The organism is Bradyrhizobium sp. UFLA01-814, from assembly GCF_046718885.1.
Lineage (GTDB): Bacteria > Pseudomonadota > Alphaproteobacteria > Rhizobiales > Xanthobacteraceae > Bradyrhizobium > Bradyrhizobium elkanii.
Window position 1 is genome coordinate 1 of record NZ_JAQOSR010000045.1, and the last position, 53,398, is coordinate 53,398.

Consider the following 53,398-nt stretch of genomic DNA (forward strand, 5'->3'; position numbering starts at 1 on the left):
TGACCAGCTTGCTCGGCGCACGCCCGTCCGGGCCGAGCGGCAGCGGGTCTTTCGGCGGCTTCGGCGGCTTCACCGCCGCCGGGATCAGGCTCGCATCGATCAATGTGCCCCGGCGCAGCACCAGCCCGCGCGCGTCGATCTGGCGCAGGATCTCGCCGAACAGCCTCTCCTCCAGATCGGCCTGCTGCAAAGCTTCGCGGAAGCGCCAGATCGTCGTGTGGTCGGGCGTCTCGTCACCGAGCACAAAGCCGCAGAATTCGCGGAACGAGGCCCGATCATCGAGCGCCTCCTCCAGCTCCGGATCAGACAACCCATACCATTGCTGCAACAGCAACGCCTTGAACATCACCAGCCGTGGATAGGGCGGCGCTCCACGCTCCGGTTCAGCAAGGCTGCGCAGCACGCACTCCACAGCCGCCCAATCGACCAGCTCGCAAATCCGCCTCAGCACCGAACTCCCTTTCCCCCGCCGCGACACCAGCGCATCTGCGAAGCTCGCTTGACCAACCTGCCGATACGCCATCCCCGCCTCCCCCTTCAGATCGGTCTTAGAGAATCGCAGATTCCCCTTTGCGCAAAGCCCTCGCAAGCGGGAGAGGGGGCCGAGTCCCGTCGCCGATACGATCGGACTTCACTCAATTGACTCCGGCTCCGACTGTCATCTCGCTTGCTGCCGCGGCACTGCGGCGCGGGCCGAACGTCTTCGACCATGCCAGCAATTCGCGGAAAGCCGGCGTCAGGCCCCAGGCCGAATCCGTCAGCTCGTATTCGACCTGCAGCGGCTTCTCGGCGAGCACCTTGCGCGCCACCAGGCCGTCGCGCTCGAGCTCGCGCAGCTGCGCGGTCAGCATATGCTGGGTGATCGGCGCGAGCGCGCGGCGCAGCGCGCCGAACCGCACGCCGCCATTCATCAGCGTGAACAGGATCTCGAGCTTCCATTTTCCCCCGAGCGCGTGGATCGCGTGCTTGAATTCGATCAGCACATTGGGGTCGGTCGGACAGCTCTCGCATTCACCGCCGTCACACATATCGCTGGTATTGTTTTCCATACCGGTCTCGAATTTCATCCTACTTGTCCAAGGTCAGATAGGTGACCAGATGCGGCCTGTGCAGGGCGGGCAGTGCAATGTTGGGCCCATCCGCCGAACATGAAGAGGGCAGGGACATGAGCACGGTATTGGTCACAGGCGGATCGGGTTTCATCGGCGTGCATACGATTCTGCAGCTGCTTGCCGACGGGCATGCGGTGCGAACGACGGTGCGCAATCCGGGGCGCAGCAACGACGTGATCGCGATGCTGCGCGAGGGCGGTGCGCCGGCGCCCGACCAGGTCGGCTTCGTCACGGCCGACCTGCTGCGCGACGACGGTTGGCGCGAGGCGGCCACCGGGTGCGACTACGTGCTGCATGTCGCATCGCCGCTCGGCGCCTATGTGCCAGAGGACGAGAATGAGCTGATCGTCCCGGCGCGGGAAGGCACGCTGCGGGTGTTGCGCGCGGCGCGCGACGCCGGCGTCAAGCGCGTCGTCGTGACGTCGTCGTTCGCGGCGATCGGTTACGGCCATCCGCCGCAAGCGGCGCCGTTCAACGAGACGGTGTGGTCCAATCTCGATGGTCCCGGCGTGCAGGCCTATCCGAAATCCAAGACGCTGGCCGAGCGCGCCGCCTGGGATTTCGTCGCGCGCGAAGGCAATGGCCTCGAGCTTGCCGTGGTCAACCCCACCGCGGTGTTCGGCCCGGCGCTCGGTGCCGACTTCTCCGAGTCGATCGGCATCATCAAGGCGCTGCTCGACGGCGCGATGCCGGCGGTGCCGCGGATCCATTTCGGCCTCGTCGACGTGCGCGATGTCGCCGACCTGCATCTGCGCGCCATGATGTCGCCCAAGGCGAGCGGTGAGCGCTTCCTGGCGGTCGCCGGCGAGACCATGTCGATCCTCGGGGTCGCCCGGGTGCTGCGCGCAAGACTCGGCAGCAAGGCGCGGCGCGTGCCACGGTTCCAGGCGCCGGACTGGATGATGCGGCTCGCCGCACGGCGCAACCCGATGGCCCGCGCCGCGCTGCCGCTGCTCGGCAAGGTGCGCCGCGCGACCAGCGCCAAGGCGCAAAACCTGCTCGGCTGGCGCCCGCGCGGCAATGAGGAGATGATCGTCGCGACCGCCGAGAGCCTGATCCGGCTCGGCCTCGTCAAGGCCTGACGGCAGCTCCCGTCCAGCGTGCTTGCCAGACGGGTCGGCGAGTGCTGAATTGCTGCGAGCAGACGGAGGCGCCACCGCGCCGCCGAGAACACCAGGGAGGCTGCGCAGATGGATCGGGTCCTCGCGGCCGCAAAGGCGATCGCCAGCGCGCGTCGCAGCCGGGCGCCGCTCAAGGCGCTTCCGAAGGACGTCGCGCCGCGCGACGAGGCCGAAGGCTACCAGGTGCAGTACGCGCTGCACGATCTGATGCAGCCACACGTGGGCAGCCTCGTCGGCTACAAGATCGGCTGCACCAGCGCGGTGATGCAGGAATATATCAACATCCCGCACCCCTGTGGCGGTGGCGTGTTCGAGAAGGTCGTGCATGACAGCGGCGTGCGGCTGCCGGCGGCCGAGTTCGTCCATGTCGGCGTCGAGTGCGAGATCGCGGTGCGGCTCGCCCGCGATCTCGCTCCGAGCGAAGCGCCGTTCACCGCCGAATGGGTCGCGGAAGCGATCGATGCCTACTATCCCGCGATCGAGATCGTCGACGACCGCTATGTCAAATGGGAGACGCTTGGCGCGCCGACGCTGATTGCCGACGACTTCTTCGCCGCCGGTTGCGTGCTCGGGGAGGAGGTGCCGCGCATCACCGTGCCCGATCTGCGCGCGGTCGCGGGACGCGCGATCGTCAACGGTAAGGAAGAAGGCCGCGGCACCGGCGCCGACGTGCTCGGGCATCCCCACAACGCGCTCGCCTGGCTCGCCAATCATCTCGCCACTGAAGGCCGTGGCCTGCATGCCGGCCAGATCGTGCTGACCGGCAGCCTGGTCAAGACGGTGTGGCTGAATGCGGGCGACACGGTCGTGATGGAGCTCGACGGTCTCGGCAAGGTGGAAGCGGCCTTTACGTGAGGCAACGTTGTGCGAGCCTGCCTCCGCATAAAAGATGTCGTCCCTGCCTAGTGCGCAATTGCGCACGGGAGCAGGGACCCATACCCCGCGGCGGCCGTCGTGAACCGCGCTCGTCGTTCCGGCGCCATGCAACAATTAGCATTCGTGGTTATGGGTCCCTGCTTTCGCAGGGACGACATCGAATGTGCAGCGCGACCTTGACTTGACTTGAATTCACCTGACTTTCAAGTCGTCGGGCGTTTGGTGTCCGTGACGAGCTCGACCTTGCCGTCGGTCAGCCGATAGACCGCGCCGACCACCCGGAGCTTGCCCTGATCGACCGCGGCGCTGAGGATCGGCGTCGCCGATTTCAGCTTCGCGACGTTGTCGATGACGTTCTGCCTGATGGCGTTAGCGAGCCGGTCGCCTCCCTTGCCCTCGGTCGCCTTCACTGCCGGCGCGATCGCATTGACCAGCGAGGGCAGATGGCCGGGCAGGGTGGCGTTGTCCTTCAGCGACTTGATGGCGGCGTCGACCGCCCCGCAGCTGTCGTGGCCGAGCACCATGAACAGCGGCACGTTGAGCACGGCCGATGCATATTCCAGGCTCGCGATCATCTCGTCGCTGGCGAAATTGCCGGCGATGCGGCAGACGAACAGATCGCCGCGGCCGGTGTCGAACGCGTATTCCGGTGCGATGCGGGAGTCCGCGCAACTCAGGATGCCGGCGAACGGATTCTGTCCGCCGGCCAGCGCCTCGCGCTCGTGCTTGAAATCATGCCGCCGCGAGACGCCTTCGACATAGCGGAGATTGCCCTTCACCAGCCGGTCCAGCGCCGCGTCCGGCGCCAGCACGTTCTGTGGCTTCGGCGGCGATTTGGTTTCCTTGGCGGAAACCGGCGATGCAAGGGCGAGGCTGGCGGCGGTGCAGGCCGCGGCAGCGAGGAAGCGGCGCCGGGAGGTCTGGGTGGGAGCTGTGATTTCGCAAAGCTGGCACATCAAAAATCTCCGTAAAATTATCCAAGAATAGCAATCGCGTCCGTGCAAAGGTTGTAGATCATGCGCAGTGCCACCGCAACGACACGGTTTCATGCACGGTCCCTGCTCCCATGTGCAATTGCGCACTAGGCAGGGATAACGGTGAGGACGAGTCGCAATTCAAGATGTCAAACAGCGCAGTGTGATGACCCGCTAAAGCGAAAGCGGGTGATCCAGTATTGCAGAGACGGCTGTGCTTGAGCCGAGAGGCCCGCGGCGTACTGGATCGCCCGGGTCCCGTCTTCGCCAAGGCTTCGACGAGGCCATGCATCTCTGGCGCGCCGAAGCTTTAGGGAGGCGGCGAGCCGGGCGATAACGGTGCGGACACACACGATCGTCGTCCTGGCGAAAGCCAGGACCCATAACCACCGCACTTGATCATGAACGGGATCGTAGCCCCAGCGTCGCGCAACAATTGAGATTTGGGGTAATGGGTCCTGGCTTTCGCCAGGACGACATGGAATGTGTTGCGCGCGTTGTAAGTCAAACTTCCACATTCTCGCGAGATGATTTGCCCGAGCTTTGCTCTTCGTTCCGCCCTGAGTTGCCCGACGGGCCGGTCGGCGCCACCGGATAACCTGCGGGTTATGAAAGGCCCGGGCGGTCCTGTTGTGCGATCGAGCCGGAAGACCCAGCTAGCGTGGCGTGGCCGAACCGCCGAAGTTTGCGGTTGACTGATCCATAGCTGGACGGTTATACGTTAATCCATAACCAATGGGTTATTGATCGCAAATGCCAGACGCTCACGACATCCTGTTTCGAACCCTTGCAGACCCGACCCGCCGGGCCATCTTCGAGCGCCTGTGCCGCGAGGGCGAGCAGACCGTCGGCGCCCTGACGGCCCGCGCCAGGATTTCGCAGCCGGCGGTGTCGAAGCATCTCGGTGTGCTGAAGCAAGCCGGGCTGGTGCGCGACCGCCATGAAGGCAGGCAGACCCATTACAGCGCGCAACTCGGCGCGTTGGCGCCGCTGATCGACTGGACCAGCCAGATGGCGGGCTTCTGGCAGAACCGGTTCGACCACCTCGAAGATCTCCTCAAAAGGATGGACCAATGAACAAGACCACCGCTGAAACGCGCTCCGCGATCGTCGAGCGTGAATTTCCTCATCCGCCGGAAAAGCTCTGGCGCGCGCTGACCCAACCGCATCTGATGGAGGAGTGGCTGATGAAAAACGATTTCAAGCCCGAGGTCGGGCACAGCTTCAACCTGCGCGGCGAGTGGGGCGGCGTGCTGGACTGCAAGGTGCTCACCGTGGAGCCGCACAAGACGCTGTCCTACACTTGGAATTTCGCGCATGCGGATGCCGCCTACAATCTCGAGAGCGTCGTGGTCTTCACGCTGACGCCGACGGCCACCGGCACCCATCTGCGCGTCGAGCAGTCCGGCTTCCAGCCGCATCAGAAGCAGGCCTATGGCGGCGCCCATGCCGGATGGAAGCAGTTCCTCGAGAATCTCGATCAGCTGATGGCGCGGGAAGGTTGACGGTCTCTCTCTCTCTCTCTCTCTCTCTCTCTCTCTCGTCATTGCGAGCGAAGCGAAGCAATCCATCGCCGCATATGCGGAAACATGGATTGCTTCGTCGCTGCCGCTCCTCGCAATGACGCTGGATCATTCACCCACCAACAGGAGGTCACATTGAACTGGAACAACTGGATCCGGCAATCGCACCGCTGGCTCTCGATCGCCTTCACGGTTGCCGTCATCATCAACATCGTCGCCATGATCCTGCAGCACCAGGCGGTCTGGATCGGCCTGCTGGCGCTGTTCCCGCTGATCTTCATGCTGCTCAGCGGCCTCTATCTGTTCGCGTTGCCCTATCTGTCGCCGCGGCATCAGCATGGGGGATCGACGTCCGCATCCCAAGTGTGATTGCATGACGTGACGACTTGACGTGACGATTTGGGGCGGATGAGGCGCGAGAGACAGCAATGACGGCATCGGAACGTATCGACCGGATGATCGAGGACCTCACCGACTGGCGCGGCAAGACGCTCGCCAGCCTGCGCAAGAGCATTCTCGCCGCCGATCCTGAGATCATCGAGGAGTGGAAGTGGATGGGCAGCCCGGTGTGGTCGCGCGACGGCATCATCGCGGTCGGCAACGCCCACAAGGGCAAGGTCAAGCTGACCTTCATGTATGGTGCGCAGCTGCCGGACCCCGACAAGCTGTTCAACACCGGCTTCGAGGGCAATGCGCGGCGCGCGATTGATCTGTTCGAGGGCGACAAGGTCGACGCCCCTGCGCTGAAGACGCTCATTCGTGCCGCGATCGAGCTTAACCAGGCTAAATCCAAAAAATCCGCGAAGAAGCCGGCGAAGAAGGCCGCGGGTACCCGCGCGACCGCGAAGAAGAAGGCGTGAGCTGCGCCGCCATGGTGCTCGCGATCCACCCGAGATGATCAAGACCAGGCTCGCCACATCGCCGGATGCGGACTCCATCTCCGCGCTGCTGACGGCCAACGCCGGCGACCGCGGCGGCATGCTGCTCGGGCAATGGCCGCGCGAGGTGATCGAGACGCGCATTGCAAACGGGCAGCCGATCGTCGTCGCGACCGATGATGAGGGCAGATTGCTCGGCGCGCTCCTGACGTCGGAGAAGGGATACGGCGAGGCGCCGCCGGTGCAGGCCATGCTGAAGGCCTGGCCAGGCAGTCCCGATGCATATGTCTACGGCCCGGTGTGCGTCTCGCGGGACGCGCGCGGCCTTGGCGTCCTGGAAGCGTTGTACGCGAAGCTTCAGGCGACGTTCCCCGGCCGCGAGGCAATCCTCTTCATCAGGGAAGACAACCCGCGCTCGCTCAGGGCGCATCTGCGGCTCGGCATGCGCGAGGTCGCGCGATACGACTTCGACGGCAAGGTTCTCATTGTGCTGAGCGACAGGCCGGATCAGTAGCTGGGCCTTCGTGCATGGGAACCCAATTCCCCTTTCAGAAATCTAACGAAATAAGTCGTTCACCATTGGACATGAAAGTCGCCCGGTTGTAGCGACGTACCGACGCAACTTAATGCGTGACTGCTAAACCTGTGGCTGTGGAATGAGCGGGCCTCATGTCGAAGCGCCCGCTGGAATGGCAGTCGCAATGTTCAGTGAGTTGGTTGTCCCGCGAGGGATCGAATCGCCGGCCGACATCAATATTCCAGAGGAAGCCTATCCGAGATCGCAGCAGCCTCGCACGTCTCGACCCCACCAGCATCGATCAGCAATAACGCGGCCGGCGGACGCTCGAGCGATTCCGGGCGAGGACGCGGACTTGGCGGTTGCCAAGCGCCTGTTGCAGCTGAATTGGATCTTGATCGCCGCGATCCTGGCCGTCTTCCTATGCGCGCTTGTCCTGACCGACTTTCGGGTGCGCGCCAGCGGTTACCTCGTCGTCGCAGGAGTGGCCGGCTTCTACGGATCGTGCGGGTATCTCAATATGAGGTCGGCCTCCAGCGACACGCGAATCTACGCGACGCTGTTCGTCGTACCGCAGATCGTCTTCGTCGCCATGTTGGCCGCGTCGCTCGGATACATTGCGGCGTCGGCGAATCTGCCGATGCAGGATGCCAATCTGCTCGCGTTCGACCGGTTCCTTGGCCTGGATTTCCTCGCCTATCTGGATTTTGTCAACAATCGACCCGTTCTGATCAGCGTGCTCGCACAGGCCTACAACTCCATTTGGGCTGAGCTGTTCGGGTTGCTGCTCCTGCTCAGCCTGATCGGACAGTATCGACGCGCGGCGGAACTGGTGCTCGCCGTCACGATAGGCCTGATTGTGACGACCGGCATCTCGACCCTGGTTCCGGCTACGGGCGTCTACGGGACACTCGGGCTTGTGCCGGCCGACTATTCGCATATTGAACCGAGTGTCTATTACCAGACCTTGAAAGAGCTGCCGCTCGTCCGCAACGGCACGACAAGGTTGCTCGACGTGTTTCAGCTGGGATCGGTCCTGACCTTTCCGAGCTTTCACGCGGTTTCCGCGGCGCTGTACGTGTGGGCGTGTTGGCCGATCCGTTGGCTGAGAGCTGTCGGCCTGCTCTGGAATGCGGTGATGCTGGCGGCGACTCCAGTCGGAGGCGGTCACTACTTCGCCGATATCGTGGCCGGGCTGGCGGTGGCGGCCGCATCGATCTATGCCGTGAATCGCATTGGTGCGCGTCTCACGCCGGCCGAGCATCGACGACCGAAGCTGCTGCTGCAGCTTGCGCCGCCGGCGAGGTGAGCCAGCCGAGTTCCGGACGGCGATGGACCGCGCCTGCCGGGCGAAGCTTGCCTGGCGCGGCCGTCACGCCTTCGTATGCACAATCACCGGGCCGGCCACTGCGGTGGCCTGCCCAACCAGCAATGGACCGAGATTGTCGTCGATCCAGGCCAGCGCGCGGCGGTTGGCCTCTTCGGCGCCGGCATGGTTGTTGAAGACGCTGATCGCGGTGACCGTATCGTCGCCGGCATAGACCACGTAATAGGCCATGAAGCCTTCGACGTCGCTGATGATCGGGATTGCGCCTTCCTTGATCCGGCGCGCGAGTTCTTCGGCGCTACCAGTCTTCGCCTTGGCGTGACGGATGGCGGCATACATGCGTTCCTCCTTCCGGCTGCATCGATCGGGCTGCGCTTCGCGCATGCGCGATCGTACGCCGGACCGGGTGGCGACGCCATCGGGATTGCGGACGGATTAGCTGAAACGCCTGCTCACGACCGTCGTGCGTCGGTCGGGGAGCTTCGGCAGCCTCGCCACACCCGCGCGCGTTGTCGTGGTCCTTGGGCCGGGGGCGGGCTCCGGCTCCTGCTGCTGCAGAAACAGCGTGGCTTCGAACAGCACGCCGGGGGCCTGCTTGGCCGTGCCCGAGCACACCGCCCGGTTGCCGTTGAACGAGCCGGTCAGGTGCGCCTCGACCTCGTCGCATCCGAACACGGTGGTGAACGGACCGTCGGCATAGCGGTGCGTCGTCAGCGTCGCCGTGAAGCGGTCCTGATCGAGCTGATAGGTGCCGCCATAGGTGAACATGGCGTCGCCGCCCGAGATCCTGCCATTTGCGAGCTGGACTATTCCGGTGCCTTCGCCCTGCGGCGTCCGGAACCACGCCGCATATTTTCCATCTCTTTGCATGACCGTCATACAAACAGAAAACCCTGCGTTGTCGTCTCCCTACGTTGCAAGCGCCGGGACTTCTACTGTGCGCTGCTGCGAGGGTTAACGAACCGAGAAGGCGATGGCGCGACTTTCGTGAAGCGGTATCGGACTGGTGTGCGGCGATCGGGCCGGCGCACGCCACCGGTCACAAAAGCCACGGCCCCCGCCAGGGGAGCTAGCGAGGGCCGTGTTGGTACACCGCGCCGCGCCTAGGTTCGCGACGAGATGTGGGAGCTCGTAAAAGTCCTACTTAGGCATGATCCGTTTCAGAAAACCGGTTTCCACTTTGCGGGATCATGCCGTTAGAAGGGCAGCAGCACGTCGAGAACCTGTTGGCCGTAGCGCGGCTGTTGCACGTCGGTGATCTGGCCGCGGCCGCCATAGGCGATGCGGGCCTGGGCGATCTTCGAGGAATCGATGGTGTTGTCGCTCTGGATGTCCTCCGGGCGCACGATGCCGGCCACGATCAGCTCGCGGATTTCGAAATTGACCCGGATCTCCTGCTTGCCCTCGACCACGAGATTGCCGTTCGGCAGCACCTGGGTGACGACCGCGGCGACGTTGGTCTGCAACGCTTCCTGGCGGTTGACCGAGCCCTTGCCATCGCTGGAGGCCGTGGAGTCGGCGGTCAGGATGCGGCCGGGCAGGATCTTGTTCGGCTGCGTGATGGTCTGCGAGCCGAGGAAATTGGTGACGCCCGAGTCTTCCGAATTGGTGCGGCTGCGCTGGGTCTCGTTGGCGATCGCGGCCTTGTCGGTGAAGTTCACCGTGATGGTCAGGATGTCGCCGACGCGCGCGGCGCGCTGGTCCTTGAAGAAGGCGCGGGAGCCGCTGCGCCACAGCGAGTTCGGGCTGTAGGAGGCGACCTCGGGCTTCGGCATCGGCATCTGCACCGGCTTGTAGCCGGGCTGGGTGGTTGGGTTGTCGATCGACGACAGCTTCGGCTGTTCGCCGATCTGGGAGAGACGGTCGATCGACGAGCAACCGCTGGCGATCGTTCCGAGTGCGAGCAGTGCACCGGTCAGGACGAGGCGGTTGATGCGGTACTGGGACATGAACTTTACTCGGCGTTTGGTGCGACTGAACTCAGCTTGACGGAAGCGGAATTGGACTCGGTGGCGTCGGCGGTCGGCGCCGGGCGCGGGCTCGCGACCGAGATCGAGACCTCGCCGCGGCCGGTGACGACGCCGGAGACGGCGCGCTTGGACTGCAGATTCATCACGCTGACGGTGTCGCCCTCGGCGCCGCCGTCCATCGCCTTGCCGCGGATCGTCAGGTAGAGGCCGGCGGTGCGATAGATCAGCGTGACATTCTGGTCGCGGGTGACGAGATCGGGCTTCGCGAGGTCGGCGACGCGCAGCGCCTGGCCGGGGCGGAGCTGGCGGCGGACCTGCATGCCGACGGCGCTGTCGCGCACTGCCGCGTCGTTGCCGATCTCGGCTTTCGGGCGGCGCTCGACGATCACGTCGGAGGCCTTCAGCACGTCGCCGCGCTCGACATTGCGCGTCAGCACGGCGGCCTCGATGGTTTCGATCGCGGTTCCGGTGAAGCGCAGCTTCGACGGCGCGGCGCCGGCGTCGTTGCCGATCTCGAAGGTCAGGTCGAAACGCGTCGAGCGCGGGTCGTAGCGCACGGCGATCGGCTGCATCACGCCGGTATTGGTCGCCTCGAGGCGGATGTCGCCGGGATCGCGGTCGAAGGTCAGCGCGATGTTGCCGGCCCTGCCGAGCCCGTGGCGGCCCTCCAGCGCGCGCGACACCTGCTGCTCGATCTCCTTGCTGTCGATGGTGCGCGCCAGCCGGGTGACGGTGATCTCCTTCAGCTCGCGGGTGTCGACGCCGATCACCTGGTGCGAGCGCAACACGTTCAGCACCTGCGCGACCGGCAGCGTACCGGTCGTGCCGAGGTCCGGCGCGCGGTAGACCGCGACGCTGCCGGCGCTGCCGGCATTGTCGATGAGGTCGCCGACCCGCACGATGTCGTCGGCGACCGTGATGCTGGCGCGCAGCGTCGGCACCGCGATGGTCTCGCGGCGGCTTTGCGCGGCAGCCGAAGTCATCGAGGCTGCAAGAAGTGCGGCTGCGATCAGGAGTGAGCGGGCGATCATCGACATCATCCTCAGCGGAACAGGTTGGAGGTCGACTGCATCATCTGGTCGGCGGCGGAGACCACCTTCGAGTTCATCTCATAGGCGCGCTGCGCGGCGATCAGGTCGGAGATTTCCGAGACCACCTCGACGTTGGCCTGTTCGAGGTTGCTCTGCTGCATGTCGCCATAGCCGTCGGTATTGGCGGTGCCGTCCTGCGGCTGGCCGGAGGCCGGCGTTTCCTGGAACAGGTTGTCGCCGATCGGCATCAGGCCGGCCTTGTTGATGAAGCGGGTCAGGCCGATCTGGCCGATGTTGGTCGATGCGGTTTGGCCCGGCAGCGTCACCGAGACCTGGCCCTGCGCATTGATGGTGAGGCCGGACGCGTTCTGCGGGATCGTGATCGTCGGCTGCAGCAAATTGCCCTGCGCGTTGACGATGCGGCCCTGATTGTCCATCTGGAACGAGCCGTCGCGGGTGTAGGTGAAGGTGCCGTCCGGCATCAGGATCTTGAAGAAGCCTTCGCCGCGGATCGCGATGTCGAGGTCGTTGCCGGTCGGCGACAGCGTGCCCTGGGTCATCATGCGCGGCGTGCCGACGGTCTTCACGCCGCCGCCGAGGTCGATGCCCATCGGCATGATGGTGTTCTGGTCGGAGGCCTGCGCACCGACCCGGCGCACATGGTCGTAGATCAGGTCCTGGAACGCGGCGCGTTGCTTCTTGTAGCCGGTGGTGCGCAGGTTCGCGATGTTGTTGGAGATCACCTGAACGCTGAGTTCCTGTGCCGCCATTCCGGTCGCAGCTGTATAAAGTGCGCGCATCGGTCAATCCCCCGGATCAGTTCGGCACGTCGGCGAGCTTCTCGATCGCCGATTTGTGCAGGTCGCTCTGCTGCTGCAGCAGCGAGGCGATTTGGGTGTAGGTTCGCGTGATCTCGATCATGCGGCTCATCTCGACGACGGAATTGACGTTCGACTTCTCGATGAAGCCCTGGCGGATCTGCGCCTTAGTGTCCGGCAGCGCCTGCGTGCCTTCGCCCGGCGCGTAGAGGTTGGAGCCTTCCTTCAGCAGGCGCTGGGCCTGCGCGAACGAGACGAGGCGCAGCTTGCCGCGGATCGAGTCGAGGCGGGACGTGCCCTCGAGCACGCTGATGTTGCCGTCGGTGGCGATGTTGACGTCGTGGTCGGTCTGCTGGAACGTGATCGGGCCGGAGGTGCCGAGCACCTGGTAGCCCGAGGCGGTGACGAGCTGGCCGCGACTGTTGATCGCCAGATTGCCTTCGCGGGTGTAGCGCTCGCCGCCCGGCGTCTGCACCACCAGGAAGGCGTTGCCGTCGATCGCGACGTCGAGCGGGTTCTTGGTCTCTTCGGTCGGGCCCTGCGAGAAATCGTGGAAGGTCGCGCGGTCCTGCACGAAGGAGACGCGGCGGTCGGAGGACGCGAAATTGTCCTCATGCGCGTTCGAGGACAGATATTCCTGGAACAGCGACCGGTCGGCCTTGTAGCCGTTGGTGTTCATGTTCGCGATGTTGTTGGAGACGACATCCATCTGCCGTTCCAGCACCATCTGCTTCGATAGGCCGACCAGAAGGGTATTCTGCATCGGTGGTTCTCCCCTGTGAGGCGATCCGAATGCAGGTTCTCCCAAACCTTCACGCCGGACCCGTCGGTAACCATTGGGTTCTCCCAAACCCTCAGGTCACGCCGTCCTCTCAGCGAAATCCGTGCCAACTCGGAATAGTGTGTTATTTGAATGGCTTAGGTGTTTTTCCGGGTGCGGCACGGGGCGGCAGAAAGGTCTTGTTGACCATGTTTGCCCGGCAGTTTTTTCCTAGTGGATGGTAAATCCTAAGCTTCCGTTAACCATTATGACCCTAGCGTTGCCATTATTGGGGCGCGTGTGCGCCGGCGGCATTTGTATCGCGTCTTCAAGCCAGGGCTGGTGCCAATCGCGTTCGCATCCTTCTGGGTGAAGCGAGCGGACGATGGCGGACGAGGAAAAGACGGAGAGCGGCGAGGGCGCGGCCGCTCCGAAGAAGGGCAAGCTCAAACTGATCATTGCCGTCGTCGGCTTCCTCGTCGTGCTCGGCGCGGGCGCCGGCGGCTGGTTCTTCTTCATGCGCGGCCACGGCGAGGAGCAGCACGCCGAAGCGCCGCCGCCGAAGCCGCCGAGCTTCGTCGACGTGCCGGACATGCTGGTCAATCTGGTCGGCGCGCCCGGCGAGCGCGTGCAATATCTCAAGCTGAAGCTCGTGCTCGAGGTCAAGGAAGAGAAGCAGGTCGAGGCGATCAAGCCGGCGCTGCCGCGCGTCACCGACCTGTTCCAGACCTACATGCGCGAGCTGCGCCCGAGCGACCTCAACGGCTCGGCCGGCCTGTTCCGCCTCAAGGAAGAACTGACCAAGCGCGTCAATCTCGCGCTGGCACCGAACCAGGTCAACGCGGTGCTGTTCAAGGAAGTCGTGATCCAGTGACGGGGTGGATGTAAAGCCATGGCCGGCAACGACCAGATGGACCAAGACGCCATTGCGGCCCAATGGGAAGCCTCGCTCGATTCCGAGGATCCCGAGGCGGCCGCGGCGGAAGCCGCCAAGAACGAGCTCACCGAGAACATGGCGCTGCAATGGGCCGCCATGGTCGAGGACGGCAGCCGCGACTTCGGCGGCAAGAACACCAATGGCGAGCGCGTGCTGTCGCAGGAGGAGATCGACAATCTCCTCGGCTTCACGGTCGGCGACGTCAGCCTCGACGACCATTCCGGCATTCGCGCCATCATCGATTCCGCGATGGTGTCCTACGAGCGTCTGCCGATGCTCGAAATCGTGTTCGACCGCCTGGTGCGGTTGATGACGACCTCTTTGCGCAATTTCACTTCCGACAACGTCGAAGTCTCGCTCGACCGCATCACCTCGGTGCGCTTCGGCGACTACATGAACTCGATCCCGCTGCCCGCGGTGCTCTCGGTGTTCAAGGCGGAGGAGTGGGAGAATTTCGGCCTCGCCATGGTCGACTCCAACCTGATCTATTCGATGATCGACGTGCTGCTCGGCGGCCGCCGCGGCCAGACCCAGCTCAAGATCGAGGGCCGGCCCTACACCACGATCGAGACCAACCTCGTCAAGCGGCTGGTCGAGGTGGTGCTGTCGGATGCCGAGCAGGCGTTCCGGCCGCTGTCGCCGGTGACCTTCACCATTGACCGGCTCGAGACCAACCCGCGCTTTGCCGCGATCAGCCGCCCGGCCAATGCCGCGATCCTGGTGCGCCTGCGCATCGACATGGAAGATCGCGGCGGCAATGTCGAATTGCTGCTGCCCTACGCCACCATCGAACCGATCCGCAACGTGCTGTTGCAGATGTTCATGGGCGAAAAATTCGGCCGCGACCCGATCTGGGAGGGCCATTTCGCCACCGAAGTGGCGCAGGCCGAGATCTCGGTCGACGCGGTGCTCTATGAAGCCGATATCCCGCTGAAGGAGCTGATGAAGCTCAAGGTCGGCGACACCCTGCCGCTGGATATCCGCTCCGACGCGCTGGTCTCGGTGCGCTGCGGCAACGTCACCCTGACGGAAGGGCGCATGGGCCGGGTCGGCGATCGCGTCGCGATCCGCGTCACCAAGAATTTGCGTAAACCCCAAACCACCTTCGCGATGTTCGAGAAGGCGGACGAGCGGACCAAGATGATGGAGGCACCATGAGTCATGTGCTTGGACTAGCAATCGAGAGTCTGGTAGCCGTGCTGCTGATGCTGACGATCGGCTATTGCTGGCTGCTCAACAAACGCCTGCAGCGGCTGAAGGCCGACGAGCATTCGCTGAAGGCGACGATCGCCGAACTGATCACCGCGACCGAGATCGCCGAGCGGGCGATCGGCGGGTTGAAGCACGCGGTGCGTGACGTCAACGAGAACCTCGGCAACCAGCTCGATGCCGCGACGCAGATGTCGGCGTTGCTGAAGAGCCAGCTGGCGGAGGGCGACCACGTGGTGCGCCGCCTGTCCAAGATCGCGCTGGCCGCGCGGCCGTCGGAGCCCGCGCATGCACCGGCACAGGCAGTTGCGCCCACCGCGCCAGCGGCGCCGGCGCCCAGGGTCTCGGCCGCGCACGCAGTTGCCGCGGCGGCTGAAGCCTTCACCGAGCGCAGGAGGGCCGGCGGCCTCGCTGCATGAAGTTGCTTCGTGACATCAGAGTGATGCCCGTGGTGCTGGTCGCGATCTTCGGCCTGATGGTGCTGAAGGTTGCCGGCCTCGTGCTCGATGGCGGTTACGTGTTTGCCGACGATACGCCGCCGGCCGGCGCAGCCGGCCCGTCTTGGGCGCAGCAGAACTTCAACTTCCCCGGCGCCGGCAAGGCTGTGGTTGTTGACAGCAAGATCAAGGGCGATCCCGGCGACATCACGGGATCGGTCGAGCACAAGGACGCCAAGAAGGACGAGGCGCCGAAGCCGGCCGCACCGGCCGCGGAGCCGTCCAAGCCCGATGGCGTTGTCGTCAATCTGGATGCGCCCGCGCCGGTGTCGGCGTCGGAGCGCGCGATCCTGGAACGGTTGCAGTCGCGCCGCCAGGAGCTCGAGACGCGCGCGCGCGAGGTCGAGATCCGCGAAAGCCTGTTGAAGGCCGCCGAGAAGCGCATCGAGGCCAAGGTCGAGGAGGCCAAGGCCAATGATGCCAAGGCGAATGCCGATGCCGCGGCAAAGGCGGAAGCCGATGCCGCGCGTTTCAAGGGCATCGTCACCATGTACGAGAACATGAAGCCGAAGGACGCCGCAAAAGTGTTCGATCGTCTGGAAATGAACGTGCTCTACCAGATCGCCTCGCAGATCCAGCCGCGCAAGATGTCCGACATCCTCGGCCTGATGCAGCCGGAAGCCGCCGAACGGCTCACGGTCGAACTCGCCCGTCGTGCCGGCGGCGACAAATCGGCCTCGACCGACGACCTTCCCAAGATCGAAGGCAAGATGCTCACGCCGAAGACGAATTGACGGGAGCTATCGGGAAGTCCGCCAATTGGTGGTGGCCTCTTCAGCCGTAAGCCAGATCCGGCTTAACGCCGGGTTGCCTGCATCTCATCCAGATCATCGCAATCAGGGTCGCGCACATGAACGGACCGACGGGCACGAGCGCGACCGGGTAGGTGAACCCCGCCAGGACAAGCACGCCGAACCCGATCCGGAGTTCGGAGCGATTCGAGAGAAGCGAGCCGTGTTCGGCCATGGGCGCGTTCATGAGAAAGATGAGCGCGAGAGCCAGTAGCGCCGTATCGTAGATCGCGAAGTAGGGAGAGACGAGCAATGTTGCGACGAGCAGGCTCGCGGCCTTGACGGCGAAGCTGACGTTGCGGCGCCATATGATCAGCATCCACGTCGCGGCTGCGGCAGCGACCGCGACGTGCAATGCGATGGCCGATCCGTAGCCAAAGCCGGCAAACCGAAGCAAGCCGTAGACGCTCTGCAGCTTGTACCAAGCCAGCGTGCCGGTGAGATGGAACTGCGTCGTCGCGAAGATGGCTGCCTCACGGAACCCCTCAAAAGTGTCCCAGCCGAAGGTAAGCCCGGTGAGCAGCATGAGCACCGGTACCACCAAACTGGCTGTGATGAAGACGGTCCAGCGTCCAGTAGCTATCAGAACGAGGGGAAGCAGGACGCCATATTGCGGCTTGAAGATCAGCAGCGCGATCAGGAAGCCGCTGACGATCGGACGCCTGTCCAGCGTCAGCAGAATGGCGCCGAGCAGCGATGCCGCGAGCAGGGAGCTCTGGCCGACAATGAAATCGTAGAGGACGGCCGGCACGGCGAATGCCAGCAGCAGTACGGCAAAGCGCGGCCGGATGGCGGAAACAACGAGCGCCCAGCACAGCAGCTTTGCGGTGCTCCAGATCCAGAACGCGGTCGGAAACGGCAGCAGTGCCAGCAGTGCCGCCGCAAAGAAAAAAAACGGCGGGTAGAAAAACGGTATCGGCACCTCGTAAACGGGGAACGGAGCCTGGTTCAAGCTGGGGTGTATTTGAATGATCGCTTGCCGCAACCGCGGCCAATCGTAGGCGGTGGCGGCATGGCCATCGAGAGCCATCTGCCCCGCGCTCCAAAAGCATGAAAAGTCGAGCCCGGTCGCGCCGGTACCGTCAACGACTTTCGGTAGCACGCAGTACAGGGTAAAGCCCAACACGATGAGGCAGGCAATGGCCAATGCACGGTCGTATCCGCTGCGCTCCGCACGGGCGCGCACCATTCCAAATCCGTTCATGAAACTGCCAGAAACTAAGAATTGCTTGAAATGTAAGCGTTTGTATACCGCAACTGGCGGTGGCGCAAGCGAGTGGCCGATCTCCATGCGGCGTTGGGTTAATCGCCAGAGGTTCCGCGCATGCCCGGTGGATCGGGGGTGACCCTCTCGATGCAAAGACGGAAGCCGACGCCATCGGCTTCAGGGGCATCGTCATCACGTACGACAAAGGTGCAGTCGGAGGCGCTGCAGCGCCATGTGCCGGCTGGCAGACGAGGATGTTCGCTGTCTCCGGTCATGCGGGCTCGATGGGATCTCAGCGAAGCCAAACGCGTATCGACGCCGAGAGGTGTCTGATTGCGATCTTATCCCAATGCGAGATGCGGAGGTCTTTTGCGCTCTGCCCGATGGGCACGATCGCCACCGGGCACCCGGGTTATGGTAGCCTTAACCGGTAGCGTTAAGTTGCAGCCGATTTGTCATTCTGGAATTGAAGTCGCTATGTCTCAAGGTGGTGTTTCAGGAATTGCCGATGCTGAAAGACATGCCATGGCTCACCGCGCCGCGCGCCCGACTGTATGTGAGTGGCGTCGCTATTGTGCTGGTGCTGACCCTTGCGAGGTCGCTTTTGCTATTTTATCGCGATGGCGGCTATGGCGCGAATAACTTTCTGCTCGGCTCGGACTTCCTGACATTCTGGGCAGCGTCGCTCCAGGTGTTAGCCGGGCATCCCGCCGAGGTTTATGTACCCGAATTGCATCTGCTCGCGGAGGCTCCATACCTTCGAGAGGGCTACGAGGCGTTCTTCTATCCGCCGACGATGCTGCTCTTGTGCGTGCCGCTCGCGCTCGTGCCGTATTTCGTCTCGCTGTTCGTATTTATTGGTATCACGGCGGCGTCGTTCGCCGCGGTGATCTGGCGTATCTTGCGAACGCCCTGGTGCCTGGTCGCGATCCTCGCCTATGCGCCGGTCTATCTTAATGCCGTGGCAGGGCAGAACGCCTTTCTGACGGCATCGATCCTTGGGTGCGGTCTCAACATCATGGACCGGAGGCCGAAGCTCGCGGGCGCAATCCTCGGGCTGATGGTGATCAAGCCGCATTTGGCGCTGGCCGTGCCGATTGCCCTGATCGTCACAGGTCGCTGGCGCACGCTGATCTGGGCAGGCCTGTCGTCGATTTCGCTCGTCGTGCTGTCCGTGCTGCTGTTCGGCCTGGATACGTGGCTCAACTTCCTCGACGTCTCTCACTCGGCCCGACAGGCTCTGGAGAACGGCGACGTCGAGTTTTCATTGCTGCAGAGCGTGTACGCGACAGCGCGCCTGCTCGGGGCCGGCGTCAACACGGCCTTTATCATTCACGGCCTCGTGGCGCTGGGCATGGTGTGTGTGCTGGTCTGGATGTTGCGTCAGAAGATCAGTGCTGCCACTGAACGCTCGATCATCGTGCTCGCCTGCCTTCTGATTACGCCGTTCTGCCTGTTCTACGACATGCTCATCATGGCGCTGCCGCTGGCCTGGATGCTCCGCGAGTGGTTGAAGGTCGGCTTTCCGGCCTGGTCGAAAATGGTGCTTGGCGTGACGTTTCTCGCGCCGATGGCCTTCTACCTACCTGTCCTCTATCAACTGTCGGTCGTGAAGCCGCTGCCTTTTGGTTCTCCGGTCATCATTCTGTTCTGTTGGTTGCTGGTCCGGGAGAGCACGCAGACGCGGCAAGCGGCGCATAGCGAGCGAGAGGTCGCGGCGGTCTGAGTTCGGAGCACCTCACCTTGCGCTAGGTCGCCAATCGCCGCGCCGGCGGCGACAAATCGGCCTCGACCGACGACCTTCCCAAGATCGAAGCCAAGATGCTCACGCCGAAGACGAATTGACGGGGGCTGCCGTCAGGTTTTCGGGAGCGGAGACCGGTGCAGATGGACAATCTTCCAATCCGGGCCTTGCTTCGCGATCACGAATGTGACGCGGCCGAGGCTGCTATAAGGCTGGCCATCCTTCATGACCCCGGAGATGGTGTCGAACCCGGCGAGCACCACCGTCCTCTCGTCGATCAGGAGAGTCTCCGCGCTTTGCAGCGCCACGGTGTTGGGGCGCGAATTGAGGATTGTCGTTTCGAAGTATTTGCGGATTTGCTCCGGCGTCGTCATGACGACCTTGCCGAACGTTCCGATCATGGTCGCTTCCGGGGCATAGAAACTGACGATACCCTCAAGGTCGGCGTCAGCGAAGGCTTTGCTCCAGCGCTCAACGAGCTGCGCTGCGTCCTCCTTCGGATCGGCTTGGGCAATCGAGACACTCATTAAAAGAGCAAGAATTGATAGTGGCTTTCGCATGGGTGTGATCCTCTCAAAAGAAATTATTGTAGAACAATCGGAAATCGGGTGAGGCAGCAGGGCTGCTTCCCCGTTGCGATAAATCATTATTGCCAATCAACAGGGCGGCTTGGCCGCTTCGATGTCCGTCCGGCCGAGTTCGCCAAGTCGCCCCGGTCCGGTGCAATGGACCAGCGGGCACAAGGCTTCCGCAAATCGCCGGCCTGATGGTCGCGATCCTTCGCCGACATAGGCGGAGCAGGGCGGCTTGTGGCCCCCTTCTTGTGGCCCCTTGGCGTACATCCGCGCCGAACGCTTTCAACGCCATTGCAACAGAGCCATCACAGACATTGCCAAATTGCTTGATGCGAGTCTAGCATTGGCGTGGGGAAGGCGAGCGCGACTTCGCTGTTTTGGAGCCTTCCGTGATTGCGGTCGCATGGACCGCGGCCTGAGTTGATTGATTGAATTGCTCATTTGTGCCGGGCGCGAAGCTGCGCCCGATCAGACATTGAATTTTTAGTCACCAAGAAATTTCGAGGAAACCAATATGCGTAGCCTGTTCATGATGCTTGTCGTCATCGCCACCACCAATCTGGCATGGGCCCAATCCGAACTGGTCAAACGGGGCGACTACCTCGTCAACGGCATTCTGGCTTGCGGCAATTGCCACACGCCCAAGGGACCGAACGGCGATGTTTTGGAGAAGGCGTTCTCGGGCGGAGGATACTGGGACGAGCCTCCCTTTACAGTGCATGCCGCCAACATCACGCAAGACAAGGAAACAGGCATCGGAAACTGGAGCGATGCCGATATCAAAAAACTGCTGCGGACCGGGCAAACCCCAAAGGGTGTGCATACCGCGATGGTCATGCCGACCAGCTTCTATCACATCCTGACGGAAAATGATCTCGACGCGGTCGTCGCATATTTGCGTACGATCACGCCGGTCCACAACAAGGTGCCCGATCCGATCTACAAGGTCCCTCAAGTCGAGAACGTTCCGCCGGGCGGCGAGAACGCGTTCGCCGAACCGATGATGAGCGACAAGGTGCAGAAGGGATTCTATCTCGTCACGATCGCGCATTGCATGGCGTGCCATACGCCGATTGGACCGAGGGGACGAGAATACAAGAGCAGCCTTGGCGCCGGTGGCGTCAAATTTTCCGGGCCGTGGGGAATCTCGGTTTCACGCAACATCACGCAGAACAAGACCAATGGAATCGGCACATGGAGCGACGATGAGATCAAGCGTGCGATCACCAAAGGTGTCAGCCGCGATGGCAGCCGTCTCGGTCGACCGATGGGATACCACTACTACGCCCGGATCAGTCCCGATGACCTCGATGCCATCGTGGCGTACTTGCGCACGGTACCCGGCAGCGCGGAGTAAGCCTCGTTACAAGGACAAATCCTGTCCGGTCATAGTCGCGGCGGCCCCTGGCTGACTCCAATTCTGCAAGGATAGCGCGCACCGCTATCTGCGCAGCTAGGCGGCGCTCGGAACAAGCTTCAGCTTCAAACCGAGCGCTTTTGTCGCCTTGTTCAGGGTTTCAATAGTCGGATTGCCGCCGGGCCGGAATGACTTGTAGATCACTTCGCGGCTTAAGCCAGTTTCGCGTGAAAACTGCGATACGCCGCGAGCTCTGGCGATGTCGCCGATAGCTGTCGCGATGAACGAGGGATCGTCCTCTTCCAGCGCCGCTTCGAGATAGGCGATCTGCTGCTCTAGCGTCTTCAGATGATCCTTGATGTCGAACTTGGTCGTCTTTAGCGGCATCTCAAATCTCCTTCACCATCTTCTGGGCCGCCTTGACGTCCTTGCTTTGGGTTCGCTTGTCGCCACCGCAGAGCAGGAGCACGATGGTTCTGCCTCGACGCGTGAAATACACCCGGTAGCCGGGGCCGTAATCGATCCGCATTTCGCTTACGCCTTCGCCCACCGATTTAACATCGCCTGGATTTCCGAGTTCGAGACGCCGGATGCGTGCGCCGATCCGGGCGACCGCTTTCATGTCGGCTAGCGAGTTGAGCCAGTGCGCAAAAGCGTCGGTCTGAACGACCTGGATCGTGTGTATTATCATACACGACGCGGTCGATTTGTCAACTATAGTACACAGCCATTTCGTGGCAGCGGCCGGGTCCGAAACAATCCGTTGACGTTAACAGGTCCTTAACGCCGCCCGATCCAAGATCGGGAGGCGTGGGCGAGGCGCTTCGCGCTTGGTGTGGCTGGGGTCCCGAGAAGACGTTTCGAGATGGCGCGAACCGCTGCCGCTGGAACATGGTCGCTAGGCCGCGCCTGGGCGCGGACCGCGCGTCTGTGCCTGCTTGCCACCGCCCTTGCGCTTACAACCCTTACCTATCCGACTGCGGCGCGGGCCGAAGACGCGGTGCCGGGTGAGGCGACATTCTCCGCCGCGAACGGCTATGCCCGGCTGGTGCTGAGGCTGAAGGAGGATGTCGAGTCGGAGGTCACGACCGCCGGCTCGATCATCGTGATCCGCTTCAAACGTCCGGTCGATATTCCCGTCGAGAAACTGCAGGATGCGGTGCCGGATTATGTCGGCGCCGCGCGCCGCGATCCCGACGGCTCGGCGATCCGCCTGTCGCTGGCGCGTCGCGTCAGCATCAACACCATGACCGCCGGCGAGCGCATCTTCATCGACTTCCTGCCCGACAGCTGGACCGGCCCGCCGCCGTCGCTGCCGCAGGAGGTGATCCGCGAGCTTGCCGAGCGCGCCCGCGCCGCCGAGCGCCTGCTGCGCATGCAGCGTGCCACCGACGCCGCCAGGAAGAAGCCGCCGGTGCGCGTTCGCGCGCTGGTGCAGCCCACCTTCGTCCGCTTCGTGTTCGAGGTGCCCGACGGGGTCAGCGTCTCCTCGGTGCTGAACGAGCAGAAGTTGACGCTGTCGTTCAATTCGGTCCTGACCTTCGACCTTGCCGATGCCAAGGTCGCCGCCCCGCCAAATGTCGCGTCGATCAGCGCGCGCGCCGACACGGACACGTCGGCAGTCGACGTGTCGCTGATTGGCGATGTCGACGTGCATTCGTTCCGCGACGAGAAGAGCTACATCGTCGATGTCGCCTTCCAGCAGAACGAGCAGCAGGCGGCAAAGCCCTCGCTGAGCTCATTGTTGCCGACGCCGCGCGCCAAACCGAAAGGCGCCGCGGCGATCGCGCCGGTGACATCGGAAAGCATCGCCCAGCAGGCCAAGATCGAGATCAAGCCCGAACAGTCCAAAACCGAGCCGGCGAAACCCGAACCGGCGAAGTCCGAACCTGCCAAGTCCGAATCGCAGCGCTCCGAGCCGCTCAAACCCGAGCAAGCCGCCGGCGAGCAACCGGCGGCCGCGCCCGCCAAAACGGAGCAGCCCCGATCGGAGTTGTCCGATCCGGAGCTGCCGAAAATCGCGGCCGCACCAGCGGCCAACGCCGAGAACGCTGCCGCGCCGACGCCGCCGCACGAGGGTGGTGCCGGCTCCGTGGCGGAGCCGACCACGGCGCCCGTGACCGACGCGCCGATGCCGGTGCCCGCTGTCGCCGCCGCGCCGGCGACGGAAGCGCCGAAGGCGGCCGCGGCGCCATCGCCGCCTGTCGCCGAGACCCGTTCCGGCGGCAAGCCCACTGTCGAAGCCCAGCGCGACAGCGACGGCTTGCGCGTGACGTTCTCATTCCCCGGCGCGACGCCGGCGGCGTTGTTCCGCCGCGCCGATACGGTTTGGATGGTGTTTGACACCGCTGAGGCAATCGACGTCGATCCGGTCCGCGCCAAGGCCGGCTCGCTGATATCAGATGTCAGCCGGATCGCGCTGGACAAGGGCCAGGCGGTGCGCTTCCGCCTCAACCGGCCGCAGATGCCGTCGCTCGAAAGCGATGACCGCTCGCGCGGCGTGAGCTGGACGCTGACCTTTGCCGATCGCGTGCAGAAGCCGCCATTGCCGCTCACCGTGGTGCGCAACATCTCGGAGCCCTCGCTCGCCAATGTCAGCGTGCCGCTCGCCAATCCGGGCCAGCTGCACAGACTGATCGATCCCGACGCTGGCGATACGCTCTGGGTGGTGACCGCGCCGCCGCCGACCCGCGGCATCATCAAGCGGCAGGATTTCGTCGAGCTCTCGCTGCTGGAATCGATCCACGGCGTCGTGGTTCACCCCAACGCGGACGACGTCAAGGCCGAGGTCGGCGCCGACAAGGTGATGCTGGGCCGGCCGGGCGGCCTGACGCTGTCATCGGCCGACGTCGCAGCCGAGCGCGCGACCGCGGCGGTGAAGCCGTTGTTCGATCCGGACGAGTGGCGCAAGAACCAGTCGGAGACGTTCCTCAAGCAGCTCGATGGCCTGATTGCGGCGGCCGCGTCGGCCAATGCCGAGCAGCTGCCGCAGGCACGGCTCGATCTCGCCGACTTCTACATGGCGCGCGGCATGTACCAGGAAGCCCATGGTGTCACCAATCTGATCCTGTCCGAGAGCAAGCGCGGCAGCGAGACGGCGTCGGTGGTGATGGTGCACGCGGTCGCCAGCATCCTGATCGGACACCCGGCGCAGGGCCTGAAGGATCTCGCCAATCCGGTGATCGGCAACGGTTACGATTCCCAATTGTGGAAGGGGCTCGCTTTCGCCCGCGAGGGCAAATGGGCCGAGGCGCGCGAGAAGTTCAAGAACGCCGAATTCGCGGTGGCGACTCTGCCGCCCGATTTGCAGCGCATCGTCACCATGGACTCGATGAAGGCCTCGCTCGAGGTCAAGGACTATGCCGGCGCCGCGCGACGCAAGAGCGATCTCGACGTGGTCGGCGTTCCCGGCGAGCTGAAGCCCGCGGTTGCGGTGCTGCGCGGCCGGCTCGCCGAGGCCCTCGGCCAGGAGAAGGATGCGCTCGACGCCTATCGCTTCGCCGCCAATTCGGCCGATCGCCAGGCTGCCGCCGAGGGCAGGTTGCTGGAGACGCTGCTCAAGCAGAAGCGCGGCGAGATCGGCCGCGACGATGTGCTGAAGGAGTTCGAACTGCTGTCGATGCTGTGGCGCGGCGACAATATCGAGCTGAAGACGCTGTATGTGCTGTCGAAGATCTACGCCGAGACGGCACGCTATGCCGACGCCTTCGCGGTCACGCGTGCCGCGACCCGGCTGCAGCCGAACGCGCCGGAATCGCGCCAGGCGCAGGATGCCGCCTCGGCCTTGTTCGTGCAGCTCTACCTCGGCCCCAGGGGCGACGAGATGTCGCCGATCGATGCGCTCGGCACCTTCTACGAATATCGCGAACTGACGCCGATCGGCCGCCGCGGCGACGAGATGATCCGCCGTCTCGCCGACCGCCTGGTCGGCGTCGATCTGCTCGACCAGGCCGCCGACCTCTTGCAATACCAGGTCGACAAGCGGCTCGAAGGCGCGGCCCGCGCCCAGGTCGCGGCGCGCCTTGCGATGGTCTATCTGATGAACCGCAAGCCCGACCGCGCCATTGCCGCGCTGCGCTCGACGCGGATCGCGGATCTCTCCGGCGAACTGCGTCAGCAGCGTCTGCTGCTCGAGGCGCGCGCGCAGAGCGACGTCGGCCGGCACGATCTCGCGCTCGACATCATCTCGAACATCACCGGCCGCGAGGCAATCCGGCTGCGCTCCGACATCTATTGGGCGTCGCGGCACTGGCGCGAGGCGTCCGAGCAGATCGAGCTCTATTATGGCGACCGCTGGCGCGACTTCACCCCGCTCAACCCTGGCGAGAAGGCCGACATCATCCGCGCCGTGGTCGGCTACGCGCTTGCCGAGGACGCCATCGGGCTGTCCCGGTTCCGCGAGAAATACGCGCCGCTGATGTCCGGCGATGCCGACAAGCTCGCCTTCGACTCGGCCAGCAAGCCGGTCGCGACGTCCAGCGCCGAATTCGCCCAGATCGCGCGAATGGCGGCCAGCGTCGACACGCTCGACGGCTTCATCCGCGAGATGAAGACCCGCTTCCCCGACGCCACCGCCCGCGCGCCATTGCCCGATCCGGTCGCGACCGGATCGGTGACTGACAAGCCAAAGGCCGCGCCGGTGAGCGCGCTGCCGGCGATCAAGGGCGAGCGCCGCGCCAGCGCGGCGCAGTAGCAGCGCAGGGGCTCACGGCCCGGCAGACACCCACGCGGTGGAAATGATCCCGGTGGCGTCGAGCGCGATCCGCCAATGCGAGGCGCCATTGGCGTGTCGCACACTGTAGACATCCTCGCCCTGCGCACCGACGCCGAGGAAGCGTGTGGACTCGATCGCGCCGAGATCGGCGAGGAAAGGCTGCAGGTGTGGCAATTGCTCGCGGGTCGCTGCGGCGAGCGCGGGGGTCATGTCCCGATAGTCGGGCTGTCCCGATGCGACCCCCTCGATCAGGCGGCGGAGTGCGGCCTCGGTTCCGGGAGCCGGCGACTGGTTCTTCACACGCTCCGCGGTGTGATCCGCAATCTGCTTCGCGCTTGCAGCGTCGATGCGCGGCATCGGCTTGTCGCCATTTTGATGCAGGATCAGCGACGTCGCCTGACCGTCAGCCGCGATGACAAAGCTGATCTGGGCGTTGACCTCCCTGGCGAAAAACTCGGTCTGGCTCTCCGCAAAGAACGCTACGGCACGCTGCCCGGTGAGCTGTACAGCCAGGTGGTGATCCTCGCGCATCACACTGAGGACGGCCTGCTCGCTGAGCTGGTAGAAGCCGGCATAGCCATCGAGCACCGCTGTCGCGACTGCGATCTCTTGCCGCACCGCGTCCGGCGGCGATTGCTGAGCGGGAGCCGGCACGTCGGCAGATCCGCCGGCGGCCTGTATCCGCGCCGCCAGCGTGTTCCAGTCGCGCTGGCCGAACAGTTTAGCGATCAGCTCCAGGCTGTCGCTGTGGGTGAGGGGGATCGATTTGGCGCCGAGCGCTTCGCGCAGCGTCTGCGCCATGGTCTTGGCATCACGAAAGTCGCGCATGGGATCAACCTTTGCATCGACGAACGGAAGGCGTCAGGGGCTTGCGTTGCTGACCCGTTCGTGCGGGCAAAGGAAGCCTGAAACATGGCTTGATACATTCACCGTCCCCGGGCGGGGTGCAAGCGGCGGGTGGTATCGACCCTGCCAAATGTTCGCCGGGGACGAGCATTTTGTCAATTGCAACTGGTTGTGATCGCACGCGTGCTCTCGACATCCTGCCGTCAAATCGGCAACCATGGCGTCCGTTGCAAAGCGCCGGGAGGACGTCCTTACATGAGCAAGCCGATCAAGACCGAAGCCGAACTCATCGAGATGGCGCGGGCCGAGTTGAAAGCCCATGCCGACTGCCCCGACGGCATCGACATCTCCGTGCTGCGCGACGGCGGCAGCTGGGAGTTTCGCGCCAGCGCCAATGACGCCACGGTGGCGAGGCCCGGCTATCCCGAATGCGTCGCGATGCTGGTGCAGATCGGCGACCACCTCAGCAAGCAGTATGACGTGACGGAGTAACGGCGACCGCGAAGCTGGGGGATCGATGGACCGCATCGACGCCATGAAAGTCTTCGTCGCGGCGGTCGACGAGGGTAGCCTTGCCGGTGCCGGCCGGAAGTTGCGGCGCTCGCCGGCGGCGATCAGCCGGGCGATCGCTTTCCTTGAGCATCATGTCGGCGCCGAGCTGTTACATCGCACGACACGCTCGCTGAAGCTGAGCGATGCCGGCCAGCGCTATGCGGCGGCGTGCCGGCGCATTCTCACCGAGCTCGAGGAAGCCGACATCTCGGCCGGCGGCGAGCGGTCGGTGCCGCGCGGCACGCTGACCGTCACCGCGCCTGTCGTCGTCGGCGAGGACGTGCTGCGGCCGGTGCTCGATGCCTTCATGACGCAATATCCGGCGGTGTCGGTGCGGCTCGTGATGCTCGATCGTACCGTCAATCTGATCGACGAGGGGATCGACGTCGCGCTGCGCATCGCCCATCTCGCCGATTCCAATTTCATCGCGATCAAGCTCGGCGAGGTGCGCCGCGTGGTCGCGGCATCCCCCGGCTATCTCGCGCAGCATCCGCTGATCAGCGAGCCGGCGGACCTGGCGAAGCACCAGATCATCGCGATGACGCATTTCGGGCTCGACTCCTGGAGCTTCCCGCCGGCAGCGAAGTCGAAGATCGCGCGCGCCGTCCAGTTCGCGCCGCGGCTGGTGGTCAACACGGTGCGCGCGGCGGTGGCCTCGGCCAGCGAAGGACACGGCGTCACCCGGCTGTTCTCGTATCATATCGCCGAGGAAATCCGCGACGGGCGGCTGCGGATATTGCTTGCCAAGGACGAGCATCCGCCGTTGCCAGTGCATCTTTTGGCGCCGCAGGGCCGCTTCGAGGTGCCCAAGGTGCGCGCCTTCGTCGATTTCGCGACACCGCGGCTGAAGCGCTATTTCGAGCGGCTGTCGCGCGAGGCCAGCAAGGCCGGCGCGAAAGCCCGATGACGCCAGTCGTTCGCGCCGCGGAAGAGTGTCTGCCGAATAGCGGGCATTCGCGCGGAAAGCGGATGTATCTAGTTTCCTCTCCATCGAAGCGGCGCAGGGTCGCTTCAGCAACAGATGGAGAGAGATCATGGGTGCAGAGCAGAAGGTTGCCGTCATCACCGGTGCGTCGCAGGGCCTCGGCGAGGCCATCGTCAAGGGCTATCGCGACCGCAACTGGCGCGTCGTCGCCAATTCCCGCAGCATCAAGCCGTCGACCGACAGCGACGTTCTGACCGTCGCCGGCGACATCGGCGATCCCGAAGTTGCCGACCGCATCGTCAAGCAGGCGCTCGGGCGCTTCGGCCGCGTCGACACGCTGGTCAACAACGCCGGCATCTTCCTGGCCAAGCCCTTCACCGACTATACCGACCAGGACTACGCGCAGGTGCTGGCGACCAATCTCAACGGCTTCTTCTACATCACCCGGCGCGCCGCCAGGGAGATGGAGAAGCAGGGATCCGGGCACATCGTGCAGATCACGACCAGCTTGGTCGATCACGCCAACAGCAACGTTCCCTCGGTGCTGGCGTCGCTGACCAAGGGCGGCCTGAACGCCGCCACCAAGTCGCTCGCGATCGAATATGCCGCCAAGGGCATCCGCGTGAACGCGGTCTCGCCCGGTGTGATCAAGACACCGATGCACGCGCCCGCGACGCACGACTTCCTCGCCAAGCAGCATCCGGTCGGACGCATGGGTGAAGCCAAGGACATCGTCGACGCCGTGCTGTTCCTGGAAGGCGCGGGGTTCGTCACCGGCGAGATCCTGCATGTCGACGGCGGCCAAAGCGCCGGCCACTGACGAGTGTGATCACGGCCTCGGCCCAATCGAACCGCGCACCTCTCCCGATCGGGAGCGGTGCGCCGCGATCGCCGTGAACGATTGCTGCGATCGCAACTAATCATTTTTCACGAACGGCCGGAGCGCCTACTGCGATGTCCATGTCAGCTAATGTCGATCATCACCGGCGCCATCATCACGCCGAGCCGCACCGGGACGCAGGCGGGCCGCTGTGGCTGTCCGCGGCCGCGGGGCTCTGCGCCTCGCTGGTCGGGCTCGGACTGGCGCGCTTCGCGTATACACCGCTGATCCCGGCTTTGATCGCCGCAAAGTGGTTCACGCCGGCGGAAGCGGTCTATCTCGGTGCCGCCAACCTTGCCGGCTATCTCGCCGGCGCGTTGATCGCCCGCGATCTCGGCGCGCGCATCGGCTCGGTGTGGGCGCTGCGCGGCATGATGGTGCTGGCCGCCATCACCTGCTTTGCCTGCGCGGTGCCGATCTCCTTCATCTGGTTCTTCGGCTTCCGCTTTCTCGCCGGCGTCAGCGGCGGCGTGATCATGGTGCTGGCGGCGACGGCGATCCTGCCGCATACCGCACCCAGCAAGCGCGGCTTGATCGGCGGCGTGATCTTTGCCGGTGTTGGCCTCGGCGTCGCCGCGTCCGGCACGCTGGTGCCGCTGTTGCTGCAGCAGGGCGTCAAGCAGGCCTGGTACGGTCTTGGCGTGTTGTCGGCGGTGCTGACACTGATCAGCTGGAAGGCGTGGCCCGCCGAAGCTCCTGCCGCGCGTAATGTGACGGAGCAGGCCGTCGCGTCGCACGGTGTGCGCTCGCCGCTAGTGATCGCGCTGTGCCTGGAATACGGCCTCAACGCGCTGGCGCTGGTGCCGCACATGGTGTTCCTGGTCGATTTCGTCGCGCGCGGGCTCGGGCAGGGGATCGCGGCGGGATCGCATTACTGGGTGCTGTACGGCATCGGCGCCGTGGTCGGACCGTTGCTCACGGGACACCTCGCCGATCGCGCCGGCTTCGCCGCGGCGCTGCGTGCGGCGTTCCTGATCGAGGCCGTTGCGGTCGCGCTGCCCGCCGTGACGAATTCGCCCGCCGCACTGATCGTGTCGAGCCTGATCGTCGGCGGCTTCACGCCCGGCATCGTGCCGCTGGTGATCGGCCGCATCCACGAGCTGATCCCGCATTCGGCGGCGAGCCAGCGCTCTGCCTGGGCGCAGGCCACCACGACCTTCGCGCTGTTCCAGGCGGCGGGCGCCTACGGCCTGTCCTGGCTGTTCGCGCACAGCGGCGGCGACTATGCGCTGCTGTTCCTGATCGGCGCGGCCGGAGTGACTGTCGCGCTGGCGATTGAATTATTCAGCGTTGTCGGACTGCGGCACAAGTCCAACTAGCCGCGCAACGTTTTGGTCAAGACAGCGACGAGGCGATCGACATCGGCCTCGTCGTTGAAAACGTGCGGCGAGATCCGCATCCGGCCAAGCCGCAGCGCGACATGGATGTTCTCGGCGGCGAGCCGCGCGATCAACTCCTTCGGGATGCCGCCTGGCATGCCGAGGCTCAGGATGTGCGGCGCGCGCATGCTGCGCGCCGGCACGTCGAGTCCGAGGTCACGCACGCCGTCGGCAATCCGCTCGTTGAGCATCGCGAGCCGTGCGCTGACGGCAGCGGCGCCCCATTCCGCCATCATCTCCATGCCGATCGAGGCCATCTCCAGCGTGATGAAATGATCGCGCTCGCCCATGTCGTAACGCGTGGCGTTGTCGACATAGGCGAGATCGCCGAAATAGACCGGGTTCTCGGAATTCACGTTGCGGCGGCCGCTGGAGGTCTGCTCAAGCGGCACGCCGTTCTGGTGGCGTTTTGCAATGTAGAGGAAGGCGCGGCCGTAGGGGCCGATCAGCCATTTGTAGGTCGGAAACATCACGGCGTCGGGGTCGAGCCTCGTCACGTCCATCGCCACGACACCCGCGCTCTGCGTCGCATCGATCACGAACATTGCGCTGTGCTGCCGCAGCGCGGCCTGCACCTTGTCGACGTCGATCATGCCGCCGTCCGACCAGTGCACCGACGAGATCGAGGCGAGGCCGACCGGCGGCGCGCCTGGCCGCTCGATCGCCCCGAGCACGGCCGATGTCCAGTCGCCGTCGGCGGGCTGGCGCACGGTGTCGACGACGAAGCCCTGCGCCTCGGCACGGGCGTGCCATTCCAGCACCGGCGAGGAATGGTCGTTCTCCAGCACGATGACGCGCGTGCCGCGCGGAATGTTCAGCGCCTTCGCCACCGTCGCGACGCCGTAGCTGATCGCGGGGATCAGCGCGACATCGTCGGGTGCGGCATTGATCAGACGGGCCGCCGCGCACCGGGCGCGCTCATGCTGGCGGCTAGCGAAGCCGGGATCGATCGTCCAGGGCTGGCCCTTGCGTCCCACCGCCGCGCGGCCGGCGTCGAGCGTCTTCAGCGGCAGCGGACTGTAGGACGCCGAGTTCAGGTAGCAGACCTCGCGTGGAATCTCGAACAGATGGCGCTGGGAAGGAAGCATGTCGTCTCGTTGCTGGAATTTGCGAGGGATGGCGTGACGCGGAGGTGTGCGCTCAGCCGTCATACTGGTCCGGCCCCATCGCCCATGGCGCCTGGTCGTAGCCGTTGGCGAAGGTGCGGTTGGTCTGCGCCGGGTTGCGGTTGACCAGCGGCCGCAGATACATCGGGTGGGTGGCGCTGCGCACCTCATGCTCGACGGTGAACAGATGCCGGCCGCCGGCCGGATCGACGATGTCGCAGAAGCGGTACTGGTATTGATTGTCCTCGCGCGAGACCAGATTGCGCTCGCGCAGCCGCTGATAGGGGCCCGAGAAGTCCGTGATGTAGATCTGGATGTGATGGCCGTCGAATTCGCCCGGCGCCGCGTCGCTCTCGCGGAATTGCAGATACTGATCCTTGCCGACTTTTGCGCGCGCGACGACGCCGTCACCGTTCACAACGCTGGCGGGGATGCCCATGATCTCTGGATAGAACCGGCTGATCGCCTCAGCCGTGCCGCGCGGCACCTCGAACTCGACATAGGGCATGCCGAGCGCGATACGCCCGAACCGTTGGGCGTCCGGTTCAAAGCAGCGTAGCCGGTTGCCCCAGGGGCAGGTGGCCTCGACGTGATCGTTGCGCTCGCGATAACTGAACGCGGTGCCTTCGAGCTTGGGCGCGACCGAAGCGAGCCGTTGCAGCAGGGCCTGCCGCCCGCCAATCACGATGCCGGTGTGGCCGCGCAGCACCTGCGGCCGGCCGCTCGGCAGATGAAACTGGCTGCGGCCGGCATTCACCCACATGTTGCTGTCGGAGACCATCAGATAGGGATCGCGGGTCAGCCCGATGCCGGCGACGTAGAACAGCGCGGCGAGGCGCTGGTCGGGTACCTGCACATTGACATGTTCGAGATGGATGGCGTTGCCGAGGTCTTCTGCGGCGCGGTCGAATGGTTGCTGCACGGCGCGGCTCCCTGGATGCGGTGCTGCGCATGATAGTGCAATGGCACGGCCGATCCAGCTGACGGGCCATGAATGTTTCGCAGGGCGCTACCCCCCGTAACTCTGCACCAGGCTGCCGGCGACCAGGGCCCAGCCGTCGACCAGCACGAAGAAGATCAGCTTGAACGGCAGCGAGACCACCACCGGCGGCAGCATCATCATGCCCATCGACATCAGGACCGAGGCGACCACGAGGTCGATGATCAAAAACGGCAGGAACAGCAGGAAGCCGATCTCGAAGGCGCGTTTCAGCTCGGAGATCATGAAGGCCGGCACCAGGATGCGCAGCGACATCTCCTCCGGCGTCGCCGGCGGCGGCTCGCCGGAGAGGTCCATGAACAGCTTCAAATCCTTTTCGCGGACGTTCTTCTGCATGAAGCCGCGCAAGGGGACCGAGGCGCGCTGCAACGCGTCCTCGACGCCGATCTGGTTGGCGACCAGCGGCTTGATGCCGTCGTCATAGGATTTCTGCAGCACCGGGCCCATCACGAAGGCGGTGAGGAACATCGCAAGCGCGATCATCACCGAGTTCGGCGGTGCGGTGGCGGTGCCGAGCGCGGTGCGCAGCAGCGACAGCACGACCACGATGCGCGTGAACGACGTCATCATGATCAGAATTGACGGAGCGATCGACAGCACCGTGAGCAGCGCGATCAGCTGGATCGCGCGCTCGGTCACGCCGCCATTGCCGCCGCCGAGATTGATGCTGATATCCTGCGCCATCGCCGGATCAGCGAGGGATCCGGCGGCGATCAGGACAGCGATAAAAAAAACTCTACGCGGGACTGCCCCTGGTCTCACGAAGGATTCTTCGGTCGGCCGAGCAGCGAGGCCATCTCATCCTCGAGATTTTCGAACCCGCTCTTCTGTCCGCCGGCGGGCGGGGCGGGCGGCTCGCTGCGCTGCGGGCGCGCCGGCGGCGCCTCGGGCGCAACCGGCGGCGCGACGGTCTCGCCGGCGCCGGTCGGGCGGCGCAGCGCCGCTTCGAGCCGTTGCGCCATCTCGGCGAGATTGGCGTCGGCGTTCGATGGAGGCGGCGCAGCCGAAGGCGCCTGCGTCGCAGTCGGCGGCGGTGCCTGGGGAGGCGGTGGCGGCGGCGTCACGGCGCGCTCGGTTGTGCGCAGCGGCGGCGGCGCCTTCGGCGGCTCGGCGGCGCGCGGCGGACGCGGGACCACCGGCTCGGAGCGCGGCGGCAGGCGTGGCGGCATCGGATCGGGCCGCGGCTCGCCGCGTTCGGGCGTAAAGCCGGCGAGCGGATCGCTGCGACGCTCGGCGAGCGGCGGCGGGGGCCGGCGCAGTTCGTCGGCGAAGGAGGGCCGCGCCTGACGCGGCGGCAGCTCCGGCTCGGGAAGCTCGAAATTGTCGGAGCGGGCGGCTTCGCTCTCGTTCCAGGCTGCATCCGGAAGCGGCGCCACGCGCGGCGGCGCGGCATCGGCTGCGACCGCGGGGCGGGTCGACATTTGATCGCGCGCGGGCATCGCGCGGACGATATTCGGCTCGACGACGATATCAGTGGGGCCGCCGATCATCAGGAGATGCTCGATATTGTCGCGGCGGACCAGCACCAGGCGGCGCCGCCCGTCGACGGCGGCAGCGTCGATCACCGCCAGGCGCGGCATGCGTCCTCGGTTGGCGTTGGCCCCGAGGCGGTTTCCGGCGAAGCGGCGGACGAGCCATGCGGTCACGCCGATCAGCGCCAGCACGACAACGAATGCCAAGACGAATGTAATGACCTGCATATTGGAGTCCCCGGCCATCTTGGCCTTCCTCAGCTTTCGCCATCAACGGGCGCGGATTGACAGGTGCGGTTTGCGCAGCGAATCGCGCCCGAGATTCGCCTTATTTCTTAATTCCCAGCGGCTTGCAGCCCACTGTTCTATTAATAAACCAAGAATCGCTTGTCCCAAAACGACTTCTCAGTGCCCCACACTGTCTTGGTTTGTGCTGGTTAACGCAGCATTCGTGGCGAAAATGCGCTCGCAGGCTGCAGTTGCGGCGTTCTCCACGGATCCGTCCGGCATTTTAACCACCCGTTAACCATACACCGGGCAAATTCTGCCTACCTCGGAAGAGCCCAGAGGTTGACGGAGCCGCGGCGATGGCCATGAACGATCTCCCGATCCTGTCGGCGTTGCGCACCAAGATGCAGTGGCACCAGGAGCGCCAGCGGGTGCTCGCCGAGAACATTTCCAATTCCGACACGCCGAGCTTCCGGCCGCGCGACCTGGTCGAGCCGAAGTTCGACCGGGCCGGTGCCACGGTCGGCGGCGGCGTGGGGACGCTGCCGATGATGCAGACCAGCACCACCCACATGGCGGCGTCCGGGGCGCCCGACAGCTTCGACAACGATCGCGGCAAGAGCGGGTTCCAGACCCGTCCGGCCGGCAACGCGGTCAATCTCGAGGAGCAGATGCTGAAGGTGTCGGCCAACCAGATGGACTATGCGGCCGTCACCTCGCTCTACAGCCGCAGCCTGCATCTCCTGAAAACCGCGATCGGCAAGGGCTAGGGCATGACCCGGAAAAGTGTGCAGCGGTTTTCCGTCGCGACAAACGCGGAACGCGTTTGCGCGGAGATCATGCCCCAACCAGCAAAAGCCTGACGGCGGCAGGAGGATCCCATGGCAGATGGAACAAGCGATTTCGCCCGCTCGATGAGCATCGCGACCTCAGGCCTGCGGGCGCAAGCGGGGCGCATGCGTGTGATCTCGGAAAATATCGCCAATGCCGATTCGACGGCGCAGACCGCGGGCGGCGACCCCTACCGCCGCAAGGTGCCGACCTTCTCCTCCACGCTCGATCGCACGCTCGACGCCCAGGTCGTGGCGCTGGGCCGGATCCGCCCCGACCAGTCTTCGTTCCGGGTCAAGCACGAGCCGGGCAATCCGGCGGCGGACGCCTCGGGCAACGTCAAATATCCGAACGTCAATGCGATGGTCGAAATGACCGACATGCGCGACGCCCAGCGCTCCTACGAGGCCAACCTCAACATCATCAGCGCGACGCGGCGGATGATCCAGCGCACGCTCGACATCCTCAAGTCCTGACGCAACAAGAACAGGGAACGTAAATCATGGCTTCACCGACAGTCGCCGCCAACGCCTACGCCAACCTCGCCAAGATGATGGAGCGCGGCGGCGCCGAGAAGGCCGGGCAGGCCGTCGCCGGCCCATCCTTCAGCGCGCTGCTGAAGGACTCCGTCGGCAGCGTGCTGGAGGCGGGCAAGAAGTCCGACGCGCAGACCATGGCGATGGCCTCCGGCAAGGCGAATGTGATGGACGTGGTGACGGCGGTCGCCGACACCGACGTTGCGGTGTCGACGCTGGTCTCGGTGCGCGACCGCGTGATCCAGGCCTATGAAGACATCATGAAGATGCCGATTTGATTTCACTGTCGTTCCGGGGCGCGAAGCGAACCCGGAACCTCGAGATTCCGGATTCGCGCTACGCGCGCCCCGGAATGACGAAACAAGTTGCAAGAAGCGAGAACTCAACAATGACCGGCCCCGAAACCCTCGACGTGGCGCGCGATGCGATCTGGACCATCGTGGTGGTGTCGTCGCCCCTGATGGTGGTCGGCCTCGTGGTCGGCGTCGTGGTGTCGCTGTTCCAGGCGCTGACGCAAATCCAGGAACAGACCCTGATTTTCGTGCCGAAGATCCTCGCGATCTTCGTCACATTGCTGCTGGCGCTGCCGTTCATGGCGGACTCGCTCTCCAGCCACATGATGCGGATTTCATCGCGAATCATCGGCGGTTGATGCACTAATGCCGCGGTCATGCGCATCGATGTCTCCCTGCTGCCGGCGCTGGCCGCGATCTTCGTGCTGGTCTTCGCGCGCGTGGGCGCGATGGTGATGCTGCTGCCCGGTTTCGGCGAGAGCAACATCCCGGCGCGGGTCAAGCTGTCGATCGCGCTGTTGCTGACGCTGATCATCCTTCCCCTGCATCGCAACGCCTATCATGTCGACCTGACGTCGATCTCCTCGCTTGGCGTCCTGATGGTGCATGAGCTCATCATCGGCATCGTGCTCGGCGCGACCGCGCGGGTGACGCTGTCGGCGCTCAACGTCGCGGGCTCCGTGATCGCGCAGCAGCTCGGCCTCGGCTTCGTCACCGCGGTCGATCCGACCCAGGGGCAGCAGGGCCAGATCATCGGCAACTTCCTCACCATCCTCGGCCTCACGCTGCTGTTTGCGACCGACAGCCACTATCTCGTCATTGCGGCGCTGAGCGAGAGCTACCGGATCTTCTCGCCGGGCGAGATCATGCCGACCGGCGACATCGCCGCGCTTGCGACCTCGGCTTTCTCCGCCGCCTTCAAGATCGGCCTGCAGCTGTCCGCGCCGTTCCTGGTGTTCGGCCTGGTCTTCAACATCGGGCTTGGCGTGCTGGCGCGGCTGATGCCGCAGATGCAGGTCTATTTCGTCGGCGTGCCGCTCTCGATCATGGTCGGGTTCCTGATCTTCGGCGTCGTGCTCGCCGCGATGATGAACACCTATCTCGACTATTTCCTCGGCGTCATGCGCCAGCTCGCTCCGATGAATTAGGGGGGAAGAAGTGGCGGACGATACCGAAGACAAAACAGAAGACCCTACGCAAAAACGTCTCGATGAAGCCCTCGAGAAAGGTGACGTCGTCAAGAGCCAGGAGGTCAACACCTGGTTCGTGATCGCCGGCGGCACCTTGGTGCTGTCGACCTTCTCGGGCTCGATCGGCAGCGGCATCTTGATGCCGCTGCGCAACCTGATCGCCAATTCATGGATGATCCGCACCGACGGCGCCGGCCTGCTGGCGCTGACACAGTCGCTCGGCTACGCGGTGGTCGCCGCGATCGGGGTGCCGTTCCTGTTGCTGGCGCTGGCCGCGATCGCGGGCAACATGGTGCAGCATCAGCTGGTGTGGTCGGGCGAGCAGCTGAAGCCGAAATTCTCCAAGATCTCGCCGGCTGCCGGCTTCAAGCGGTTGTTCGGCAAGCAGGCGGTGGCGAATTTCCTGAAGGGGCTGTTCAAGCTGATTGCGCTCGGCGCCGTGATGGTCGCGGTGCTGTGGCCCGATCGGATGCGGATGGAATCCTTCCTGCGGGTCGATCCGGCCGAGCTGCTGCCCGCCATCACCGGCATGACGGCGCACCTGTTGGCGGCGGTGGTGGCCATCCTCGCTGCGGTCGCGATCGCCGATTACTTCTTCCAGTACCGGACCTGGTACGAGCGTCACAAGATGTCGCTGCAGGAGATGAAGGAGGAGTTCAAGCAGTCGGAAGGCGACCCGCACGTCAAGGGCAGGATCAAGCAATTGCGGGTCCAGCGCGCCAAGAAGCGCATGATGGCCCAGGTTCCGAAGGCCTCGGTGATCATCACCAACCCGACCCACTATTCGGTGGCGCTGGCCTACGACCGCAGCATGTCGGCGCCGATCTGCGTCGCCAAGGGCGTCGACAATCTTGCCTTCAAGATCCGGGAGATCGCCAAGGAGCACGACATTCCGATCGTGGAGAACGTGCCGCTGGCCCGGGCGCTCTATGCGACGGTCGAGCTCGACCGGGAGATCCCGGTCGAGCACTATCACGCGGTTGCCGAAATCATCGGCTACGTGATGCGGCTGAGGCGCGGCCTGTCTGGCCTGCGGCAGTAAGGGGCGGAAAACCCGCTTGAAATGCGCGTAACTTGCGAAATTGACGCCTGTTGGACTTGCGTTTTCGGGTCCGATTCAGGCACTCAGGGGCGAGGTGGCCGGCCGGTCGCCTTCGTGATGCAGACGAGCCATGTCTCTCCAGATGACCGCCGATAGCAACGATCCTTCCGTGACCGAGCCGTTCGTGGCCCACGGGCCAGCGCGGCGGAACGGCAGCATCCTGCTGGTGGTCCTGATCGCCGCCGGCATCGTCGCGGTGGCGGTCTGGCTGATGACCATCGGCCGCACCGAGGCGCAGCCCTATATCCTCGGCGTACTGGCGCTGCTCGCCACCGTCGGGCTGTTCAACCTGTTCGCCCTTGCCGCCGGCATCATCCGCTTCTCCGACCGTGCCACCGATGATCCGGTGATGGCGCGGATCGCCGACCAGGCCCAGGAAGGGCTCGTCGTCACCGACTCCCGCGGCCACGTGGTCTATTCCAACGCCGCCTATCTCACGCTGACCGGCGCGGCCGGGCCGCAGGACGTCCGTCCGGTCGAGCGCGTCTTCATCGGCAACCCCGACGTCTCCGAGGCCGTGTTCCGCCTTTTGAAGGCTGCCCGCGAGGGCAAGCGGCAGCAGGAGGAGGTCCGCGTCGCCGGCCAGGAGGCCGGCCAGGGCCGCTGGCTGCGCCTGCGGGTACGCCCGCTCGGCGAGGGCAAGCGCGATGCGAAATATGCGGTTTGGTCGATCGCCGACGTCACCCGCGACCGCGAGCGCCAGGAAGACGTGTTCCAGGAGCTGCGGCACGCGATCGAATATCTCGATCACGCGCCATGCGGCTTCTTCTCGGTCAATCCGGCCGGCGAGATCGCCTATGTCAACGCCACGCTGGCCAACTGGCTGGACTACGATCTGGCCGAGATCGGCTCGGGCGGCCTGAAACTGACCGACATCGTCTCGGGCGACGGCGCGGCGCTGTTGACCTCGATTGCGGCGGTGCCGGGCGAGGTCAAGACCGAGGTGTTCGACATCGACCTGCGGATGCGCGGCGGCAAGACCGTGCCGGTGCGGCTCTATCACAAGCTCGCCTTCGGCGCCGACGGCGCGGCGGGCGCCTCGCGCACGCTGGTGATCAGCCGCGCCCGCGACGAGCATTCCGATCCGGAGCGCGCCGCCGAGGTGCGCTTCATGCGCTTCTTCGACCATACGCCGATGGCGATCGCGACCGTCGATCGCGGCGGCAATGTGGTCGGCGCCAATGCGCGCTATGCCAAGCTGGCGCAGGGCCTGAATGGCGACGGCGGCGCCGCCAAGTCGATCTTCCGCGCCGTCAATCCGCGCGACCGCGGCCTCTTGATCGCCGCGATCAACCAGGCGGCCGAGGGCCAGGGCGACATCGCGCCGGTCGAGGTGATGCTCGACGGGGCCAAGGAGCGCTTTGCCCAGTTCTTCGTCACCACCGTCGAGAAGGACGAGCGCGACGCCGAGACCGCGATCGTCTACATGCTCGAGACCACCGAGCGGCGCGCACTGGAAAACCAGATCAACCAGTCGCAGAAGATGGAGATGGTCGGCCAGCTCGCCGGCGGCATCGCACACGACTTCAACAACGTGCTGTCGGCCATCATGATGGCCAACGACTTCCTGCTGAACGCGCACAAGCCGACCGACCCGTCGTTCCAGGACATCATGCAGATCAAGCAGAACGCCACCCGCGCCGCGACGCTGGTGCGGCAGCTGCTTGCATTCTCGCGCCGCCAGACGCTGCGGCCGCAGGTGCTCGATCTCGGCGATGCATTGAGCGACCTCACCATGCTGCTGCGCCGGCTGATCGGCGAGAAGGTCAAGCTCGACCTGGTGCATGGCCGCGACCTGTGGCCGGTGAAGGTCGACGTCTCGCAGTTCGAGCAGGTGGTGGTCAATCTTGCGGTCAACGCGCGCGATGCGATGCCCGACGGCGGCAAGCTGATCATCCGCACCGCCAATGTGCCGACCGAGGAAGCCGCCCAGCTCGCCAACAAGGGCATGCCGGCGGCGGACTATGTGAAGATCGAGATCGCCGACACCGGCACCGGCATTCCGGCCGAGATCATCGACAAGATCTTCGAGCCATTCTTCTCGACCAAGGAAGTCGGCAAGGGGACCGGTCTCGGCCTGTCCACCGTCTACGGCATCGTCAAGCAGACCGGTGGCTTCGTCTATGTCGATTCCGTGCCGGGCGGCGGCACCACGTTCCGGATCTATCTGCCGCGGCATCGCCAGGAGCAGGAGGTCGCACCGGAGGCCCAGGTCGGCAACGGCGCGGCCAAGGAAACCGCCGTGGAAGCCGCCAAGCCGAAGCCCGATCTCACCGGGCAGGGCACCATCCTGCTGGTGGAGGATGAGGACGGCCTGCGCTCGCTCAATGCGCGCGGCCTGCGTTCGCGCGGCTACAGCGTGATCGAGGCGGCGAACGGCGTCGAGGCGCTCGAGGCGTTCGAGGAGAAGAACGGCGCCGTCGATCTCGTCGTCTCCGATGTCGTGATGCCGGAGATGGACGGCCCGACGCTGCTGAAGGAAATGCGCAGCCGCAACGCGGAGCTGAAGATCATCTTCGTCTCAGGCTATGCCGAGGACGCGTTCGAGAAGAGCCTGCCGGAGAACCAGCAGTTCGCGTTCCTGCCGAAGCCCTTCACGTTGACGCAGTTGGTCGCCGCGGTGAAGGAAACCATGACGGCGAACTAGCCGCGCGGCGATGCGCGTTACGGATTCACCTGTTCCAGGGACGTGGCGGGCGGGTGCTGTTCCGGTTGATCCTCGGCCGCATATCGGGGCAGGACGCGCCGTCGCATCCACAAGGACCATAGTGTCACATCTCCGCGACCGAGGGCCGCAGCCGCGGTTCCCGTTTCCCGCTTCACTTTTAACCGGCCCTGCCCATCTTAGGGGCGTTTCCCCATGCCGGGGAATCCTTTGAGGAAACCAACATGAATTTCTCGCAACGCACGCGTGGAATTGTTCGGGCGATCGCCGTCGCGATGGCGCTGGCGCTGCCCGTGATGATGACCGTTTCGGCGGCCGACGCCCGCGTTGGCGGTGGCGGCTCGCGCGGCTCGCGGACATTCTCCGCGCCGCCCTCGACCAACACGGCGCCGGGCTCGGTTGCGCCGATGAACCGCACCTTCAGCCAGCCTGGTAGCCCGAACATGGGTGCGCCGGCGGCGGCGAATTCCGGCGGCCTGTTCGGTCGCGGCGGAATGGGCCGCGGCCTGCTCGGCGGCCTGGCCGCGGGCTTCCTTGGCGCCGGCCTGTTCGGCATGCTGTTCGGCGGCGGGCTGTTCTCGGGTCTCGGTGGCCTGTCGTCGATGCTCGGCCTCTTGCTGCAGATCGGTCTGATTGTGCTCGTGGTTCGCCTTGCGATGTCGTGGTGGCAGCGCCGCAACACGCCGGCAGCCGCCTATGCCGGTGGCCCCGACGTCGGCCCCGGTCCGCAGGCGAACGCCCGCTCGGGCTTCGGCTTCGGGCTCGGCGGATCGAATGCGCCGGTCGAGATCGCGCCAGGCGACTATGAGACGTTCGAACGGCTGCTCGGCGACATCCAGACCGCGTGGTCGAACGAGGACATCGCGAAGCTGCACACGCTCGCGACGCCGGAGATGGTGTCGTACTTCTCGAAGGATCTCGAGGAGAACAAGGCGCGCAACGTCACCAACAAGGTGACCAATGTGAAGCTGCTGCAGGGCGATCTGGCGGAAGCCTGGCGCGAAGGCGACAGCGAGTATGCGACGGTCGCGATGCGCTACTCGCTGGTCGACACCGTGCTCGAGCGCGGCACCGGCCGTCAGGTCGGCGGCAGCACGCAGCCGGAGGAGGTCACGGAGGTCTGGACCTTCGTGCGCCAGCGCGGCGGCAATTGGGAACTTTCGGCGATCCAGCAGACCAACTGATCGATTGCCGGAGATGACAGATAGAAGGCGCCGCGGCCTGGTCCGCGGCGCTTTTGTTTTGGCGGTCATTCACATGTCGCGGCGCCGGAATATCCGGAGGGCCAGCGGGTTGATCTCAGCGGACCATAACAACCATCGGGAGGATTAAGATGAAGATCGTTGCGCAGATCGCGGTTCCGGCCTGTCTTGCGTTCGTCGTCGTGGCCGCGCCGCCGGCGGCGGCGCAGACCGCCGACACCAGCTTCTTCCTGACCAGCAACGGCATCGGCAACGGCGGCAATCTCGGCGGGCTCGCTGGCGCCGACAATCATTGCCAGACGCTGGCGCAGGCCGCCGGCTTCGGTGCGCCGAAGACCTGGCGCGCCTATCTCTCGACCCAGGCGGCCGACGGCAAGGCCGCGGAGAATGCGCGCGATCGCATCGGCAAGGGACCTTGGAAGAATGTAAAGGGCGTCGTCGTCGCCAAGGACGTCGCCGACCTGCACAGCGCCGGCAACAATCTCACCAAGCAGACCGCCCTGTCCGAGAAGGGCGAGGTCGTCAACGGTGCCGGCGACACGCCGAACCGCCACGACGTGCTGACGGGATCGCAAGCAGACGGTACGGCGTTTGCGGCCGGCGAGGACCGCACCTGCAAGAACTGGACAAGCAGCACGCAAGGCGCCGCCATGCTCGGGCATTTCGACCGCAAGGGCCTGCGCGACGACGAGCCGTCAAAATCCTGGAACACGTCGCATCCCTCGCGCGGTCCCGACGGCGGCTGCTCGCAGGCCGACCTGAAGAGCACCGGCGGCGACGGCTTGCTGTACTGCTTCGCGGCGAATTGAGGGGAGCGCATCTGCTCCGTCATTGCGAGCGCAGCGAAGCAATCCATCCTGCCGTGCGCGCGGAGCGATGGATTGCTTCGTCGCTCCGCTTCTCGCAATGACGGGATCGTCCGGCCGCGCTCAGCTCTTCTTACGCTTGACGGTCTTCTTAACTGTCTTCTTTTTCTTCGCGGTTTCCTTCTTCGCCGCGAAATAGGCTTCGACCTTCTTCGAGGAATGTCCGACGGCTGCGACCGCGGTCTTGAGCCGGGCAGGGGTCACCTTGAACTTCTTCGACCAGTAGCGGACCTCGTAGGGCTCGCTGATCGCGATCCGCGCGCGGTCGGCGGCCTTGTGTCGCTGCTCCTTGAAATGGGCTTCCACCTTCTTGGCGGAATGTCCGACCTTCTTGACGGCGGCTTTCAGCTTCGCCGGCGTGACCTTGAACTTCTTGGACCAGTACGCAACTTCGTAGGACTCGCTCAACGCGATCAGAGCGCGATCTGCCGCGCCCCGCTTCTTCTTGCTATCCGCCATAAGATGATCCCTCATCGAAGATTCGACGTTGGAACCTTAGCAGCCTCCGCGCGGTTCGCACAGGCGGCCGCGCGCGGTGGACGATCTGACCGCGGCGCGGCTACGATCGAGCTGAAGCAAAGCGATGCGGCGAAGTTTTCGGAGGTAAATGCATGCACTATCAGCTTTACTACTGGCCGATGATCCAGGGCCGCGGCGAATATGTCCGCCTCGCGCTCGAGGATGCAGGCGCCGGCTACACCGATGTCGCGCGGGCCAAGGGCGGCACGGGCGCCATGATGAAGATGATGGAGGCACACAAGGGCACTCCGCCCTTCGCGCCGCCCTTCCTCAAGGCCGGCAGTCTCGTGATCGGGCAGACCGCCAACATCCTGCTCTATCTCGGCGCGCGCCACGGCCTGGCGCCGAAGGCGGAGGGCGGAAAGCTCTGGGTGCACCAACTGCAGCTGACGATCGCGGACTTCGTGCTGGAGATCCACGACACCCATCATCCGCTCGGGCCGTCGCTGTATTACGAGGACCAGAAGGCGCCGGCGAAGAAGCGCACCGAGGAGTTCTGGGATTCGCGGGTGCCGAAATATCTCGGTTATTTCGAGGACCTCGTGCAGGCCAACCGCGGTGCGTTCGTCACCGGCCGCCGGCTGACCTACGCCGACCTGTCGCTGTTCCAGATCGTGGAAGGCCTGCGCTATGCGTTTCCGAAGCGGATGGCGGCGTTCGAGAAGAAGATCCCGCGCCTGATCGCGCTGCGCGATCGCGTCGCCGAGCGGCCGAACATCAAGGCGTATCTGGCCAGCGAGCGGCGGATTCCCTTCAACGAAGAGGGCATTTTCCGGCGCTACAAGGCGCTGGATTAATAGGCACCGTCATTCCGGGGCGCGAAGCGAACCCGGAATCTCGCGCCACAATCTCTGGATTCCGGGTTCACGCTCCGCGTGCCCCGGAATGACGGCGTGGAAGGCTACCGGCTCCGCCCATCCACCGGCGTCATCGCGATCTTCGACAGATCGATGCCATCGATGCAGCTGACATTCAGCGCCACGATGTCGGTGCCATCGGGCTTCTTGCCGCGCGCGAACACGTCGACGCCGCAATCGACGCAAAGCTGATGGCGGATCGCATGGCGGTTGAAGAGATATTCCTTGAGGTTCTCGGCGCCGGCGCGAAGCTGGAAGCTCGACGGCGGCATGAACACGAAGTGCAGGCCCTTCTTGGTGCAGATCGAGCAGTTGCAGGCCGTCACCATGGCCATATCGGTGGTGCATTCGAAGCGGACCTGTCCGCAATGGCAACCGCCGGTGTAGGTCTTGCTCTCCGCCATGATGATTCCTCACCACAGCCCGGGCACGAGGCGGTAGCGCACCCGTGCCGCATAATCGGCGTAGCCTGACAATCCCGTCACCAGCGTGCGCTCCTCGATCCCTGTGCGGATCGCAAACATCACGAAGAACACCGGCACGAAGGCGAGGCCCCACCAGGAGCCGAGCGTCAGCGGCACGCCGATGAAGAACAGCATCACGCTCGTATACATCGGATGGCGGACCAACGCGTAGGGACCGGTCGAGATGACGTGATGGTCGCGCTCGGTCTGGACCTTCACGACCGGCGCGGCGAACGAGTTGGTGCGGAACACCCAGAGGATCAGCACGGTCGACAACAGGTACAGCGCAAGGCCGAGTACGATCAGCGGCACGCCGTCATTGACACCGTCAAAGCGCCGGTCGAGCCCCATCGCGACGAACCACAGCACGGCAACGACCAGGAACACCAGCATGAACCGCTTGTCCTCGGTGGGCTGGCCTTCACGCGCGGTGAGGCGCATGCGCTCGGCCAGCAGCCCGGGATCGACCTTGGCGAGCCACAGCCCGCAGGCCGGGCCGATCACGGCCGAGGCGATCAGATAGGCCCATGCTCCGGGCCAGTGCAGCGTACCTGCGAAGGCAAACAGCAGCACGGCCATGGCGATGACGAAGAAGGTATTCTGCAGAAGGAGCTTTGCGATCATGAGCGGCTCCGCGCGATTCCAGTCGATATTATCGCACCCTTTTCCCGGCAAACATGCGACCGCAGCGATCAACTTTCGGAGCAGGCGCGACGTTCCTGCGTCGCGACTGTATTGACAATCATATAAGCAATTGCTTATATATTTTCATGCCCGTCGCCACGCAGTTGACCGATGTGTTGAAGACCCTCGCGGACCCGACGCGGCGGGCGGTGTTTGAGCGGATCGCGCGGGAAGGCGAGATCGCCGCGACCGGCCTGGTGCAGGGTTCAAAGGTGTCGCAGCCGGCGGTGTCGCAGCATCTGCGCGCGCTGCGCGATGCCGGGCTGGTCGCCGAGCGGCGCGAGGGCCGGCATATCCATTATCGCGTCGCGCCGAAGGGGCTCGGCCCGCTGATCGACTGGCTCGGCCATTACGAGACGTTCTGGGCCGAGCGCTTTGCAAACCTGGAACGGCTGCTGAAGGAGAGTGAGTGATGGGTGAGGCGCACGCGATCACGGTCGAGAAGGTGCTGCCCTACGCGGCCGAGAAGATCTGGCGGACGCTGACGACGAGCGATCGGATCGCGAAATGGCTGATGCCGAACGATTTCGCGCCGGCCGTTGGCCATCGCTTCAATTTCCACACCAAGCCGATGGGCGACTGGGACGGTGTCGTGCATTGCGAGGTGCTGGATTGCGATCCGCCGCGTCTGTTGCGCTACTCCTGGAAGGGCGGCGCTGATACCAATCCGGAATACGGCTCGAAGCTCGATACGATCGTCACCTGGACGCTGACGCCGGTCGAAGGCGGCACCCATCTGCGGATGGTGCATGACGGCTTCGTGCTGCCGGGCAACCGCTTCGCCTTCGACATGATGAGCCCGGGATGGGGCCGGGTGCTCGACGCCATCGCGCGCATCACCGGCGAAGGCTGATCACTCGTTGTTGCCGCGACGAACCGTGATCGAGGCGTCGGTCTTGCTGCGGGTGCATTCGAGGTTGAGGCGGCGATAGCGCATCGTGATGGTGTTGCCGCGCAAGATGCCCATGCGCTTCAGGCAGCGCGAGGTGCCGGTGACGGCGTCGTCCTTCGGCACAGTGAAGATCAGCGCCGTGGCGGAGCCGACCAGGTTGAAGAACTCCGCCTTCATCTTGCGATCGGTCTTGGCGTAGAGCTCGATCGAATAATCCTTGCCGCGGCAGCCGAGCGACAATTCCTTCGCCGCCGGGTGCGTGAGGTAGGTGATGTTGGCGGCGCTGAAATTGACCTTCAGCCCGTCGATCTGGCCGGCGAGCTGCTTGGCGATGTCAACGCAGGGATCGGCATGCACAGGCGCTGCGACGAAGACCGTCGCCAGCGCGATCAGCGCGGCCGGCAGAGTGGAGCGGATGCCCAAAGGCAAGCGTCGGCGCAACGATGCTGTCACGAAATACCCCCCGCGGTATGAAAATACGCGAAGTTACATGCAGGCTCCCGCGGAGCGCGTCAATATGGCGACGTCAGGGCGAACACTTGCCGTCCTGCGCCTTGGAAGTCCCGGCGGCCCGGCGCTCGCAATCATTGCCATAGGTCTTGCCGTCGCAGCCGCATACGGGCTTGAAGATCTTGTTGCAGATCGTCGGGCGGAACGCGCAGGTGCCGGTCTGGTCGAAGCGGCCGCAGGTCCCGGGCTTGAACTGGCAGAACTGGCCGCGACTGCTGCATTGCAGGCCGGCAAGGCCGCCGCACGGCTTGCCGAGGCGGGCGGCATCGGCGCCGGTCGAGACCGCGATCAGCAAGGCCAGCGCCGCGAACCAGATGAAGAGCGCTGTCTTCATGAAGGTCTCCTGATGGTTTCCTGATGGTTTCCTTGGCCGTTTCGCGGCTTGCCGGCGTTGTGGCAACCTGGGATTACGATCGCATGAAACATAGCACGTGGATTGCCGGTCCCGCGCATGGCTGGAAGGCGGCCGGCTTCCCTTTCCTTTGTCGGAAAAAGGCTTAGAACGGCTCTACATTGCCGGCGGCCCCGCGGCCGGCATCGGCCTTTCGAAACCGACGAGCAGCTCATGAACGCCCCCTCAGCCTTCCCCGACCAGCAGAAGCCCGTTCCGCCCTACAAGCACACGCCTCTGTTCCCGCTTGGTGCCGACACCACGCCCTACAAGAAGGTGACGAGCGAGGGCGTCCGGGTCGAGAAGGTGTTGGGCAAGGACATGCTCGTGGTGTCGCGGGAGGCGCTGCGCGCGCTCTCCGAGGCCGCCTTCGGCGACATCAACCACTATCTGCGGCCGGGCCACCTGAAGCAGCTGCGCTCGATCCTTGAGGACAAGGAAGCCAGCGACAACGACAAGTTCGTCGCCTTCGACTTCCTGAAGAATGCCAACATCGCGGCCGGCGGCGTGCTGCCGATGTGCCAGGACACCGGCACCGCGATCATCATGGGCAAGAAGGGATGCAACGTCATCACCGACGGTGACGACGAGGCCGCGCTGTCCGAAGGCGCGCGCGATGCCTATCTGCGCCGCAATCTGCGCTACTCGCAGGTAGCTCCGTTGTCGATGTATGAGGAGAAGAACACCGCCAACAACATGCCGGCGCAGTGCGAGATCTACGCCGAGGGCGATGATGCGTACAAGTTCATGTTCATGGCCAAGGGCGGCGGCTCGGCCAACAAGAGCTTCCTGTTCCAGGCGACGCCGTCGGTGCTGACCAGGGATCGCCTGCTCGCCTTCCTGAAGGAGAAGGTGCTGACGCTCGGCACCGCGGCGTGTCCCCCTTATCACCTTGCGATCGTGATCGGTGGCACCTCGGCCGAGCTTTGCATGAAGACCGTGAAGCTCGCCTCGGCGCGCTATCTCGACGCGCTGCCGACCCACGGCTCGGCTGATGGCAACGCGTTCCGCGATCTCGAGATGGAGCAGGAAATCCTCAAGATGACGCAGTCGCTCGGCGTCGGCGCCCAGTTCGGCGGCAAGTATTTTTGCCACGACGTGCGCGTGATCCGCATGCCGCGCCACGGCGCCTCGCTGCCGATCGGGTTAGGGGTCTCCTGTTCGGCGGACCGCCAGGTGCTCGGCAAGATCACCAGGGACGGCGTCTATCTCGAGGAGCTTGAGCACAACCCGGCGCAGTATCTGCCCGCGGTCGAGCAGTCGCTCGGCGGCGAGGTCGTCAAGATCGACCTCAACAAGCCGATGAAGGAGATCCTCGCGACGCTGTCGCAATATCCGATCAAGACCCGCGTCTCGATGACCGGCACCATGATCGTCGCGCGCGACTCCGCGCACGCCAAGCTGCGCGAGCGGCTGGAGAAGGGCGAGCCGCTGCCGGACTATTTCAAGAACCATCCGGTCTATTACGCCGGCCCGGCCAAGACACCCGACGGCTACGCCTCGGGCGCGTTCGGCCCGACCACGGCGGGGCGCATGGATTCCTTCGTCGACCAGTTCCAGGCCGCGGGCGGCTCGATGGTGATGGTCGCCAAGGGCAACCGCGCGGTCGCGGTGCGCGAGGCCTGCAAGAAGCACGGCGGCTTCTACCTCGGCTCGATCGGCGGCGCCGCGGCGAACCTCGCCGAGCACTGCATCAAGAAGGTCGAGGTCGTCGAGTATCCCGAGCTCGGCATGGAAGCGATCTGGCGCATCGAGGTGGTCGACTTCCCGGCCTTCATCATCATCGACGACAAGGGCAACGACTTCTTCAAGGAATTGAATCTCGGTTGAGAATCCGGGTTGATTGCGGTCGGCCTCGACGGTTTTTCCAAGGGCTGGGTCGCCGTCACCATCGACGGCGACCGGCGCACGATTTCCTTTCACAGTGACATTGCGGACGCGCTGGCGCGTCCGTTCGATCGCGCCGGGATCGATATCCCGATCGGTCTGACCGATGACGGCGAGCGCGATTGCGACCTGCTTGCGCGCGTGAGATTGCGCCCGCACGCCTCGCGCGTCTTCACCGGCGCGCGGCGCTGGCTGTGGCAGCAGTTTGACGATCCCGATCTCGCGAATGCGGAAGCGGTGCGTCGCGGCCAGACCCGCGTGTCGCGCCAGCTCTGGCACATCGGGCCGAAGATCATGGAGGTCGACGCGCTCGTGCGCGCGAACGCCACGCGCGATATCCGCGAGGTGCATCCCGAACTGGTGTTCCTGCGGCTGAACCGCGGCGAGGCTTTGCCGCGCAAGAAGTCGGAGGAGGGCGATGCGCTCCGCTGCAGGCTGCTGAAACGATCAGGCTTCCGCGAGATCGATCGCTGGCTCATCGAGATGCGCATCGGCGCCGGCGCGAAGCGCGACGATGTGCTGGATGCGTGTGCAGTGGCGCTGGCTGCGCGCGAACCTTGCGGAAGCGTTCCCGAAGCGCCGCCGCGAGACGTGTACGGTCTGCCGATGCAGATCTGGTTCTAACTGCAGTTGGTCACCTGGTTGGAGCACAGGCTGCGCCACCAGCCGCGCACGCCGTCATGGCTCTCCACCAGTGCCCAGTGCCCGCTGCAGGCGAGGATGCGTTTCGGACCGTCGTCGGTATCGAACTCACCGCCGAGCTTGCGCAGCGCCGGCGTCCACTTGGCATCGACGAAGGGGGCCTGGAACAACCCGCCCATGCGGGTGTAGCCGTTGGCGTAGCTCGCGCCGACCTTGTTGGCGGCAACCCATCCGCGCCCGGCATAAGGCTTTGGCGCGTTGCGCGGATAGCGCTTGTCGTCCTCGTAGGCCTTGCCCGGCGGCATCGCGCCCTCGATCAGAAACCAGCCGTCCTTGAAGCCGATGATACGAAATTCGGTGAGCCAGCCGCCCTCCGGCGTGTTCTCGGCCCCGCCCATCTTGAGATGGTAGGGCGGCGGCAGCTTGCCGAGCACGCGTGCCTTCGCCGACGGCTCCGCGCGCACGTTGAGGCCTGCGAGGTCCTTGTCCTCCGACCAGGCGCCGAGGTCGCATGGTTCGGTGCCACCGGGCAGTGTGTTTCGCTTCGCGTCAAGTTCGGTCTGGCGCGCGGCAAAATCATTGTCCGCGCCGTCGGCATTTTTGGTCGCGATATCGCTGGGACCGCGCGGCTTCAGTTCGGCCGACAGGGCGCGCGTGCCATCCTTGCTGAGCGTCACGACCATCATCTGACGCGGCGCGAAGACGCTTGCCGGCATCTTCGGGTCGTCTGCGTTCGCGGCATAGACCGCGAGGTAGCCGGTGGTGCCGGCGGCATCCGTGCTGGAAGAGGTGCCCGCAACATATCCGGCCGGCACCAGCGCGACCGCGCTCGCGCGCCACGCCGGTTCGGCTTCGCTTGCTTGTTGCGCGGAAGCCGTCGCGGCTGATAACGCCATGACGGCAACGGATGTCAGGATGCGCATGCGTGTGCGCTTGCTGCGGTTACGCCCGCGTGCCGGTGAACGGGAAGCTGCCCATCGGGCCGATGCCCATCTCGCCGGAGATGCCGTCGCCGGAGACCTTGCCGGTGAATTCGAGCGTCAGCGGCATCGGGTTGGTGATGGAAACCTTCCAGGCGACGTCGTCGCCATTCACGGTGCCGTCGAAGATTTCGGTGGAATTGCCCTCGGCACCCTGCGTGCCGGTGAGCGTGCCGCCGGAGCTTGCCAGCGACAGCGTCGCCTTGCGCTCGCCCATCGGCGTCGTCATCGTGAGATTCCAGTTTCCGTCCACCGCCATTGACGTCTCCCCTCCAGGTAAAGCGCTCTCAAGCGAAATGGCTACCGTTTCGCGCGAAGAAAACGCGTGCGCGGGTATAGCCCATCTTGCCGCGCGCGCCTAGTTCGCGGCTGCGGCGATCAGGCGCGGGCGGCGGCGCGCAGCCGGCTTCCGACCAGGAAGCGGAAGGCGACATACTGGATCGCGAAGGCGGCGATCTTGGCGCCGACCAGCACCACCGACACGTAGAATGCCCACAGCTTCATGTCGCCGGTCGCCGCGATCGCAATGGTGCCGGCGGCGAGGATGAACATCAGCCCGGCCCAGGCGTAGCCGGCGAGGGTGGCGTATTCCGGAATCGTCTCGGTCACGATCGGCGGCAAATAGCGCAGCATCCAGCCGCGCTTGAGCATGATCGCGCCGATCGCGATGTGGCCGATCGCGGGTTTCGCCAGTACGAAGCGCGGATCGTTGGTGAAAAGCGTCGCGCCGCCGAGCACGATCACCAGCCCAAGGCTCGCCCAGGTCATGTAGCCGAGCGCCTGTCCCTTGACGCGCGCATAGACCACTTGTGCGATCGCGCCCGCGATCGCAACGCCGGTGGCGATCAGGACATTGTCGGTGGCGAAATAGACCACCAGGAAGACGATGGTGGAGAGGAAGTCGCTCGCAAGCCTGGCAAATACGCTCTTCATCGTCGTGGTTTCCGTTTCCTCGGGATATTGGTTGTGATGATGGTTAGCGTCTAGCGTGAGGGCAGCGCGCCGGCCGGCGGCGTCGCGCCCTTGGCCGCGCGATGGTGCGGATACCAGTGGGTGAAGTACACCGCCGCGTTACGTGCGGCGAAGGCGATCAAGAGGCCCGTCCACAGCGGCAGCGCCGGCACGTAAAGCACCGCAACGTTGCCGATCAGCATGAGTAGCATCGCGACGGTCCAGGCGCCGGTGATCAGGTAATTGGCGTGGATGAAGCCGGGCAGCTTCGCGGTTTCGGCATCGACCTGCTCCAGCGCATATTGCCGCGTGAAGGGATGGCCGATCATGATCGAGCCGAGCGACACCAGCAGCATGCCGGCATCGACCGCGATCTTCACCGCGATGCTGCTCGACGTCGCGTCGACGAAGATGAGGTAGAAGCCGACCGCGGCGAACACGATCACCGAACCGACGCCGAGGATCTTGATGCTGCGGCCGCGTGCGACATCGAACGCGATCACGGCAAGGCAGATCAGGGCGGCACAGAGCAGGCTCGCCGTGGCCGAGGTCACCAGCATCAGCATGGCGAAGGCGCCGTAGGGAGCGAGGATCAGGAAGATCGTCATGGTGAGCCTCATCGGCTAATCTTTACATCGTAAAGATACCCTAGAGGCGAGCAATGGAAGCGTCAAGCGAAATCTTTACAGTGTAAAAATCGTGAGGTGACTGGAAAAAATCCAGCTCTGACAGTGACATAAAGGTAGCCCAGCACTTGGCGCGCGCCATCCCGCATCGTTATGGCCGGGCATGGCCGTTGACGGGCGGCGTCGCTTCCGCTCGCTTATGTCCCGGCCATCCACGTCTTTCCCGCAAGTGGCGACCAAGACGTGGATGCCCGGCACGAGGCCGGGCATGACGAGCGAGGAATTGCTGCTCTGACGTCTGGGACGATCGACGATTACTCCGCGCCCACCCAATTGCCGTGGAATCCATCCGGCACGCGGTGGCCGAGATGGACCAGCGCGGTCGGGCCCGCTTCGACATCTTGCGCGTTGAACACGGCGAGGTCGCTGCGGTTTTCGCGGGCGCGCCAGACCACCGCGAGCAGCCAGCCGTCGCCTTCCGCGGCGTCAGCGCCGCGCTCGACGAAGACAGGCTCGGAGATCGTATCGCCGGCGGGCAGCAGATAGTGGCCGAGCCGCTTGCCACGGCCGTCGACATGCACGATGCCCGACAGCGCACCGAACATCGGCAGATCGGGGTTGGCGCAGGCATACCAGCCGTGATTGCTGGCAAATCCGGCGCGGCGATCGTCGACGCGGGGGAATTCGCCGGTGAGGTCGTCGAGATAGGTCTGCGTGAAGCGGTCGGTGTTGCCGGAGAGGTCGAAGGTCCAGCGGCAATAGCGTGCGCGGTTCTTCCGCGGGTCGGTCGGCGAGCCGTCGGGATGGTTGAACAGCGGCGCTTCCTCGAACTGCATCACGTCGGCGATGATGCGGTTGCCGTCCTCCCACGCGTTCATCACGTGGAAAACGTAGCAGGTCTCGGCGCGGAACCAGACGATGTCCTTTGACGCGCCGCTGCGCTTCATCACGCCGACATAGGCGCCTTTCTCCGGCTCCCAGGCA

61 protein-coding genes are annotated in these 53,398 nt (G+C 64.7%); 33 read left to right on the forward strand and 28 right to left on the reverse strand.

Annotated elements, in window-relative coordinates:
- Positions 1-523: transposase (locus PMN64_RS15935; protein ID WP_411781303.1), on the reverse strand; the 523-nt coding region annotated here is incomplete at its 3' end.
- A 112-nt stretch (positions 524-635) separates the two neighbouring features.
- Complete coding sequence (locus tag PMN64_RS15940; protein WP_411781304.1) at positions 636-1,067, reverse strand: winged helix-turn-helix transcriptional regulator; 432 nt, start codon at positions 1,065-1,067, stop codon at positions 636-638.
- A 98-nt stretch (positions 1,068-1,165) separates the two neighbouring features.
- Here PMN64_RS15940 and PMN64_RS15945 point away from each other — a divergent pair, with 98 nt between their 5' ends.
- Together PMN64_RS15945 and PMN64_RS15950 are read left to right on the forward strand one after the other, a co-directional pair.
- Positions 1,166-2,194, forward strand: a complete 1,029-nt coding sequence (locus PMN64_RS15945; RefSeq protein WP_411781305.1) for an SDR family oxidoreductase — start codon at positions 1,166-1,168, stop codon at positions 2,192-2,194.
- Positions 2,195-2,302: 108 nt separating this feature from the next.
- Entirely contained in the window at positions 2,303-3,088 is a 786-nt protein-coding gene (locus PMN64_RS15950) for a 2-keto-4-pentenoate hydratase (RefSeq protein ID WP_411781306.1), read from the forward strand.
- A 224-nt stretch (positions 3,089-3,312) separates the two neighbouring features.
- Here the strand turns inward: PMN64_RS15950 and PMN64_RS15955 are convergent, their stop codons facing one another.
- Positions 3,313-4,065 (reverse strand): carbonic anhydrase, encoded by a 753-nt coding sequence (locus PMN64_RS15955; RefSeq protein ID WP_411781307.1) that lies wholly within the window; start codon positions 4,063-4,065, stop codon positions 3,313-3,315.
- Between the two features lie 771 nt (positions 4,066-4,836).
- Here PMN64_RS15955 and PMN64_RS15960 point away from each other — a divergent pair.
- The 6 genes from PMN64_RS15960 to PMN64_RS15985 all read left to right on the forward strand — a co-directional run bounded on the left by PMN64_RS15960 (position 4,837) and on the right by PMN64_RS15985 (position 8,310).
- Positions 4,837-5,160, forward strand: coding sequence for an ArsR/SmtB family transcription factor (locus PMN64_RS15960; RefSeq protein WP_016846748.1), 324 nt, complete (start codon positions 4,837-4,839; stop codon positions 5,158-5,160).
- On the forward strand, positions 5,157-5,588 hold the full coding sequence (locus tag PMN64_RS15965; RefSeq protein ID WP_028341673.1) for an SRPBCC domain-containing protein: 432 nt from the start codon (positions 5,157-5,159) through the stop codon (positions 5,586-5,588). Before PMN64_RS15960 ends, PMN64_RS15965 begins: the two co-directional genes overlap by 4 nt.
- A 153-nt stretch (positions 5,589-5,741) precedes the next feature.
- Complete coding sequence (locus PMN64_RS15970) at positions 5,742-5,975, forward strand: hypothetical protein (protein ID WP_411781309.1); 234 nt, start codon at positions 5,742-5,744, stop codon at positions 5,973-5,975.
- Positions 5,976-6,034: 59 nt separating this feature from the next.
- Complete coding sequence (locus tag PMN64_RS15975) at positions 6,035-6,466, forward strand: DUF1801 domain-containing protein (RefSeq protein WP_411781310.1); 432 nt, start codon at positions 6,035-6,037, stop codon at positions 6,464-6,466.
- A gap of 34 nt (positions 6,467-6,500) precedes the next feature.
- Complete coding sequence (locus PMN64_RS15980) at positions 6,501-6,998, forward strand: N-acetyltransferase family protein (RefSeq protein WP_411781311.1); 498 nt, start codon at positions 6,501-6,503, stop codon at positions 6,996-6,998.
- 358 nt (positions 6,999-7,356) lie between these two features.
- A complete protein-coding gene (locus PMN64_RS15985; RefSeq protein WP_411781312.1) occupies positions 7,357-8,310 on the forward strand; it encodes a phosphatase PAP2 family protein in 954 nt (317 codons plus the stop codon).
- Between the two features lie 63 nt (positions 8,311-8,373).
- Here PMN64_RS15985 and PMN64_RS15990 read toward each other — a convergent pair whose 3' ends face one another.
- The 6 genes from PMN64_RS15990 to flgF form a co-directional block, all read right to left on the reverse strand.
- Entirely contained in the window at positions 8,374-8,667 is a 294-nt protein-coding gene (locus tag PMN64_RS15990) for a hypothetical protein (RefSeq protein WP_028337177.1), read from the reverse strand.
- 96 nt (positions 8,668-8,763) lie between these two features.
- On the reverse strand, positions 8,764-9,198 hold the full coding sequence (locus tag PMN64_RS15995; RefSeq protein ID WP_411781313.1) for a hypothetical protein: 435 nt from the start codon (positions 9,196-9,198) through the stop codon (positions 8,764-8,766).
- Between the two features lie 326 nt (positions 9,199-9,524).
- A complete protein-coding gene (flgH, locus tag PMN64_RS16000) occupies positions 9,525-10,277 on the reverse strand; it encodes a flagellar basal body L-ring protein FlgH (protein WP_028337175.1) in 753 nt (250 codons plus the stop codon).
- A gap of 5 nt (positions 10,278-10,282) precedes the next feature.
- Entirely contained in the window at positions 10,283-11,338 is a 1,056-nt protein-coding gene (gene flgA / locus PMN64_RS16005; protein WP_411781314.1) for a flagellar basal body P-ring formation chaperone FlgA, read from the reverse strand.
- Between the two features lie 2 nt (positions 11,339-11,340).
- Positions 11,341-12,129, reverse strand: a complete 789-nt coding sequence (flgG, locus tag PMN64_RS16010; RefSeq protein WP_028337173.1) for a flagellar basal-body rod protein FlgG — start codon at positions 12,127-12,129, stop codon at positions 11,341-11,343.
- Positions 12,130-12,145: 16 nt separating this feature from the next.
- Entirely contained in the window at positions 12,146-12,910 is a 765-nt protein-coding gene (flgF, locus tag PMN64_RS16015; protein WP_411781315.1) for a flagellar basal-body rod protein FlgF, read from the reverse strand.
- Positions 12,911-13,292: 382 nt separating this feature from the next.
- Between flgF and fliL the strand changes: the two genes are divergently transcribed.
- Genes fliL through PMN64_RS16035 form a run of 4 tightly spaced genes read left to right on the forward strand, consistent with a single transcriptional unit; the run spans position 13,293 to position 16,284 of the window.
- Entirely contained in the window at positions 13,293-13,781 is a 489-nt protein-coding gene (gene fliL / locus PMN64_RS16020) for a flagellar basal body-associated protein FliL (protein WP_028339793.1), read from the forward strand.
- A gap of 18 nt (positions 13,782-13,799) precedes the next feature.
- Entirely contained in the window at positions 13,800-15,002 is a 1,203-nt protein-coding gene (gene fliM, locus PMN64_RS16025) for a flagellar motor switch protein FliM (protein ID WP_028339794.1), read from the forward strand.
- Positions 14,999-15,472 (forward strand): DUF6468 domain-containing protein, encoded by a 474-nt coding sequence (locus PMN64_RS16030; protein ID WP_411781316.1) that lies wholly within the window; start codon positions 14,999-15,001, stop codon positions 15,470-15,472. The genes fliM and PMN64_RS16030 overlap by 4 nt, the downstream gene beginning before the upstream one ends.
- Positions 15,469-16,284 (forward strand): MotE family protein, encoded by an 816-nt coding sequence (locus PMN64_RS16035; protein WP_411781317.1) that lies wholly within the window; start codon positions 15,469-15,471, stop codon positions 16,282-16,284. Before PMN64_RS16030 ends, PMN64_RS16035 begins: the two co-directional genes overlap by 4 nt.
- Before the next feature lie 40 nt (positions 16,285-16,324).
- On the opposite strand, the gene PMN64_RS16040 is transcribed toward PMN64_RS16035, so the two are convergent.
- A complete protein-coding gene (locus PMN64_RS16040; RefSeq protein WP_411781319.1) occupies positions 16,325-17,530 on the reverse strand; it encodes a glycosyltransferase family 87 protein in 1,206 nt (401 codons plus the stop codon).
- A gap of 526 nt (positions 17,531-18,056) precedes the next feature.
- Here PMN64_RS16040 and PMN64_RS16045 point away from each other — a divergent pair.
- The gene (locus PMN64_RS16045; RefSeq protein ID WP_411781320.1) at positions 18,057-19,274 is read left to right on the forward strand and encodes a glycosyltransferase family 87 protein; all 1,218 of its coding nucleotides are present in this window, start codon (positions 18,057-18,059) and stop codon (positions 19,272-19,274) included.
- Positions 19,275-19,405: 131 nt separating this feature from the next.
- Here PMN64_RS16045 and PMN64_RS16050 read toward each other — a convergent pair whose 3' ends face one another.
- The gene (locus PMN64_RS16050; protein WP_411781321.1) at positions 19,406-19,852 is read right to left on the reverse strand and encodes an SgcJ/EcaC family oxidoreductase; all 447 of its coding nucleotides are present in this window, start codon (positions 19,850-19,852) and stop codon (positions 19,406-19,408) included.
- 529 nt (positions 19,853-20,381) lie between these two features.
- Here PMN64_RS16050 and PMN64_RS16055 point away from each other — a divergent pair.
- Positions 20,382-21,224, forward strand: coding sequence for a c-type cytochrome (locus tag PMN64_RS16055; RefSeq protein ID WP_411781322.1), 843 nt, complete (start codon positions 20,382-20,384; stop codon positions 21,222-21,224).
- Positions 21,225-21,320: 96 nt separating this feature from the next.
- On the opposite strand, the gene PMN64_RS16060 is transcribed toward PMN64_RS16055, so the two are convergent.
- Together PMN64_RS16060 and PMN64_RS16065 are read right to left on the reverse strand one after the other, a co-directional pair.
- Positions 21,321-21,611: an addiction module antidote protein gene (locus tag PMN64_RS16060; RefSeq protein ID WP_028339801.1), complete on the reverse strand. Its 291-nt coding sequence runs from the start codon at positions 21,609-21,611 to the stop codon at positions 21,321-21,323.
- 1 nt (position 21,612) lies between these two features.
- Positions 21,613-21,915 (reverse strand): type II toxin-antitoxin system RelE/ParE family toxin, encoded by a 303-nt coding sequence (locus tag PMN64_RS16065; RefSeq protein ID WP_411781324.1) that lies wholly within the window; start codon positions 21,913-21,915, stop codon positions 21,613-21,615.
- Positions 21,916-22,089: 174 nt separating this feature from the next.
- Between PMN64_RS16065 and PMN64_RS16070 the strand changes: the two genes are divergently transcribed.
- Positions 22,090-25,917: a tetratricopeptide repeat protein gene (locus PMN64_RS16070; protein ID WP_411781325.1), complete on the forward strand. Its 3,828-nt coding sequence runs from the start codon at positions 22,090-22,092 to the stop codon at positions 25,915-25,917.
- A gap of 12 nt (positions 25,918-25,929) precedes the next feature.
- Here the strand turns inward: PMN64_RS16070 and PMN64_RS16075 are convergent, their stop codons facing one another.
- The gene (locus PMN64_RS16075) at positions 25,930-26,766 is read right to left on the reverse strand and encodes a glyoxalase superfamily protein (RefSeq protein WP_411781326.1); all 837 of its coding nucleotides are present in this window, start codon (positions 26,764-26,766) and stop codon (positions 25,930-25,932) included.
- A gap of 273 nt (positions 26,767-27,039) precedes the next feature.
- Here PMN64_RS16075 and PMN64_RS16080 point away from each other — a divergent pair, with 273 nt between their 5' ends.
- From PMN64_RS16080 to PMN64_RS16095, 4 genes are all read left to right on the forward strand, one after another.
- Positions 27,040-27,276, forward strand: coding sequence for a hypothetical protein (locus PMN64_RS16080; protein ID WP_411781327.1), 237 nt, complete (start codon positions 27,040-27,042; stop codon positions 27,274-27,276).
- 25 nt (positions 27,277-27,301) lie between these two features.
- Positions 27,302-28,243, forward strand: coding sequence for a LysR family transcriptional regulator (locus PMN64_RS16085; protein WP_411781328.1), 942 nt, complete (start codon positions 27,302-27,304; stop codon positions 28,241-28,243).
- Positions 28,244-28,370: 127 nt separating this feature from the next.
- Complete coding sequence (locus tag PMN64_RS16090; protein WP_411781329.1) at positions 28,371-29,081, forward strand: SDR family NAD(P)-dependent oxidoreductase; 711 nt, start codon at positions 28,371-28,373, stop codon at positions 29,079-29,081.
- Between the two features lie 134 nt (positions 29,082-29,215).
- Positions 29,216-30,460: a YbfB/YjiJ family MFS transporter gene (locus tag PMN64_RS16095; RefSeq protein WP_411781330.1), complete on the forward strand. Its 1,245-nt coding sequence runs from the start codon at positions 29,216-29,218 to the stop codon at positions 30,458-30,460.
- Here the strand turns inward: PMN64_RS16095 and PMN64_RS16100 are convergent.
- From PMN64_RS16100 to PMN64_RS16115, 4 genes are all read right to left on the reverse strand, one after another.
- Positions 30,457-31,608: an aminotransferase class V-fold PLP-dependent enzyme gene (locus PMN64_RS16100; protein WP_411781331.1), complete on the reverse strand. Its 1,152-nt coding sequence runs from the start codon at positions 31,606-31,608 to the stop codon at positions 30,457-30,459. The two genes, PMN64_RS16095 and PMN64_RS16100, sit on opposite strands and share 4 nt — an antisense overlap.
- A gap of 52 nt (positions 31,609-31,660) precedes the next feature.
- Positions 31,661-32,548: a hypothetical protein gene (locus PMN64_RS16105; RefSeq protein ID WP_411781332.1), complete on the reverse strand. Its 888-nt coding sequence runs from the start codon at positions 32,546-32,548 to the stop codon at positions 31,661-31,663.
- A gap of 87 nt (positions 32,549-32,635) precedes the next feature.
- The gene (gene fliP / locus PMN64_RS16110; RefSeq protein WP_063709685.1) at positions 32,636-33,388 is read right to left on the reverse strand and encodes a flagellar type III secretion system pore protein FliP; all 753 of its coding nucleotides are present in this window, start codon (positions 33,386-33,388) and stop codon (positions 32,636-32,638) included.
- Positions 33,385-34,326, reverse strand: coding sequence for a flagellar biosynthetic protein FliO (locus tag PMN64_RS16115; RefSeq protein ID WP_411781334.1), 942 nt, complete (start codon positions 34,324-34,326; stop codon positions 33,385-33,387). Before PMN64_RS16115 ends, fliP begins: the two co-directional genes overlap by 4 nt.
- A 359-nt stretch (positions 34,327-34,685) precedes the next feature.
- On the opposite strand from PMN64_RS16115, the gene flgB reads away from it, so the two are divergent.
- The 9 genes from flgB (at position 34,686) to PMN64_RS16160 (ending at position 42,954) form a co-directional block, all read left to right on the forward strand.
- Positions 34,686-35,096, forward strand: a complete 411-nt coding sequence (gene flgB, locus PMN64_RS16120) for a flagellar basal body rod protein FlgB (protein ID WP_038385465.1) — start codon at positions 34,686-34,688, stop codon at positions 35,094-35,096.
- 111 nt (positions 35,097-35,207) lie between these two features.
- A complete protein-coding gene (gene flgC, locus PMN64_RS16125) occupies positions 35,208-35,633 on the forward strand; it encodes a flagellar basal body rod protein FlgC (protein ID WP_018272466.1) in 426 nt (141 codons plus the stop codon).
- A 26-nt stretch (positions 35,634-35,659) separates the two neighbouring features.
- A complete protein-coding gene (gene fliE / locus PMN64_RS16130; protein WP_016844765.1) occupies positions 35,660-35,971 on the forward strand; it encodes a flagellar hook-basal body complex protein FliE in 312 nt (103 codons plus the stop codon).
- 110 nt (positions 35,972-36,081) lie between these two features.
- Positions 36,082-36,345: a flagellar biosynthesis protein FliQ gene (gene fliQ, locus PMN64_RS16135; protein ID WP_016844766.1), complete on the forward strand. Its 264-nt coding sequence runs from the start codon at positions 36,082-36,084 to the stop codon at positions 36,343-36,345.
- An 18-nt stretch (positions 36,346-36,363) separates the two neighbouring features.
- The gene (fliR, locus tag PMN64_RS16140) at positions 36,364-37,134 is read left to right on the forward strand and encodes a flagellar biosynthetic protein FliR (RefSeq protein WP_304496123.1); all 771 of its coding nucleotides are present in this window, start codon (positions 36,364-36,366) and stop codon (positions 37,132-37,134) included.
- Positions 37,135-37,144: 10 nt separating this feature from the next.
- On the forward strand, positions 37,145-38,218 hold the full coding sequence (gene flhB / locus PMN64_RS16145) for a flagellar biosynthesis protein FlhB (protein ID WP_411781337.1): 1,074 nt from the start codon (positions 37,145-37,147) through the stop codon (positions 38,216-38,218).
- A gap of 142 nt (positions 38,219-38,360) precedes the next feature.
- Positions 38,361-40,925: a cell cycle histidine kinase CckA gene (cckA, locus tag PMN64_RS16150; RefSeq protein ID WP_411781348.1), complete on the forward strand. Its 2,565-nt coding sequence runs from the start codon at positions 38,361-38,363 to the stop codon at positions 40,923-40,925.
- Positions 40,926-41,167: 242 nt separating this feature from the next.
- Positions 41,168-42,127: a Tim44 domain-containing protein gene (locus PMN64_RS16155; protein WP_411781338.1), complete on the forward strand. Its 960-nt coding sequence runs from the start codon at positions 41,168-41,170 to the stop codon at positions 42,125-42,127.
- 149 nt (positions 42,128-42,276) lie between these two features.
- Positions 42,277-42,954, forward strand: a complete 678-nt coding sequence (locus PMN64_RS16160; RefSeq protein ID WP_018272461.1) for a hypothetical protein — start codon at positions 42,277-42,279, stop codon at positions 42,952-42,954.
- 120 nt (positions 42,955-43,074) lie between these two features.
- Here the strand turns inward: PMN64_RS16160 and PMN64_RS16165 are convergent, their stop codons facing one another.
- Positions 43,075-43,470, reverse strand: coding sequence for a DUF3606 domain-containing protein (locus PMN64_RS16165; RefSeq protein WP_411781339.1), 396 nt, complete (start codon positions 43,468-43,470; stop codon positions 43,075-43,077).
- Between the two features lie 152 nt (positions 43,471-43,622).
- On the opposite strand from PMN64_RS16165, the gene PMN64_RS16170 reads away from it, so the two are divergent.
- Positions 43,623-44,327, forward strand: coding sequence for a glutathione S-transferase (locus tag PMN64_RS16170; RefSeq protein ID WP_411781340.1), 705 nt, complete (start codon positions 43,623-43,625; stop codon positions 44,325-44,327).
- A gap of 104 nt (positions 44,328-44,431) precedes the next feature.
- Here the strand turns inward: PMN64_RS16170 and PMN64_RS16175 are convergent, their stop codons facing one another.
- A complete protein-coding gene (locus PMN64_RS16175; RefSeq protein ID WP_016844775.1) occupies positions 44,432-44,791 on the reverse strand; it encodes a GFA family protein in 360 nt (119 codons plus the stop codon).
- A gap of 9 nt (positions 44,792-44,800) precedes the next feature.
- A complete protein-coding gene (locus tag PMN64_RS16180) occupies positions 44,801-45,475 on the reverse strand; it encodes a methyltransferase family protein (RefSeq protein WP_092084988.1) in 675 nt (224 codons plus the stop codon).
- Between the two features lie 146 nt (positions 45,476-45,621).
- Between PMN64_RS16180 and PMN64_RS16185 the strand changes: the two genes are divergently transcribed.
- A complete protein-coding gene (locus PMN64_RS16185; RefSeq protein ID WP_411781341.1) occupies positions 45,622-45,948 on the forward strand; it encodes an ArsR/SmtB family transcription factor in 327 nt (108 codons plus the stop codon).
- Complete coding sequence (locus tag PMN64_RS16190) at positions 45,948-46,388, forward strand: SRPBCC family protein (RefSeq protein WP_411781342.1); 441 nt, start codon at positions 45,948-45,950, stop codon at positions 46,386-46,388. The genes PMN64_RS16185 and PMN64_RS16190 overlap by 1 nt, the downstream gene beginning before the upstream one ends.
- Here PMN64_RS16190 and PMN64_RS16195 read toward each other — a convergent pair whose 3' ends face one another.
- Both PMN64_RS16195 and PMN64_RS16200 read right to left on the reverse strand, forming a co-directional pair.
- Positions 46,389-46,850 (reverse strand): hypothetical protein, encoded by a 462-nt coding sequence (locus PMN64_RS16195; protein ID WP_411781349.1) that lies wholly within the window; start codon positions 46,848-46,850, stop codon positions 46,389-46,391.
- A gap of 103 nt (positions 46,851-46,953) precedes the next feature.
- Complete coding sequence (locus PMN64_RS16200) at positions 46,954-47,271, reverse strand: Kazal-type serine protease inhibitor family protein (protein ID WP_411781343.1); 318 nt, start codon at positions 47,269-47,271, stop codon at positions 46,954-46,956.
- Positions 47,272-47,502: 231 nt separating this feature from the next.
- Between PMN64_RS16200 and PMN64_RS16205 the strand changes: the two genes are divergently transcribed.
- Entirely contained in the window at positions 47,503-49,158 is a 1,656-nt protein-coding gene (locus PMN64_RS16205) for a fumarate hydratase (RefSeq protein WP_028337141.1), read from the forward strand.
- A gap of 9 nt (positions 49,159-49,167) precedes the next feature.
- Positions 49,168-49,839 carry a DUF429 domain-containing protein gene (locus PMN64_RS16210; protein WP_411781344.1) on the forward strand — a complete coding sequence of 224 codons (672 nt, stop codon included), beginning with the start codon at positions 49,168-49,170 and terminating at the stop codon, positions 49,837-49,839.
- Here the strand turns inward: PMN64_RS16210 and PMN64_RS16215 are convergent.
- From PMN64_RS16215 to PMN64_RS16235, 5 genes are all read right to left on the reverse strand, one after another.
- On the reverse strand, positions 49,836-50,780 hold the full coding sequence (locus PMN64_RS16215) for an SH3 domain-containing protein (RefSeq protein WP_411781345.1): 945 nt from the start codon (positions 50,778-50,780) through the stop codon (positions 49,836-49,838). The two genes, PMN64_RS16210 and PMN64_RS16215, sit on opposite strands and share 4 nt — an antisense overlap.
- 19 nt (positions 50,781-50,799) lie before the next feature.
- On the reverse strand, positions 50,800-51,096 hold the full coding sequence (locus PMN64_RS16220) for a hypothetical protein (protein WP_028337138.1): 297 nt from the start codon (positions 51,094-51,096) through the stop codon (positions 50,800-50,802).
- A gap of 119 nt (positions 51,097-51,215) precedes the next feature.
- Positions 51,216-51,770: an inner membrane-spanning protein YciB gene (locus tag PMN64_RS16225; RefSeq protein ID WP_304496111.1), complete on the reverse strand. Its 555-nt coding sequence runs from the start codon at positions 51,768-51,770 to the stop codon at positions 51,216-51,218.
- Between the two features lie 50 nt (positions 51,771-51,820).
- The gene (locus PMN64_RS16230) at positions 51,821-52,408 is read right to left on the reverse strand and encodes a hypothetical protein (RefSeq protein ID WP_411781346.1); all 588 of its coding nucleotides are present in this window, start codon (positions 52,406-52,408) and stop codon (positions 51,821-51,823) included.
- A 320-nt stretch (positions 52,409-52,728) separates the two neighbouring features.
- On the reverse strand, positions 52,729-53,398 hold a 670-nt coding region (locus tag PMN64_RS16235; protein WP_411781347.1), incomplete at its 5' end, for a carotenoid oxygenase family protein.

Coding starts and splice junctions, on each gene's coding strand:
- PMN64_RS15940 (WP_411781304.1), bottom strand. CDS start 1,067: ATGAAATTCGAGACCGGTATGGAAAACAATACCAGCGATATGTGTGAC.
- PMN64_RS15945 (WP_411781305.1), top strand. CDS start 1,166: ATGAGCACGGTATTGGTCACAGGCGGATCGGGTTTCATCGGCGTGCAT.
- PMN64_RS15950 (WP_411781306.1), top strand. CDS start 2,303: ATGGATCGGGTCCTCGCGGCCGCAAAGGCGATCGCCAGCGCGCGTCGC.
- PMN64_RS15955 (WP_411781307.1), bottom strand. CDS start 4,065: ATGTGCCAGCTTTGCGAAATCACAGCTCCCACCCAGACCTCCCGGCGC.
- PMN64_RS15960 (WP_016846748.1), top strand. CDS start 4,837: ATGCCAGACGCTCACGACATCCTGTTTCGAACCCTTGCAGACCCGACC.
- PMN64_RS15965 (WP_028341673.1), top strand. CDS start 5,157: ATGAACAAGACCACCGCTGAAACGCGCTCCGCGATCGTCGAGCGTGAA.
- PMN64_RS15975 (WP_411781310.1), top strand. CDS start 6,035: ATGACGGCATCGGAACGTATCGACCGGATGATCGAGGACCTCACCGAC.
- PMN64_RS15980 (WP_411781311.1), top strand. CDS start 6,501: ATGATCAAGACCAGGCTCGCCACATCGCCGGATGCGGACTCCATCTCC.
- PMN64_RS15990 (WP_028337177.1), bottom strand. CDS start 8,667: ATGTATGCCGCCATCCGTCACGCCAAGGCGAAGACTGGTAGCGCCGAA.
- PMN64_RS15995 (WP_411781313.1), bottom strand. CDS start 9,198: ATGCAAAGAGATGGAAAATATGCGGCGTGGTTCCGGACGCCGCAGGGC.
- flgH (WP_028337175.1), bottom strand. CDS start 10,277: ATGTCCCAGTACCGCATCAACCGCCTCGTCCTGACCGGTGCACTGCTC.
- flgA (WP_411781314.1), bottom strand. CDS start 11,338: ATGATGTCGATGATCGCCCGCTCACTCCTGATCGCAGCCGCACTTCTT.
- flgG (WP_028337173.1), bottom strand. CDS start 12,129: ATGCGCGCACTTTATACAGCTGCGACCGGAATGGCGGCACAGGAACTC.
- flgF (WP_411781315.1), bottom strand. CDS start 12,910: ATGCAGAATACCCTTCTGGTCGGCCTATCGAAGCAGATGGTGCTGGAA.
- fliL (WP_028339793.1), top strand. CDS start 13,293: ATGGCGGACGAGGAAAAGACGGAGAGCGGCGAGGGCGCGGCCGCTCCG.
- fliM (WP_028339794.1), top strand. CDS start 13,800: ATGGCCGGCAACGACCAGATGGACCAAGACGCCATTGCGGCCCAATGG.
- PMN64_RS16030 (WP_411781316.1), top strand. CDS start 14,999: ATGAGTCATGTGCTTGGACTAGCAATCGAGAGTCTGGTAGCCGTGCTG.
- PMN64_RS16035 (WP_411781317.1), top strand. CDS start 15,469: ATGAAGTTGCTTCGTGACATCAGAGTGATGCCCGTGGTGCTGGTCGCG.
- PMN64_RS16040 (WP_411781319.1), bottom strand. CDS start 17,530: ATGGTGCGCGCCCGTGCGGAGCGCAGCGGATACGACCGTGCATTGGCC.
- PMN64_RS16045 (WP_411781320.1), top strand. CDS start 18,057: ATGCTGAAAGACATGCCATGGCTCACCGCGCCGCGCGCCCGACTGTAT.
- PMN64_RS16050 (WP_411781321.1), bottom strand. CDS start 19,852: ATGCGAAAGCCACTATCAATTCTTGCTCTTTTAATGAGTGTCTCGATT.
- PMN64_RS16055 (WP_411781322.1), top strand. CDS start 20,382: ATGCGTAGCCTGTTCATGATGCTTGTCGTCATCGCCACCACCAATCTG.
- PMN64_RS16060 (WP_028339801.1), bottom strand. CDS start 21,611: ATGCCGCTAAAGACGACCAAGTTCGACATCAAGGATCATCTGAAGACG.
- PMN64_RS16065 (WP_411781324.1), bottom strand. CDS start 21,915: ATGATAATACACACGATCCAGGTCGTTCAGACCGACGCTTTTGCGCAC.
- PMN64_RS16070 (WP_411781325.1), top strand. CDS start 22,090: ATGGCGCGAACCGCTGCCGCTGGAACATGGTCGCTAGGCCGCGCCTGG.
- PMN64_RS16075 (WP_411781326.1), bottom strand. CDS start 26,766: ATGCGCGACTTTCGTGATGCCAAGACCATGGCGCAGACGCTGCGCGAA.
- PMN64_RS16080 (WP_411781327.1), top strand. CDS start 27,040: ATGAGCAAGCCGATCAAGACCGAAGCCGAACTCATCGAGATGGCGCGG.
- PMN64_RS16085 (WP_411781328.1), top strand. CDS start 27,302: ATGGACCGCATCGACGCCATGAAAGTCTTCGTCGCGGCGGTCGACGAG.
- PMN64_RS16090 (WP_411781329.1), top strand. CDS start 28,371: ATGGGTGCAGAGCAGAAGGTTGCCGTCATCACCGGTGCGTCGCAGGGC.
- PMN64_RS16095 (WP_411781330.1), top strand. CDS start 29,216: ATGTCCATGTCAGCTAATGTCGATCATCACCGGCGCCATCATCACGCC.
- PMN64_RS16100 (WP_411781331.1), bottom strand. CDS start 31,608: ATGCTTCCTTCCCAGCGCCATCTGTTCGAGATTCCACGCGAGGTCTGC.
- PMN64_RS16115 (WP_411781334.1), bottom strand. CDS start 34,326: ATGCAGGTCATTACATTCGTCTTGGCATTCGTTGTCGTGCTGGCGCTG.
- flgB (WP_038385465.1), top strand. CDS start 34,686: ATGGCCATGAACGATCTCCCGATCCTGTCGGCGTTGCGCACCAAGATG.
- flgC (WP_018272466.1), top strand. CDS start 35,208: ATGGCAGATGGAACAAGCGATTTCGCCCGCTCGATGAGCATCGCGACC.
- fliE (WP_016844765.1), top strand. CDS start 35,660: ATGGCTTCACCGACAGTCGCCGCCAACGCCTACGCCAACCTCGCCAAG.
- fliQ (WP_016844766.1), top strand. CDS start 36,082: ATGACCGGCCCCGAAACCCTCGACGTGGCGCGCGATGCGATCTGGACC.
- fliR (WP_304496123.1), top strand. CDS start 36,364: ATGCGCATCGATGTCTCCCTGCTGCCGGCGCTGGCCGCGATCTTCGTG.
- cckA (WP_411781348.1), top strand. CDS start 38,361: ATGACCGCCGATAGCAACGATCCTTCCGTGACCGAGCCGTTCGTGGCC.
- PMN64_RS16155 (WP_411781338.1), top strand. CDS start 41,168: ATGAATTTCTCGCAACGCACGCGTGGAATTGTTCGGGCGATCGCCGTC.
- PMN64_RS16160 (WP_018272461.1), top strand. CDS start 42,277: ATGAAGATCGTTGCGCAGATCGCGGTTCCGGCCTGTCTTGCGTTCGTC.
- PMN64_RS16165 (WP_411781339.1), bottom strand. CDS start 43,470: ATGGCGGATAGCAAGAAGAAGCGGGGCGCGGCAGATCGCGCTCTGATC.
- PMN64_RS16170 (WP_411781340.1), top strand. CDS start 43,623: ATGCACTATCAGCTTTACTACTGGCCGATGATCCAGGGCCGCGGCGAA.
- PMN64_RS16175 (WP_016844775.1), bottom strand. CDS start 44,791: ATGGCGGAGAGCAAGACCTACACCGGCGGTTGCCATTGCGGACAGGTC.
- PMN64_RS16180 (WP_092084988.1), bottom strand. CDS start 45,475: ATGATCGCAAAGCTCCTTCTGCAGAATACCTTCTTCGTCATCGCCATG.
- PMN64_RS16185 (WP_411781341.1), top strand. CDS start 45,622: ATGCCCGTCGCCACGCAGTTGACCGATGTGTTGAAGACCCTCGCGGAC.
- PMN64_RS16190 (WP_411781342.1), top strand. CDS start 45,948: ATGGGTGAGGCGCACGCGATCACGGTCGAGAAGGTGCTGCCCTACGCG.
- PMN64_RS16200 (WP_411781343.1), bottom strand. CDS start 47,271: ATGAAGACAGCGCTCTTCATCTGGTTCGCGGCGCTGGCCTTGCTGATC.
- PMN64_RS16205 (WP_028337141.1), top strand. CDS start 47,503: ATGAACGCCCCCTCAGCCTTCCCCGACCAGCAGAAGCCCGTTCCGCCC.
- PMN64_RS16215 (WP_411781345.1), bottom strand. CDS start 50,780: ATGCGCATCCTGACATCCGTTGCCGTCATGGCGTTATCAGCCGCGACG.
- PMN64_RS16220 (WP_028337138.1), bottom strand. CDS start 51,096: ATGGCGGTGGACGGAAACTGGAATCTCACGATGACGACGCCGATGGGC.
- PMN64_RS16225 (WP_304496111.1), bottom strand. CDS start 51,770: ATGAAGAGCGTATTTGCCAGGCTTGCGAGCGACTTCCTCTCCACCATC.
- PMN64_RS16230 (WP_411781346.1), bottom strand. CDS start 52,408: ATGAGGCTCACCATGACGATCTTCCTGATCCTCGCTCCCTACGGCGCC.